The sequence below is a fragment of the Enterobacter sp. 5-4 genome (assembly GCF_000612205.1).
Classification (GTDB): domain Bacteria; phylum Pseudomonadota; class Gammaproteobacteria; order Enterobacterales; family Enterobacteriaceae; genus Enterobacter; species Enterobacter roggenkampii.
In genome coordinates this window covers 1-57,159 of sequence record NZ_JFHW01000011.1, presented here as the reverse complement: position 1 = coordinate 57,159, position 57,159 = coordinate 1, and the positions used below count along the sequence as shown (strand labels likewise).

The 57,159-nt window shown below is 57.0% G+C and carries 55 protein-coding genes (1 of these 55 only partly in view); 42 read left to right on the top strand and 13 right to left on the bottom strand.

What is annotated here, in order from left to right; genetic code table 11:
* On the top strand, nt 1-476 hold the 3' end of the coding sequence (gene livJ / locus AA74_RS0108625; protein ID WP_021242735.1) for a branched chain amino acid ABC transporter substrate-binding protein LivJ. It extends 625 nt beyond the left edge of the window; 476 of the gene's 1,101 nt are visible here — the last part of the coding sequence; the start codon falls outside the window, past its left edge; it ends in the stop codon at nt 474-476.
* A 177-nt stretch (nt 477-653) separates the two neighbouring features.
* Here the strand turns inward: livJ and panM are convergent, their stop codons facing one another.
* The gene (gene panM, locus AA74_RS0108620; protein ID WP_008500097.1) at nt 654-1,037 is read right to left on the bottom strand and encodes an aspartate 1-decarboxylase autocleavage activator PanM; all 384 of its coding nucleotides are present in this window, start codon (nt 1,035-1,037) and stop codon (nt 654-656) included.
* Nucleotides 1,038-1,461: 424 nt separating this feature from the next.
* Here panM and livK point away from each other — a divergent pair, with 424 nt between their 5' ends.
* The 10 genes from livK to ugpQ all read left to right on the top strand — a co-directional run bounded on the left by livK (nt 1,462) and on the right by ugpQ (nt 11,512).
* A complete protein-coding gene (livK, locus tag AA74_RS0108615; protein ID WP_008500098.1) occupies nt 1,462-2,571 on the top strand; it encodes a high-affinity branched-chain amino acid ABC transporter substrate-binding protein LivK in 1,110 nt (369 codons plus the stop codon).
* 46 nt (nt 2,572-2,617) lie between these two features.
* The gene (livH, locus tag AA74_RS0108610) at nt 2,618-3,544 is read left to right on the top strand and encodes a high-affinity branched-chain amino acid ABC transporter permease LivH (protein ID WP_008500099.1); all 927 of its coding nucleotides are present in this window, start codon (nt 2,618-2,620) and stop codon (nt 3,542-3,544) included.
* On the top strand, nt 3,541-4,818 hold the full coding sequence (gene livM / locus AA74_RS0108605) for a branched chain amino acid ABC transporter permease LivM (protein ID WP_025912212.1): 1,278 nt from the start codon (nt 3,541-3,543) through the stop codon (nt 4,816-4,818). Before livH ends, livM begins: the two co-directional genes overlap by 4 nt.
* A complete protein-coding gene (livG, locus tag AA74_RS0108600) occupies nt 4,815-5,582 on the top strand; it encodes a high-affinity branched-chain amino acid ABC transporter ATP-binding protein LivG (protein WP_008500101.1) in 768 nt (255 codons plus the stop codon). Before livM ends, livG begins: the two co-directional genes overlap by 4 nt.
* A 1-nt stretch (nt 5,583) precedes the next feature.
* The gene (gene livF, locus AA74_RS0108595) at nt 5,584-6,297 is read left to right on the top strand and encodes a high-affinity branched-chain amino acid ABC transporter ATP-binding protein LivF (RefSeq protein WP_008500102.1); all 714 of its coding nucleotides are present in this window, start codon (nt 5,584-5,586) and stop codon (nt 6,295-6,297) included.
* 247 nt (nt 6,298-6,544) lie between these two features.
* The gene (gene ugpB / locus AA74_RS0108590; protein ID WP_025912211.1) at nt 6,545-7,861 is read left to right on the top strand and encodes a sn-glycerol-3-phosphate ABC transporter substrate-binding protein UgpB; all 1,317 of its coding nucleotides are present in this window, start codon (nt 6,545-6,547) and stop codon (nt 7,859-7,861) included.
* Nucleotides 7,862-7,967: 106 nt separating this feature from the next.
* Entirely contained in the window at nt 7,968-8,855 is an 888-nt protein-coding gene (gene ugpA / locus AA74_RS0108585; RefSeq protein ID WP_008503352.1) for a sn-glycerol-3-phosphate ABC transporter permease UgpA, read from the top strand.
* Nucleotides 8,852-9,697, top strand: a complete 846-nt coding sequence (gene ugpE / locus AA74_RS0108580) for a sn-glycerol-3-phosphate ABC transporter permease UgpE (RefSeq protein ID WP_013099125.1) — start codon at nt 8,852-8,854, stop codon at nt 9,695-9,697. The genes ugpA and ugpE overlap by 4 nt, the downstream gene beginning before the upstream one ends.
* Nucleotide 9,698: 1 nt before the next feature.
* A complete protein-coding gene (locus AA74_RS0108575) occupies nt 9,699-10,769 on the top strand; it encodes a sn-glycerol-3-phosphate import ATP-binding protein UgpC (RefSeq protein ID WP_008503354.1) in 1,071 nt (356 codons plus the stop codon).
* On the top strand, nt 10,766-11,512 hold the full coding sequence (ugpQ, locus tag AA74_RS0108570; RefSeq protein ID WP_021242741.1) for a glycerophosphodiester phosphodiesterase: 747 nt from the start codon (nt 10,766-10,768) through the stop codon (nt 11,510-11,512). The genes AA74_RS0108575 and ugpQ overlap by 4 nt, the downstream gene beginning before the upstream one ends.
* Here the strand turns inward: ugpQ and AA74_RS0108565 are convergent.
* Nucleotides 11,496-11,873 carry a DUF2756 family protein gene (locus AA74_RS0108565; protein ID WP_025912210.1) on the bottom strand — a complete coding sequence of 126 codons (378 nt, stop codon included), beginning with the start codon at nt 11,871-11,873 and terminating at the stop codon, nt 11,496-11,498. The two genes, ugpQ and AA74_RS0108565, sit on opposite strands and share 17 nt — an antisense overlap.
* Before the next feature lie 123 nt (nt 11,874-11,996).
* On the opposite strand from AA74_RS0108565, the gene ggt reads away from it, so the two are divergent.
* A complete protein-coding gene (ggt, locus tag AA74_RS0108560) occupies nt 11,997-13,742 on the top strand; it encodes a gamma-glutamyltransferase (RefSeq protein WP_021242743.1) in 1,746 nt (581 codons plus the stop codon).
* Between the two features lie 86 nt (nt 13,743-13,828).
* Here the strand turns inward: ggt and yhhY are convergent, their stop codons facing one another.
* On the bottom strand, nt 13,829-14,317 hold the full coding sequence (gene yhhY / locus AA74_RS0108555) for an N-acetyltransferase (RefSeq protein WP_008503358.1): 489 nt from the start codon (nt 14,315-14,317) through the stop codon (nt 13,829-13,831).
* A gap of 256 nt (nt 14,318-14,573) precedes the next feature.
* Between yhhY and AA74_RS0108550 the strand changes: the two genes are divergently transcribed.
* From AA74_RS0108550 to gntU, 5 genes are all read left to right on the top strand, one after another.
* Complete coding sequence (locus tag AA74_RS0108550; RefSeq protein ID WP_025912208.1) at nt 14,574-15,611, top strand: oxidoreductase; 1,038 nt, start codon at nt 14,574-14,576, stop codon at nt 15,609-15,611.
* A 123-nt stretch (nt 15,612-15,734) separates the two neighbouring features.
* Complete coding sequence (locus AA74_RS0108545) at nt 15,735-16,430, top strand: pirin family protein (RefSeq protein WP_008503360.1); 696 nt, start codon at nt 15,735-15,737, stop codon at nt 16,428-16,430.
* 101 nt (nt 16,431-16,531) lie between these two features.
* Nucleotides 16,532-17,527, top strand: a complete 996-nt coding sequence (gene gntR / locus AA74_RS0108540) for a gluconate operon transcriptional repressor GntR (protein ID WP_021242747.1) — start codon at nt 16,532-16,534, stop codon at nt 17,525-17,527.
* 126 nt (nt 17,528-17,653) lie between these two features.
* A complete protein-coding gene (gene gntK / locus AA74_RS0108535; RefSeq protein WP_008503362.1) occupies nt 17,654-18,181 on the top strand; it encodes a gluconokinase in 528 nt (175 codons plus the stop codon).
* 3 nt (nt 18,182-18,184) lie between these two features.
* Nucleotides 18,185-19,525, top strand: a complete 1,341-nt coding sequence (gntU, locus tag AA74_RS0108530; RefSeq protein ID WP_014833577.1) for a gluconate transporter — start codon at nt 18,185-18,187, stop codon at nt 19,523-19,525.
* A gap of 102 nt (nt 19,526-19,627) precedes the next feature.
* Here gntU and plsB read toward each other — a convergent pair whose 3' ends face one another.
* Nucleotides 19,628-22,048 (bottom strand): glycerol-3-phosphate 1-O-acyltransferase PlsB, encoded by a 2,421-nt coding sequence (gene plsB, locus AA74_RS0108525; protein ID WP_021242749.1) that lies wholly within the window; start codon nt 22,046-22,048, stop codon nt 19,628-19,630.
* Nucleotides 22,049-22,202: 154 nt separating this feature from the next.
* Here plsB and AA74_RS0108520 point away from each other — a divergent pair, with 154 nt between their 5' ends.
* The 4 genes from AA74_RS0108520 (at nt 22,203) to AA74_RS0108505 (ending at nt 25,019) form a co-directional block, all read left to right on the top strand.
* On the top strand, nt 22,203-22,571 hold the full coding sequence (locus AA74_RS0108520; protein WP_021242750.1) for a diacylglycerol kinase: 369 nt from the start codon (nt 22,203-22,205) through the stop codon (nt 22,569-22,571).
* Between the two features lie 108 nt (nt 22,572-22,679).
* A complete protein-coding gene (gene lexA / locus AA74_RS0108515; RefSeq protein ID WP_008503366.1) occupies nt 22,680-23,288 on the top strand; it encodes a transcriptional repressor LexA in 609 nt (202 codons plus the stop codon).
* A 63-nt stretch (nt 23,289-23,351) separates the two neighbouring features.
* Entirely contained in the window at nt 23,352-24,689 is a 1,338-nt protein-coding gene (dinF, locus tag AA74_RS0108510) for an MATE family efflux transporter DinF (RefSeq protein ID WP_008503367.1), read from the top strand.
* A gap of 120 nt (nt 24,690-24,809) precedes the next feature.
* Complete coding sequence (locus AA74_RS0108505; protein WP_014830284.1) at nt 24,810-25,019, top strand: CsbD family protein; 210 nt, start codon at nt 24,810-24,812, stop codon at nt 25,017-25,019.
* Nucleotides 25,020-25,088: 69 nt separating this feature from the next.
* Here AA74_RS0108505 and zur read toward each other — a convergent pair whose 3' ends face one another.
* Nucleotides 25,089-25,601 (bottom strand): zinc uptake transcriptional repressor Zur, encoded by a 513-nt coding sequence (gene zur / locus AA74_RS0108500; RefSeq protein WP_008503369.1) that lies wholly within the window; start codon nt 25,599-25,601, stop codon nt 25,089-25,091.
* Nucleotides 25,602-25,716: 115 nt separating this feature from the next.
* Between zur and AA74_RS0108495 the strand changes: the two genes are divergently transcribed.
* From AA74_RS0108495 to pspG, 4 genes are all read left to right on the top strand, one after another.
* On the top strand, nt 25,717-26,205 hold the full coding sequence (locus AA74_RS0108495; RefSeq protein WP_025912207.1) for a cupin domain-containing protein: 489 nt from the start codon (nt 25,717-25,719) through the stop codon (nt 26,203-26,205).
* 172 nt (nt 26,206-26,377) lie between these two features.
* The gene (locus AA74_RS0108490) at nt 26,378-27,688 is read left to right on the top strand and encodes a conjugal transfer protein TraF (protein ID WP_021242754.1); all 1,311 of its coding nucleotides are present in this window, start codon (nt 26,378-26,380) and stop codon (nt 27,686-27,688) included.
* Nucleotides 27,689-27,770: 82 nt separating this feature from the next.
* Nucleotides 27,771-28,766, top strand: a complete 996-nt coding sequence (dusA, locus tag AA74_RS0108485; RefSeq protein ID WP_025912206.1) for a tRNA dihydrouridine(20/20a) synthase DusA — start codon at nt 27,771-27,773, stop codon at nt 28,764-28,766.
* A 136-nt stretch (nt 28,767-28,902) separates the two neighbouring features.
* On the top strand, nt 28,903-29,145 hold the full coding sequence (gene pspG, locus AA74_RS0108480; RefSeq protein ID WP_008503373.1) for an envelope stress response protein PspG: 243 nt from the start codon (nt 28,903-28,905) through the stop codon (nt 29,143-29,145).
* A gap of 184 nt (nt 29,146-29,329) precedes the next feature.
* Here the strand turns inward: pspG and AA74_RS0108475 are convergent, their stop codons facing one another.
* Nucleotides 29,330-30,313: a quinone oxidoreductase gene (locus AA74_RS0108475; RefSeq protein ID WP_008503374.1), complete on the bottom strand. Its 984-nt coding sequence runs from the start codon at nt 30,311-30,313 to the stop codon at nt 29,330-29,332.
* A gap of 60 nt (nt 30,314-30,373) precedes the next feature.
* Between AA74_RS0108475 and dnaB the strand changes: the two genes are divergently transcribed.
* The 8 genes from dnaB (at nt 30,374) to AA74_RS0108435 (ending at nt 37,591) form a co-directional block, all read left to right on the top strand.
* Nucleotides 30,374-31,786 carry a replicative DNA helicase gene (gene dnaB, locus AA74_RS0108470; RefSeq protein WP_008503375.1) on the top strand — a complete coding sequence of 471 codons (1,413 nt, stop codon included), beginning with the start codon at nt 30,374-30,376 and terminating at the stop codon, nt 31,784-31,786.
* 16 nt (nt 31,787-31,802) lie between these two features.
* The gene (alr, locus tag AA74_RS0108465; RefSeq protein ID WP_008503376.1) at nt 31,803-32,882 is read left to right on the top strand and encodes an alanine racemase; all 1,080 of its coding nucleotides are present in this window, start codon (nt 31,803-31,805) and stop codon (nt 32,880-32,882) included.
* Nucleotides 32,883-32,904: 22 nt separating this feature from the next.
* On the top strand, nt 32,905-33,462 hold the full coding sequence (gene pnuC / locus AA74_RS0108460) for a nicotinamide riboside transporter PnuC (protein WP_023293520.1): 558 nt from the start codon (nt 32,905-32,907) through the stop codon (nt 33,460-33,462).
* Nucleotides 33,459-34,469, top strand: a complete 1,011-nt coding sequence (locus AA74_RS0108455) for an AAA family ATPase (protein WP_025912205.1) — start codon at nt 33,459-33,461, stop codon at nt 34,467-34,469. The genes pnuC and AA74_RS0108455 overlap by 4 nt, the downstream gene beginning before the upstream one ends.
* A gap of 75 nt (nt 34,470-34,544) precedes the next feature.
* Nucleotides 34,545-35,738: an aromatic amino acid transaminase gene (gene tyrB, locus AA74_RS0108450; RefSeq protein WP_023293518.1), complete on the top strand. Its 1,194-nt coding sequence runs from the start codon at nt 34,545-34,547 to the stop codon at nt 35,736-35,738.
* Between the two features lie 253 nt (nt 35,739-35,991).
* A complete protein-coding gene (gene aphA / locus AA74_RS0108445) occupies nt 35,992-36,705 on the top strand; it encodes an acid phosphatase AphA (RefSeq protein ID WP_023293517.1) in 714 nt (237 codons plus the stop codon).
* A gap of 113 nt (nt 36,706-36,818) precedes the next feature.
* Complete coding sequence (locus AA74_RS0108440) at nt 36,819-37,235, top strand: secondary thiamine-phosphate synthase enzyme YjbQ (RefSeq protein ID WP_023293516.1); 417 nt, start codon at nt 36,819-36,821, stop codon at nt 37,233-37,235.
* A gap of 2 nt (nt 37,236-37,237) precedes the next feature.
* A complete protein-coding gene (locus AA74_RS0108435) occupies nt 37,238-37,591 on the top strand; it encodes an MmcQ/YjbR family DNA-binding protein (protein WP_008503382.1) in 354 nt (117 codons plus the stop codon).
* 3 nt (nt 37,592-37,594) lie between these two features.
* Here AA74_RS0108435 and uvrA read toward each other — a convergent pair whose 3' ends face one another.
* Nucleotides 37,595-40,417 (bottom strand): excinuclease ABC subunit UvrA, encoded by a 2,823-nt coding sequence (gene uvrA / locus AA74_RS0108430; RefSeq protein WP_008503383.1) that lies wholly within the window; start codon nt 40,415-40,417, stop codon nt 37,595-37,597.
* Nucleotides 40,418-40,668: 251 nt separating this feature from the next.
* On the opposite strand from uvrA, the gene ssb1 reads away from it, so the two are divergent.
* The gene (gene ssb1 / locus AA74_RS0108425; RefSeq protein ID WP_008503384.1) at nt 40,669-41,193 is read left to right on the top strand and encodes a single-stranded DNA-binding protein SSB1; all 525 of its coding nucleotides are present in this window, start codon (nt 40,669-40,671) and stop codon (nt 41,191-41,193) included.
* 62 nt (nt 41,194-41,255) lie between these two features.
* Here the strand turns inward: ssb1 and AA74_RS0108420 are convergent, their stop codons facing one another.
* Nucleotides 41,256-41,537, bottom strand: a complete 282-nt coding sequence (locus AA74_RS0108420) for a YjcB family protein (protein ID WP_008503385.1) — start codon at nt 41,535-41,537, stop codon at nt 41,256-41,258.
* Nucleotides 41,538-42,173: 636 nt separating this feature from the next.
* Between AA74_RS0108420 and AA74_RS0108415 the strand changes: the two genes are divergently transcribed.
* Nucleotides 42,174-43,739, top strand: coding sequence for an EAL domain-containing protein (locus AA74_RS0108415; protein ID WP_023293514.1), 1,566 nt, complete (start codon nt 42,174-42,176; stop codon nt 43,737-43,739).
* 6 nt (nt 43,740-43,745) lie between these two features.
* Here AA74_RS0108415 and soxS read toward each other — a convergent pair whose 3' ends face one another.
* Nucleotides 43,746-44,072: a superoxide response transcriptional regulator SoxS gene (gene soxS, locus AA74_RS0108410; RefSeq protein WP_008503387.1), complete on the bottom strand. Its 327-nt coding sequence runs from the start codon at nt 44,070-44,072 to the stop codon at nt 43,746-43,748.
* Between the two features lie 98 nt (nt 44,073-44,170).
* Here soxS and soxR point away from each other — a divergent pair, with 98 nt between their 5' ends.
* From soxR to AA74_RS0108390, 4 genes are all read left to right on the top strand, one after another.
* A complete protein-coding gene (gene soxR, locus AA74_RS0108405; protein WP_008503388.1) occupies nt 44,171-44,629 on the top strand; it encodes a redox-sensitive transcriptional activator SoxR in 459 nt (152 codons plus the stop codon).
* Nucleotides 44,630-44,991: 362 nt separating this feature from the next.
* The gene (locus AA74_RS0108400; RefSeq protein ID WP_008503389.1) at nt 44,992-45,663 is read left to right on the top strand and encodes a glutathione S-transferase family protein; all 672 of its coding nucleotides are present in this window, start codon (nt 44,992-44,994) and stop codon (nt 45,661-45,663) included.
* 294 nt (nt 45,664-45,957) lie between these two features.
* Nucleotides 45,958-47,307 (top strand): guanine/hypoxanthine transporter GhxP, encoded by a 1,350-nt coding sequence (gene ghxP / locus AA74_RS0108395; protein ID WP_008503390.1) that lies wholly within the window; start codon nt 45,958-45,960, stop codon nt 47,305-47,307.
* A gap of 150 nt (nt 47,308-47,457) precedes the next feature.
* Nucleotides 47,458-49,104, top strand: a complete 1,647-nt coding sequence (locus AA74_RS0108390; protein ID WP_008503391.1) for a Na+/H+ antiporter — start codon at nt 47,458-47,460, stop codon at nt 49,102-49,104.
* 81 nt (nt 49,105-49,185) lie between these two features.
* Here the strand turns inward: AA74_RS0108390 and AA74_RS0108385 are convergent, their stop codons facing one another.
* Entirely contained in the window at nt 49,186-50,073 is an 888-nt protein-coding gene (locus AA74_RS0108385) for a LysR family transcriptional regulator (RefSeq protein ID WP_023345272.1), read from the bottom strand.
* Between the two features lie 102 nt (nt 50,074-50,175).
* Here AA74_RS0108385 and AA74_RS0108380 point away from each other — a divergent pair, with 102 nt between their 5' ends.
* Nucleotides 50,176-50,586, top strand: a complete 411-nt coding sequence (locus AA74_RS0108380; protein WP_021242769.1) for a CidA/LrgA family protein — start codon at nt 50,176-50,178, stop codon at nt 50,584-50,586.
* Nucleotides 50,579-51,268: an LrgB family protein gene (locus AA74_RS0108375; protein WP_008503394.1), complete on the top strand. Its 690-nt coding sequence runs from the start codon at nt 50,579-50,581 to the stop codon at nt 51,266-51,268. Before AA74_RS0108380 ends, AA74_RS0108375 begins: the two co-directional genes overlap by 8 nt.
* Nucleotides 51,269-51,300: 32 nt before the next feature.
* Here AA74_RS0108375 and actP read toward each other — a convergent pair whose 3' ends face one another.
* The 3 genes from actP to acs all read right to left on the bottom strand — a co-directional run bounded on the left by actP (nt 51,301) and on the right by acs (nt 55,302).
* Nucleotides 51,301-52,950 (bottom strand): cation/acetate symporter ActP, encoded by a 1,650-nt coding sequence (actP, locus tag AA74_RS0108370; protein ID WP_008503395.1) that lies wholly within the window; start codon nt 52,948-52,950, stop codon nt 51,301-51,303.
* Nucleotides 52,947-53,261: a DUF485 domain-containing protein gene (locus AA74_RS0108365; RefSeq protein WP_008503396.1), complete on the bottom strand. Its 315-nt coding sequence runs from the start codon at nt 53,259-53,261 to the stop codon at nt 52,947-52,949. Before AA74_RS0108365 ends, actP begins: the two co-directional genes overlap by 4 nt.
* Before the next feature lie 82 nt (nt 53,262-53,343).
* Nucleotides 53,344-55,302 carry an acetate--CoA ligase gene (gene acs, locus AA74_RS0108360; protein WP_008503397.1) on the bottom strand — a complete coding sequence of 653 codons (1,959 nt, stop codon included), beginning with the start codon at nt 55,300-55,302 and terminating at the stop codon, nt 53,344-53,346.
* Nucleotides 55,303-55,725: 423 nt separating this feature from the next.
* Between acs and gltP the strand changes: the two genes are divergently transcribed.
* Nucleotides 55,726-57,039, top strand: coding sequence for a glutamate/aspartate:proton symporter GltP (gltP, locus tag AA74_RS0108355; protein ID WP_008503398.1), 1,314 nt, complete (start codon nt 55,726-55,728; stop codon nt 57,037-57,039).
* Nucleotides 57,040-57,159: the final 120 nt, after the last annotated feature.

Sequence of the window (57,159 nt, the reverse complement as noted above, 5' to 3'; positions counted from 1 at the left end):
CGCGTCTGAAGAAAGAGAATATCGACTTTGTTTACTACGGCGGCTACCACCCGGAAATGGGCCAGATCCTGCGCCAGGCGCGCGCGGCCGGTCTGAAAACCCAGTTCATGGGCCCGGAAGGGGTGGCGAACGTTTCTCTGTCTAACATCGCGGGTGAATCCGCCGAAGGCCTGCTGGTGACCAAACCGAAGAACTACGACCAGGTCCCTGCGAACAAACCTATCGTAGATGCCATCAAGGCGAAGAAACAGGATCCAAGCGGCGCGTTCGTCTGGACCACCTACGCGGCGCTGCAGTCGCTGCAGGCGGGCCTGAACCAGTCAGCCGATCCGGCTGAGATTGCCACCTGGCTGAAAGCGAACACCGTCGAAACCGTTATGGGGCCTCTCTCCTGGGACACGAAGGGCGACCTGAAGGGCTTCGAGTTCGGCGTGTTTGACTGGCATGCGAACGGCACGGCGACAGACGCCAAATAATTTTCCCGTCGCCTTTCGCGCCGCAGGTGCGTTGGCTGCGTTATTCAACCCCGGCCACTTACTTATGTAAGCTCCCGGGGATTTCATAACTTGCCGCCTTCCTGCAACACGAAATGCTTGGGAAAATGCGGTAGAAATTGTAGGCCGGGCAAGGCGCAGCCGCCACCCGGCTTTCTTTTAGCGCTTCTCCCACCCGCTCTCCTGCGCCGTAAACCCTAACGCCTGCATAAACGCCGCCATCACGCCGCGGTCTTCCACGCCCACGTCGGCCATCCACCATGAGGTCACGCCCGGGTTTTCGCGGAGCACTTCTTCAATTAAATACTGCCCCACGCCGCGACGGCGGGTCACGTCACGCACGCGCAGCGAGTCCAGCGCCCCTTCCGTGCCGCTCAGCGTTACGCGAACGGCGGCCAGAAGACGCTCGTTAAAGCGCGCGGCATAGATACGGTGATTTTCGTCGACGGCCAGCGACGAAGGGGAATATTCCGGCCAGATCTTGCCCAGGTCGATATGATCCTGGTCGCTAAAGGTCACCAGACGCACGATAGTCAGTTTCATTAGCTGCTTGTCCAAATCAAATTGAGTAGAGGCAGTGTACTCAATTTATTCGCTCAGCGGCTTCCTCTTTTTATCGCCGTTTGCCAGGTGATTAGTTTTTTGGCAGCGCGTTGGGCAGTTTGAAAACACATGGATCGAAAAATAAGCAGGATTTTAACCTGAATGGCAGTGATTTATTCGGCGCTTTGTACCGTTATTTTATGCTGCAAACTGCACTTTTATTTGTTTATCTCTGCCTGATTTCAGAATATTATCTTTGCTTAATCGCCTGAAAAATAGAGATTTTAGTCTGGTTTTTGACAAAAACCTGCGCTAAACCATTAAAGGCACTGGTAAAAATAGCGTTGTTCATTAAAAGTACAGAATGCTTTTTAACCATAATAAAACAAAATATAAACACGACATCACGAATGGGGATTCAGAGATGAAAAGGAACGCGAAGACGTTAATCGCGGGGATGGTCGCACTGTCGATCTCGCATGCCGCCATGGCGGAAGACATAAAAGTTGCGGTAGTGGGTGCGATGTCCGGCCCTGTTGCCCAGTGGGGTGACATGGAGTTCAACGGTGCGCGCCAGGCCATCAAAGACATCAACGCTAAGGGCGGCATCAAAGGCGACAAGCTGGTGGGCGTGGAATATGACGACGCCTGCGATCCGAAACAGGCCGTCGCGGTCGCCAACAAAATCGTCAACGATGGCATCCAGTATGTGATCGGCCACCTGTGCTCATCGTCCACCCAGCCCGCGTCTGACATCTACGAAGACGAAGGCATTCTGATGATCACCCCTGGCGCCACTAACCCTGAGCTGACCCAGCGCGGCTACCAGCACATCATGCGCACCGCCGGTCTGGACTCCTCTCAGGGGCCTACCGCCGCCAAATACATCCTTGAAACCGTCAAGCCGCAGCGTATCGCCATTATTCATGACAAGCAGCAGTACGGCGAAGGCCTGGCGCGCTCCGTTCAGGACGGCCTGAAAAAAGGCGGCGCGAACATCGTCTTCTTCGACGGCATTACCGCCGGTGAGAAAGACTTCTCCGCGCTGATCGCCCGTCTGCAAAAAGAGAATATCGACTTTGTTTACTACGGCGGCTACTACCCGGAGATGGGGCAGATGCTGCGTCAGGCGCGCGCCACCGGTCTGAAAACTCAGTTTATGGGGCCAGAGGGCGTGGGCAATGCCTCCCTGTCCAACATCGCCGGGGATTCAGCCGAAGGCATGCTGGTGACGATGCCAAAACGCTATGACCAGGATCCGGCCAACAAGGCTATCGTGGATGCGCTCAAGGCGCAGAAGAAAGATCCGAGTGGTCCGTACGTCTGGATCACCTATGCCGCCGTACAGTCTCTGGCCACCGCGCTGGATCGTACCGGCAGCAAAGAACCGCTGGATCTGGTGAAAGATTTAAAAGCACACGGGGCGAACACCGTGATTGGGCCGCTGAACTGGGATGAGAAAGGCGATCTGAAGGGATTTGAGTTTGGTGTCTTTAAGTGGCACGCCGACGGTTCGTCTTCGGCCGCCAAATAATTATCCCACCGCCCGGCATGACGGGCGGGTATAAAAAGGTTTGCATATGTCCGAGCAGTTTCTCTATTTCCTGCAGCAGATGTTTAACGGCGTCACGCTGGGAAGCACCTACGCGCTGATCGCCATCGGCTATACGATGGTTTACGGCATTATCGGCATGATCAACTTCGCCCACGGCGAGGTCTACATGATCGGTAGCTATGTCTCCTTTATGATTATCGCCGCCCTGATGATGATGGGCATCGACAGCAGCTGGCTGTTGGTCGCCGCCGGGTTTGTCGGCGCGATTGTGATTGCCAGCGCCTACGGCTGGAGCATCGAGCGCGTGGCCTACCGGCCGGTGCGCAGCTCCAAGCGTCTGATTGCGCTGATTTCCGCCATCGGGATGTCGATCTTCCTGCAAAACTACGTCAGCCTGACCGAAGGCTCGCGCGACGTGGCGCTGCCAAGCCTGTTTAACGGCCAGTGGATTGTGGGAGCCAGCGAAAACTTCGCAGCCTCTATCACCACCATGCAGCTGGTTATCTGGGTCGTGACCTTTATTGCGATGCTGGCCCTGACGCTGTTCATCCGCTACTCGCGGATGGGGCGCGCCTGCCGCGCGTGCGCAGAAGACCTGAAGATGGCGAGCCTGCTCGGCATCAACACCGACCGCGTGATTGCCCTGACCTTCGTGATTGGCGCCGCGATGGCTGCCGTCGCAGGCGTGCTGCTCGGCCAGTTCTACGGCGTGATCAACCCGTACATCGGCTTTATGGCCGGGATGAAAGCTTTTACCGCGGCGGTGCTGGGCGGTATCGGCAGTATTCCGGGCGCGATGATTGGCGGCCTGATCCTGGGCGTGGCGGAAGCGCTCTCTTCGGCGTACCTGAGCACGGAATATAAAGACGTGGTGTCGTTTGCCCTGCTGATTCTGGTTCTGCTGGTCATGCCTACCGGTATTCTGGGCCGTCCGGAGGTAGAGAAAGTATGAAACCGATGCATTTTGCAATGGCGCTGCTCTCTGCCGCCATGTTCTTCGTGCTGGCGGGCGTCTTTATGGGCGTCCAGCTTGAGCTGAATGGCACCAAACTGGTGGTGGATACCGCCCCCGACATCCGCTGGCAGTGGGTGTTTATCGGTACCGCCGTCGTGTTCCTGTTCCAGCTGCTGCGTCCGCTGTTCCAGAAGTCGCTGAAAAACATCTCCGGGCCGAAATTCGTCCTGCCGGCCATCGACGGGTCTACCGTTAAGCAGAAGCTGTTCCTCGTGGCGCTGCTGGTGGCTGCCGTGGCGTGGCCGTTCGTGGTGTCTCGTGGAACCGTGGATATCGCTACCCTGACCATGATCTACGTGATCCTCGGTCTCGGTCTGAACGTGGTGGTGGGGCTCTCAGGCCTGCTGGTGCTGGGCTACGGCGGCTTCTACGCCATCGGCGCCTACACCTTCGCGCTGCTGAACCACTATTACGGGCTCGGCTTCTGGACCTGCCTGCCGCTGGCGGGGCTGGTCTCTGCCGCCGCAGGCTTCCTGCTCGGTTTCCCGGTACTGCGACTGCGCGGTGACTACCTGGCGATTGTGACCTTAGGCTTCGGTGAAATCGTCCGTATCCTGCTGCTGAACAACACCGAAGTGACCGGCGGCCCGAACGGCATCAGCCAGATCCCGAAACCGACCTTCTTCGGCCTGGAGTTCAGCCGCACCGCCCGCGAAGGCGGCTGGGACACCTTCAGTAACTTCTTCGGCGTGAAGTATGACCCGTCCGACCGCGTCATCTGGCTCTATCTGGTGGCGCTGCTGCTGGTGGTCATCACCCTGTTCGTGATTAACCGCCTGCTGCGCATGCCGCTGGGCCGCGCGTGGGAAGCGCTGCGCGAAGATGAGATCGCCTGCCGCTCCCTGGGCCTGAACCCGACCCGCATCAAGCTGACCGCGTTTACCATCAGCGCCGCGTTTGCCGGTTTCGCCGGGACGCTGTTTGCCGCGCGTCAGGGCTTCGTCAGCCCGGAATCGTTCACCTTTGCCGAATCCGCCTTTGTGCTGGCGATTGTGGTGCTGGGCGGGATGGGCTCGCAGTTCGCCGTTATCCTGGCGGCCATCCTGCTGGTGGTCTCGCGCGAGCTGATGCGCGACTTTAACGAATACAGCATGTTAATGCTGGGTGGTTTGATGGTGCTGATGATGATCTGGCGTCCGCAGGGCTTGCTGCCGATGACCCGTCCACAGCTGAAGCTGAAGAACGGGCAAGCGAAAGGAGAGCAGGCATGAGTCAGCCATTATTATCCGTTAACGGTCTGATGATGCGTTTTGGCGGCCTGCTGGCGGTCAACAACGTGAATCTGGATCTGCACAAGAAAGAGATTGTCTCCCTGATTGGCCCGAACGGTGCGGGGAAAACCACGGTCTTTAACTGCCTGACCGGCTTCTACAAGCCGACGGGCGGCACCATCATGCTGCGCGATCAGCATCTTGAAGGGCTGCCGGGCCAGCAGATTGCCCGCATGGGCGTGGTGCGTACCTTCCAGCACGTGCGTCTGTTCCGCGAGATGACGGTGATTGAGAACCTGCTGGTGGCACAGCATCAGCAGCTGAAAACCGGGCTGTTCTCCGGCCTGCTGAAAACCCCGGCCTTCCGCCGCGCGCAGGATGAAGCGCTTGACCGCGCCGCCACCTGGCTTGACCGAATTGGCCTGCTGCAGCACGCCAACCGTCAGGCGAGCAACCTGGCCTACGGCGACCAGCGTCGCCTGGAGATTGTGCGCTGCATGGTGACCCAGCCGGAGATCCTGATGCTCGACGAACCGGCGGCAGGGCTCAACCCGAAAGAGACCAAAGAGCTGGACGAGCTGATTGCCGAGCTGCGCGATCACCACGACACCACCATTCTGCTGATTGAGCATGACATGAAGCTGGTGATGGGCATTTCCGACCGTATCTACGTGGTCAACCAGGGCACGCCGCTGGCAAACGGCACGCCGGAAGAGATCCGCAACAACCCGGACGTGATCCGCGCATACCTGGGTGAGGCATAAGATGGAAAAAGCGATGTTAACGTTCGACAAGGTCAATGCGCACTACGGCAAGATCCAGGCGCTGCACGACGTCAGCCTGCATATCAACCAGGGTGAAATCGTCACCCTGATTGGCGCCAACGGCGCGGGTAAGACCACGCTGCTCGGCACCCTGTGCGGTGACCCGCGCGCCACCAGCGGGCGGATTGTGTTTGACGGCAAAGACATTACCGACTGGCAGACCGCCAGAATCATGCGCGAGGCGGTGGCGATTGTTCCGGAAGGGCGTCGCGTGTTCTCGCGTATGACGGTGGAAGAGAACCTGGCGATGGGCGGCTTCTTCGCCCATCGCGATGAATACCAGACCCGCATCAAGTGGGTGTACGAACTCTTCCCGCGCCTGTGGGAGCGTCGCATCCAGCGTGCGGGCACCATGTCCGGCGGTGAACAGCAGATGCTGGCGATCGGCCGCGCGCTGATGAGCCAGCCGCGCCTGCTGCTGCTGGATGAGCCGTCGCTCGGCCTGGCGCCGATCATCATCCAGCAGATCTTCGACACCATTGAGCAGCTGCGTAAAGAGGGGATGACCATCTTCCTCGTTGAGCAGAACGCCAACCAGGCGCTGAAGCTGGCTGACCGTGGCTACGTGCTGGAGAACGGCCGCGTGGTGCTTGAGGATACCGGAGACGCACTGCTGGCGAACGAAGCGGTGCGGAGCGCTTACCTGGGCGGCTGAGCCGTCTGTATCGCCCGGTGGCGCTGCGCTTACCGGGCCTACAGGGATCGACCAGGCCGGGTAAGGCGTAGCCGCCACCCGGCTTTTTTAACCACTACACCCCTTCACACAACCATCATCCCCCTGACCCTTTGCTGTCACTTATCTGTAAACAAACAGTTATTTTTCTGTCATTCGAGCATGTCATGTTACCTCGCGAGCATAAAACGCGTGATATCGCGCATCCGGCACAATAAGAGAGATGACAATGACATCGTTACGACACACAGCTTTGGGTCTGGCACTGGGTCTGGCTTTTGCGACGAACGCAATGGCTGTGACGACCATTCCGTTCTGGCATTCCATGGAAGGGGAGTTGGGTAAAGAAGTTGACTCCCTGGCGCAGCGTTTCAACGACACCCATCCGGATTACAAAATTGTGCCGGTGTACAAAGGCAACTACGAGCAGAGCCTGAGCGCGGGCATCGCCGCCTTCCGTACCGGCAACGCGCCTGCACTGTTACAGGTTTATGAAGTGGGCACCGCCACCATGATGGCCTCCAAAGCCATCAAGCCGGTCTATGAAGTGTTCAAAGAAGCGGGTATTAACTTCGATGAATCCCAGTTCGTGCCAACCGTAGCGGGTTACTACACCGATTCCAAAACCGGACATCTGCTGTCTCAGCCGTTTAACAGCTCCACGCCGGTGCTGTACTACAACAAAGACGCCTTCAAGAAAGCCGGTTTAGACCCGGAGCAGCCGCCAAAAAACTGGCAGGACCTGGCCGAATACACCGCGAAGCTGAAAGCGGCGGGAATGAAGTGCGGCTACGCCAGCGGCTGGCAGGGCTGGATCCAGATCGAAAACTTCAGCGCCTGGCACGGCCTGCCGGTGGCGACCAAAAACAACGGCTTCGACGGCACCGACGCGGTACTGGAGTTCAACAAGCCGGAGCAGGTGAAGCACATCGCGCTGCTGGAAGCACTGAACAAGAAGGGCGACTTCAGCTACTTCGGGCGTAAAGACGAATCCACCGAGAAGTTCTACAACGGCGACTGCGCCATTACCACCGCCTCGTCCGGCTCGCTGGCGGATATTCGTCACTACGCCAAATTCAACTACGGCGTGGGCATGATGCCGTACGACGCTGACGTGAAGGGCGCGCCGCAGAACGCCATCATCGGCGGGGCGAGCCTGTGGGTGATGCAGGGTAAAGACAAGGGCACCTATAAAGGCGTAGCCGAGTTCCTCGACTTCCTGGCCAAGCCTGAAAACGCGGCCGAATGGCACCAGAAGACCGGCTACCTGCCGATCACCAAAGCCGCGTATGACCTGACCCGCGAGCAGGGCTTCTACAGCAAGAACCCGGGCGCGGATATCGCGACGCGTCAGATGCTGAACAAGCCGCCGTTGCCGTTCACCAAAGGCCTGCGTCTGGGCAACATGCCGCAGATCCGCACCATCGTGGATGAAGAGCTGGAAAGCGTCTGGACCGGGAAGAAAACGCCACAGCAGGCGCTGGATTCCGCGGTAGAGCGCGGGAATCAGCTGCTGCGCCGCTTTGAGCAGTCGACGAAATCGTAATCCGTGATTCGCCCGGTGACGCGTAGCGATCCGGGCCTACGATGTGCCCCATGTAGGCCGGGTAAGGCGTAGCCGCCACCCGGCATTGCTCAGGAACCCAATCTCAATGTCATCATCCCGTCCGGTGTTCCGTTCCCGCTGGCTGCCGTACCTGCTGGTCGCGCCTCAGCTGGTCATCACCGTTATCTTCTTTATCTGGCCTGCGGGCGAAGCGCTGTGGTACTCGGTACAAAGCGTCGATCCGTTTGGGCTCTCCAGCCAGTTTGTCGGGCTGGACAACTTTACCGCGCTGTTCCATGACAGCTACTACCTGGACGCCTTCTGGACGACGATCAGGTTCAGCGCGCTGGTGACCGTCAGCGGCCTTGTTGCCTCGCTGTTTTTCGCCGCGCTGGTGGACTATGTGGTGCGCGGCAGCCGCCTGTATCAGACCCTGATGCTGCTGCCGTACGCCGTGGCACCCGCCGTCGCCGCCGTGCTATGGATTTTCCTGTTTAACCCCGGCCGCGGGTTGATTACCCATTTCCTGGCAGAGTTCGGCTACGACTGGAACCACGCCCAGAACAGCGGCCAGGCCATGTTCCTGGTGGTGTTCGCCTCGGTGTGGAAGCAGATCAGCTACAACTTCCTGTTCTTCTTTGCCGCGCTGCAGTCCATCCCGCGTTCGCTGGTGGAGGCCGCCGCCATTGACGGCGCAGGGCCGATTCGTCGCTTCTTCAGGCTGTCGCTGCCGCTGATTGCCCCGGTGAGCTTCTTCCTGCTGGTGGTTAACCTCGTCTACGCCTTCTTCGACACCTTCCCGGTGATCGATGCGGCGACCGCAGGCGGTCCGGTGCAGGCGACCACCACGCTGATTTATAAAATCTACCGCGAAGGCTTCGCCGGGCTGGATCTCTCGGCCTCCGCCGCGCAGTCGGTGGTGCTGATGTTCCTCGTCATCATCCTCACGGTGGTGCAGTTCCGCTATGTTGAAAGTAAGGTGCGCTACCAATGATTGAGAACCGTCGCGGGCTGACGATTTTCAGCCACACCATGCTGATTCTGGGGATCATCGTCATCCTGTTCCCGCTGTACGTGGCCTTTGTCGCCGCCACGCTGGACACCAAAGCGGTGTTCGATACGCCGATGACGCTGATCCCAGGCACGCATCTGTTCGAGAACATGAAGACCATCTGGACCCAGGGCGTGGGCGCCAACAGCGCGCCGTTCTGGCTGATGATGCTCAACAGCTTCATCATGGCGTTCGGCATTACGGTCGGCAAAATTACGGTGTCGATGCTCTCGGCCTTCGCCATCGTCTGGTTCCGCTTTCCGCTGCGCAACCTCTTCTTCTGGATGATCTTCATTACCCTGATGCTGCCGGTGGAGGTGCGTATCTTCCCGACGGTGGAAGTGATCGCCAACCTGAAGATGCTCGACAGCTACGCGGGCCTAACCCTGCCGCTGATGGCCTCGGCGACCGCCACCTTCCTGTTCCGCCAGTTCTTTATGACCCTGCCGGACGAGCTGATTGAAGCCGCGCGCATCGACGGCGCCTCGCCGATGCGCTTCTTCCGTGACATCGTGCTGCCGCTGTCGAAAACCAACCTTGCGGCGCTGTTTGTGATCACCTTTATCTACGGCTGGAACCAGTACCTGTGGCCGCTGCTGATTATTCAGGACGTCAATCTCGGCACCGCCGTGGCGGGCATCAAAGGCATGATTGCCACCGGCGAAGGCACCACCCTCTGGAACCAGGTGATGGCGGCGATGCTGCTCACCCTCATCCCACCCGTAGTCATTGTTTTAGCCATGCAGCGCGCGTTTGTCCGCGGCCTGGTCGATAGCGAGAAATAAGATGGCAGGTTTAAAACTTCAGGCAGTAACCAAAAGCTGGGACGGCAAAACCCAGGTGATTCAGCCGCTCACGCTCGACGTGGCGGACGGGGAGTTTATCGTGATGGTCGGCCCGTCCGGCTGCGGCAAATCTACGCTGCTGCGCATGGTGGCGGGGCTGGAGCGCGTGACGTCCGGGGATATCTGGATTGACCGCCAGCGCGTCACCGAGATGGAGCCGAAAGACAGGGGCATCGCGATGGTGTTCCAGAACTACGCCCTCTACCCGCACATGAGCGTGGAGGAGAACATGGCCTGGGGGCTGAAAATCCGCGGCATGGGCAAAGGCCATATCGAGGAGCGCGTGAAAGAAGCGGCGCGCATTCTGGAGCTGGACGGCCTGCTCAAGCGCCGCCCGCGCGAACTCTCCGGCGGCCAACGCCAGCGCGTGGCGATGGGGCGCGCCATCGTGCGCGATCCGGCGGTATTCCTGTTCGATGAGCCGCTCTCTAACCTCGACGCCAAGCTGCGCGTGCAGATGCGTCTTGAGCTGCAGCAGCTGCACCGTCGTCTGAAAACCACGTCACTGTACGTTACCCACGATCAGGTTGAGGCCATGACCCTCGCCCAGCGCGTGATGGTGATGAACAAAGGCGTTGCCGAGCAGATTGGTACCCCCGTGGAAGTCTATGAGAAACCGGCCACCCGCTTTGTGGCGAGCTTTATCGGCAGCCCGGCGATGAACCTGCTGGAAGGGCGCATCAGCAGCACGGGCACGCACTTTGAGCTGGAAAGCGGGATGGCATTGCCGATCAACTGGTACTATCGTGGCTACGCCGGGCGTAAGATGACGCTCGGTATCCGCCCGGAACATATCGGTTTAACCTCTCAGGCGGAAGGCGGCGTGCCGCTGGTGATGGACACGCTGGAGATGTTAGGTGCAGATAACCTGGCGCACGGGCGCTGGGGCGAGCAAAAGATGGTGGTGCGTCTGGCGCATCAGGAGCGCCCGAAAGCAGGCAGCACGCTGTGGCTGCACCTGCCGGAAAATCATCTGCACCTTTTTGACGGTGAAACAGGACAACGAGTATGAGCAACTGGCCTTATCCCCACGTCGTCGCCCACCGCGGCGGCGGTAAACTGGCGCCGGAGAACACCCTGGCGGCGATTGATGTTGGCGCGCGTTACGGCCACACCATGATCGAGTTCGACGCCAAGCTGTCGAAAGACGGCGAGATTTTCCTGCTGCATGACGATAACCTCGAACGCACCAGCAACGGCTGGGGCGTGGCGGGCGAGCTGCCGTGGCGCGATCTGCTGAAAGTCGACGCCGGAAGCTGGTACAGCGGCGAATTCAAAGGCGAACCGCTGCCGCTGCTGGCGGAAGTGGCCGACCGCTGTCGCCAGCACGGCATGATGGCCAATATCGAAATCAAACCGACCACCGGCACCGGGCCGCTGACCGGCAAAGTCATTGCCCTGGCCGCGCGCGAGCTGTGGGAAGGGATGACCGCGCCGCTGCTGTCATCATTTGAAATCGATGCGCTGGAGGCGGCGCAGGCGGCCGTGCCGGAATTGCCGCGCGGGCTATTGCTGGACGAGTGGCGCGAGGACTGGCGCGAGCTGACGACGCGCTTAGCGTGTGTCTCTATTCATCTTAATCACAAGCTGCTGGATGAGGCGCGGGTGAAGATGCTAAAAGACGCGGGACTGCATATTCTGGTTTACACCGTCAATAAACCCCAGCGTGCAGCCGAACTGCTGCGCTGGGGCGTGGACAGCATCTGTACCGATGCGATTGACCTGATCGGCCCGGACTTTAGTTCTGCGGATTAAGCATACTGCCATTCGACTGCGGCGGCAGCATATGCTGCTGTCCGCTGGCTGACGAGGTCATTCCACCTAACATTCCGCCATTTTTGTTCGGCAGCGGCTGCTCGCGAACCTGCCCCTGCTGCACGCGCTGGGTGTTGGCGTTCATCTGATTTTGCAGGCTTTGCTGCTGCATCTGAGTCTGCGTTCTCAGCTGCTGATTCAGCATCCCTTTTTGCTGCTGTTGCTGGCTCATCATCTCGGTCTGCATACGCTGCTGGCTCGGGATGACATAACCCTGCTGGTTAGGGTTGTTCATCGTATTGAGTGGCTGTGCGAGCGCGGCAAAGGGGATCAGCGCCGTAAGAATCAATAAGCGTTTCATTGTCATTTCCTCCTTTTGAGGTCTCTCTTAAGTTTACCCTGATTTCACCATGACGATGATTTTTTAGGAGTTGTGAACCAGGCTTAAGCGGGGAATATGGATCCCTTCACCTGGAGAACAATAATGATGAAACCAACGTTTTTGCGCTGGGTCGCCCTCGCCGCGCTGATGGCAGGCGGTACATTTAGCGTGGCGGCCAACCCGCCCGCGGCGCCTCCGGTCTCTTACGGCGTGGAGGAAGATGTCTTTCATCCCGTGCGGGCAACCCACGGCATGGTGGCGTCGGTGGATGCGCTGGCGACCCGCGTGGGCGTCGATATTCTCAGGCAGGGCGGTAACGCGGTGGATGCGGCGGTCGCCGTCGGCTATGCGCTGGCGGTGACGCACCCGCAGGCGGGGAACCTGGGCGGCGGCGGCTTTATGATGCTGCGCACCAAAGACGGGAAAACCACCGCCATCGACTTCCGTGAAATGGCGCCTTCTCAGGCGTCACGGGACATGTTCCTCGATGACCAGGGCAACCCGGACAGTAAAAAATCCCTGACCTCGCATCTGGCCTCCGGCACGCCGGGCACCGTTGCGGGCTTCTCGCTGGCGCTGGAAAAATACGGCACGATGCCGCTGAACAAGGTGGTGCAGCCTGCTATCAAGCTGGCGCGGGAGGGCTTTGTGGTGAATGACGCCCTGGCAGACGACCTCAAAACCTACGGCAGCGAAGTCATCCCGAATCACGAAAACAGCAAGGCGATCTTCTGGAAAGACGGTGAACCGCTGAAGAAGGGCGATAAGCTGGTGCAGAAGAACCTTGCCAAAAGCCTTGAGCTTATTGCGGAGCACGGTCCGGACGCCTTCTACAAAGGGGCGATTGCCGACCAGATTGCGGAAGAGATGCAGAAGAACGGCGGGCTCATCACCAAAGCGGATCTGGCGGACTACAAGGCGGTGGAGCGCGAGCCGATTAGCGGCACCTACCGCGGGTACGAGGTCTTCTCCATGCCGCCGCCGTCTTCCGGGGGCATTCACATCGTGCAGATCCTCAACATTCTTGAAAACTTCGATATGCACAAGTTCGGCTTCGGCAGCGCGGATGCCATGCAGATAATGGCGGAGGCGGAAAAACGCGCCTACGCTGACCGCTCGGAATATCTCGGCGATCCGGACTTCGTGAAGGTACCGTGGCAGGCGCTGACCAACAAGGCGTACGCCAAATCAATTGCCGATCAGATCGACATCAACAAGGCCAAGCCGTCGAGCGAGATCCGTCCCGGCAAGCTGGCGCCGTATGAAAGCAACCAGACCACCCACTTCTCGGTGGTGGATAAAGACGGTAACGCGGTGGCGGTGACCTATACGCTCAACACCACCTTCGGCACCGGGATTGTGGCGGGCAACAGCGGCATTCTGCTGAACAACGAGATGGATGACTTCTCCGCCAAGCCGGGCGTGCCGAACGTCTACGGGCTGGTCGGCGGCGATGCGAACGCGGTAGGGCCGAAGAAACGTCCGCTGTCGTCCATGTCGCCCACCATCGTGGTAAAAGAGGGCAAAACCTGGCTGGTAACCGGTAGCCCGGGCGGCAGCCGGATTATCACCACCGTATTGCAGATGGTGGTGAACAGCATCGACTTTGGGATGAACGTCGCCGAAGCGACTAACGCCCCGCGTTTCCACCACCAGTGGCTGCCGGACGAGCTGCGCGTCGAGAAGGGCTTTAGCCCGGACACCATTAAACTGCTTGAGCAGCGTGGGCAGAAGGTGGCGGTGAAAGAGGCGATGGGCAGCACCCAGAGCATTATGGTGGGGCCGGACGGAGCGCTGTTTGGCGCATCAGACCCGCGTTCGGTGGATGATTTGACGGCGGGGTATTGATGTATTGCCCGGTGGCGCTGCGCTTACCGGGCCTACAACTGCACGAACGTAGGCCGGGTAAGGCGAAGCCGCCACCCGGCAAATCATTACTTCATTCTCGCCATATAATACGCGTCCACATATTCGCCGTTGCGCAGGGCAAATTTCTTGCCGGTTCCTTCGATTTCAAAACCAAAATTTTTATAGAGGGCAACTGCCGAGGGGTTATCGGCAAAGACCGTCAGTTCGATACGTTCAATACGCAACCAGTTGTCACACAGGTTGATCATCTCGCTCATGAGCCTGCGGCCTACGCCGCGTCCCTGCATATCCGCAGCCACGCTGATGCCGAATGTGGCAACATGGCTGCGACGCGGGTTTTCCATTACGTCCAGTGCCATATGTCCAATAACGCGCTGGTCCAGACAGGCAACGAGATGGCGCCGGCCTGGTTTTGTCGCAACGCGTTCGTGCCACATTTCCATAGAAGGATGAGGGAGCTGTAGCGTGTCGTGATACACATCAGGATGCGACATGATGTCACGTAAAGCTTCTGCATCGCTGGGTTCGATGTGGCGTATCACTATCTCACTCATTCCTTGTTCCTCAGTCAGTTAAAAGGCCCTTCCAACATCAATGACTTTAAAATTTGAGTCAACCGCTATTTTTTGCAAAAAGTATTGGACAAGTGCGAATGAGAATGATTATTATTGCTCTGCATTCAGGAAGACCGCTACGGGAACCTGAAAGCACGACATTGCTCACATTGCTTCCAGTATTACTTTAGCCAGCTTTTAGCTGGCTTTTTTTTTGTTATGGTTAGACTCAGTAACCTTCCAAAAGGACTGAGCCATGACACTACACTGTGCATTTATTGGATTTGGTAAAAGCACCACCCGCTATCACCTGCCGTATGTCCTCAACCGTAAAGATAGCTGGCATGTGGCCCATATCTACCGCCGCCGCGCGAAGCCGGAGGAGCAGTCTCCGCAGTACTCCCACATCCATTTCACCAGCGATCTCGATGAGGTGCTTAACGATCCGCAGGTCACGCTGGTGGTTGTCTGCACCCACGCCGACAGCCATTTTGACTATGCGAAACGCGCGCTCAATGCGGGTAAAAACGTGCTGGTAGAAAAGCCGTTCACCCCGACCATCGCCGAAGCGAAAGCGCTGTTCGCGCTGGCGAAAAGTAAAGGCCTGACCGTCACGCCGTACCAGAACCGTCGCTTTGACAGCTGCTTCCTGACGGCAAAAAAAGCGATTGAAAGCGGCAAGCTCGGCGACATTGTGGAGATAGAAAGCCACTTCGATTACTACCGTCCGGTGGCGGAAACCCAACCCGGACTGCCGCAGGATGGTTCATTCTATGGTCTGGGGGTGCATACCATGGACCAGATCATCTCCCTGTTTGGCCGCCCGGACCACGTGGCGTATGACATTCGCAGCCTGCGCAATAAAGCCAACCCGGACGATACCTTCGAAGCCCAGCTTTTCTACGGCGACCTGAAGGCCATCGTCAAAACCAGCCACCTGGTGAAGATCGACTACCCGAAATTTATCGTTCACGGCACTAAAGGTTCGTTTATCAAATACGGTATCGACCAGCAGGAGACCAGCCTGAAGGCCAATATCATGCCCGGTGAACCAGGCTTTGCGGCGGACGATTCCGTGGGCGTGCTGGAGTATGTGAACGATGAGGGCGTGACGGTCAAAGAAACGCTGAAGCCGGAAACCGGCGACTATGGCCGCGTCTATGATGCGCTGTTTGAGACCCTCACAAACGGCACGGCGAATTACGTCAAGGAATCTGACGTTCTGACCAACCTCGAAATCCTTGAGCGGGCCTTCGAACAGGCTTCTCCTGCCACGGTAACCCTCGCAAAATAAGCAAAAACGGCTCCTCTGCACTTGTTCACAATTTTTGAACAGAGGAGTCAATTTTCACCCCCTATGATCCCAGGCCGTTTGCGTCCACACTTACTCCATCGAAACGAACTGAGGGTGAAAACAATGATCTACTTACGCAAAGCAAACGAACGTGGTCACGCGAATCATGGCTGGCTGGACTCATGGCATTCATTCTCGTTTGCCGACTACTACGACCCGAACTTCATGGGCTTCTCCGCACTGCGGGTGATTAACGACGACGTGATTGATGCAGGCCAGGGCTTTGGTACCCACCCGCACAAAGACATGGAAATCCTGACCTATGTGCTGGAAGGCGCGGTTGAACACCAGGACAGCATGGGCAACAAAGAGCAGGTTCCGGCGGGCGAGTTCCAGATTATGAGCGCGGGTACCGGGGTGCGTCACTCTGAGTACAACCCAAGCAAAACGGAAAAACTGCACCTGTATCAAATCTGGATCATTCCAGAAGAGACCGGCATCACGCCGCGCTACGAGCAGCGCCGCTTCGACGCCAAACAGGGTAAACAGCTGGTGCTCTCCCCGGATGCGCGTGAAGGTTCCCTGAAAGTGCATCAGGATATGGAGCTGTACCGCTGGGCGCTGGCGAAAGATGAACAGTCCGTGCATCAGATTGCCGCTAACCGCCGCGTCTGGATCCAGGTGGTGAAAGGGGAGGTGTCCATCAACGGCACCAAAGCGACAACCGCCGATGGTCTGGCCATCTGGGATGAGCAGGCGATCTCCGTGCATGCCGACAGCGAAAGCGAAATTCTGCTGTTTGACCTGCCGCCGGTGTAATAAAACATAAATAAATCCCCATCCTTCCCTTTGACAGGGGAAGGATGGGCTTTGTCCGTGGTAAACTGAGCAAATCTCTCACTTCAAGATTTCTCAGGACGATGAAAAAGAAACGCCCCGTACTTCAGGATGTCGCCGATCGCGTCGGTGTGACCAAAATGACGGTCAGCCGTTTTTTACGTAACCCGGAACAGGTTTCCGTGGCGTTACGTGGCAAGATTGCCGCTGCCCTTGATGAACTGGGTTATATCCCCAACCGCGCGCCCGATATTCTCTCGAATGCGACCAGCCGCGCGGTGGGCGTTCTGCTTCCTTCTTTGACCAACCAGGTTTTCGCCGAAGTATTACGTGGAATTGAAAGCGTCACCGATGCGTTTGGCTACCAGACCATGCTCGCCCACTACGGGTACAAGCCGGAACTCGAAGAGGAACGTCTTGAATCGATGCTTTCCTGGAACATTGACGGCCTGATTTTAACCGAACGAACCCACACTGCCCGCACGCTCAAAATGATTGAAGTGGCCGGTATTCCGGTCGTGGAGCTGATGGACAGCCAGTCGCCGTGCCTCGACATCGCCGTCGGCTTTGATAACTTCGAAGCGGCGCGCCAGATGACGGCGGCCATTATCGCCCGCGGGCATCGTCATATCGCCTATCTGGGTGCGCGTCTTGATGAACGTACTATCATCAAACAGAAGGGATACGAGCAGGCGATGCTCGACGCGAACTTAACCCCTTACAGCGTGATGGTGGAGCAGTCCTCTTCCTATACGTCGGGTATTGAGCTGATGCGTCAGGCGCGACGCGAGTATCCGCAACTGGACGGTATTTTCTGTACCAACGATGACCTTGCGGTCGGCGCAGCGTTTGAGTGCCAGCGTCTGGGGCTGAAGATCCCTGATGATATGGCGATCGCCGGTTTCCACGGCCATGACATCGGTCAGGTGATGGAGCCGCGTCTGGCGAGCGTCCTGACGCCGCGTGAACGTATGGGCCGCATTGGCGCAGAACGCCTGCTGGCGCGCATTCGTGGCGAGACGGTTACGCCGAAAATGTTAGATTTAGGTTTCACCTTGTCACCGGGTGGATCTATTTGAACTGACAAATTTGAAGTAGCTCACACTTATTCACTTCGCGCACGTTTGGATATTGCTTCTCTTTTGCCCCGGCAGGACAATGTTACCGATAACTGTTACCCGTAACAATTGACTGAGGGACACCCTTTGAGCACGACTAATCACGATCACCACGTCTACGTCCTGATGGGCGTTTCCGGTAGCGGGAAATCAGCCGTGGCCAGCGAAGTGGCGCATCAACTCCAGGCTGCGTTTCTTGATGGCGACTTCCTCCATCCGCGCAGCAACATCATGAAAATGGCCTCCGGCGAGCCGCTGAACGACGACGACCGCAAACCGTGGTTGCAGGCGCTGAACGACGCCGCGTTCGCGATGCAGCGCACCAATAAAGTCTCCCTGATCGTCTGCTCCGCGCTGAAAAAAACCTACCGCGATCTGCTGCGTGACGGCAATCCGAACCTCTCTTTCATCTACCTGAAAGGGGATTTCGAGGTGATTGAAAGCCGCCTGAAGGCGCGCAAAGGTCACTTCTTCAAAACCCAGATGCTGGTAACGCAGTTCGAAGCGCTGCAGGAGCCGGGTGAAGACGAGAAAGACGTCTTAGTGGTTGATATCGATCAGTCACTGGAGGGTGTTGTTGCCAGCACCATCGAGGTCATTAATAAAAGGCAGTAAGTTTTGAGTACATTAACGCTAGTTTTGACAGCAGTAGGTTCGGTATTGCTGCTGCTGTTTTTAGTGATGAAGGCGCGCATGCACGCCTTTGTTGCTTTGATGGTGGTTTCTATTGGTGCTGGTCTCTTTTCCGGTATGCCGCTCGACAAGATCGCCGCGACAATGGAAAAAGGGATGGGCGGTACGCTGGGCTTCCTGGCGATTGTGGTCGCGCTGGGCGCGATGTTTGGCAAGATTTTGCACGAGACGGGCGCGGTCGACCAGATTGCCGTCAAGATGCTGAAATCCTTTGGCCACAGCCGCGCGCACTACGCGATTGGTCTGGCCGGTCTGATTTGCGCGCTGCCGCTGTTCTTCGAAGTGGCCGTTGTGCTGCTGATAAGCGTCGCATTCTCCATGGCGCGCCATACCGGTACTAACCTCGTGAAGCTGGTCATTCCGCTGTTTGCGGGCGTGGCGGCAGCCGCAGCGTTTCTGCTGCCGGGGCCTGCCCCGATGCTGCTGGCCTCCCAGATGCACGCCGACTTTGGCTGGATGATCCTGATTGGCCTGTGCGCGGCAATCCCGGGGATGATTATCGCCGGTCCGCTGTGGGGCAACTTCATCAGCCGTTACGTTGAGCTGCACATTCCGGACGACATTACCGAGCCGCACTTGGGCGAGGGCAAAATGCCATCCTTCGGCTTCAGCCTGTCGCTGATCCTGCTGCCGCTGGTGCTGGTGGGCCTGAAAACCATCGCCGCGCGCTTTGTGCCGGTCGGTTCTACCGCCTACGAATGGTTTGAGTTCATTGGTCATCCGTTCACGGCGATCCTGGTGGCGTGCCTGGTGGCGATTTACGGCCTGGCGATGCGTCAGGGGATGCCAAAAGACCGGGTGATGGAGATCTGCGGTGCGGCGCTGCAGCCTGCGGGGATTATCCTGCTGGTGATCGGTGCAGGCGGCGTGTTCAAGCAGGTGCTGGTGGATTCCGGCGTGGGCCCGGCTCTGGGCGAAGCGCTGACCGGGATGGGCTTGCCGATTGCGGTCACCTGCTTTGTGCTGGCTGCGGCGGTGCGTATCATCCAGGGTTCCGCCACCGTGGCGTGTTTAACCGCCGTGGGTCTGGTGATGCCGGTGATTGAACAGCTGAACTACTCCGGTGCCCAGATGGCCGCGCTTTCTATTTGTATCGCGGGTGGTTCGATTGTGGTCTCTCACGTTAACGACGCCGGCTTCTGGCTGTTCGGTAAGTTTACCGGCGCCACCGAAGCGCAAACCCTGAAAACCTGGACGCTGATGGAAACTATCCTCGGCACGACGGGTGCAATTGTCGGGATGATTGCCTTTACGCTGCTCAGCTAAATGCAATGATTTAACAAGGCAAAAAAAGGCCCGGTAGCGTCAGCGCTTACCGGGCCTTTTTATTATCCAGGGCGTCAGGCCGGGCCATAACCCGGCATTGTGTTACTCGCCCTGCGTGGCGCTCTCAATCGTTAAGCGCACGTCCGAGGTAATCAGTTCTGCCAGCATCTGGTACACCTTCAACGTCTCTTCCGGCTCGGCATCACCCGTATCGCTGATGAAGCCTTCATCGCGCAGCGTCAGCACCAGAGAACTGAAGACCGCTTTGTCGAAGAATTCAGGGGCGTTAATACCGTGCAGAACGGACAGGCGCTGGGCCAGCGTCCGGCTCTCTTTCTCCAGCGTACCGCGGTTGATGGACGGGTTCGCGCTCAGCAGCCAGAACGTGATGGCGTAGCGCTGCAGCGTTTCGCGCGCACCGGCCGCCAGCAGCTGCAGGGTGCGGGAGCGTGACGGATTGATGTGCAGCTCGTCGTTGTTCAGGGTAATCAGCCCCTGGCGACGCATCTCTTCCGTCATCTTATCCAGTTCTGTCGCCAGCTCATCCTTACTCCAGCGCAGGAACAGCTCCGCTTTCAGCATTGGATAGATGGTCTCAAGATGGCGCAATAGCTCCTGACGGGAGATATGACGATGCTGGGTAATAATGGCGGCCATGAGCGACGGCAGCATCAGCATATGCGTGATGTTGTTGCGGTAGTAGGTCATCAGAACGGCCTGCTCGCGCGGCAGAATGATGATGTCGCCGATCGTGTCCTTCTCCACTTCAAACTTGTTCATCTGCAACGCGTGATCGATAAGTTCACTGGCGGTTGCAGAAGGCACGGTCGAGTCAACCGAATACGGCACGTTACGCATCATGTCCAGATAGCAATCCAGCTGCTCCGTAAGCTGTTCACGGGTCAGGGAACGCTGACGTGAAGCCAGAAGTGCCGTACAGCAGAGGTTCATGGCGTTAGCCGCACCGGCGTTGTTAATGCGCACCATCAGCTCGGACGCGATGCCGTTAACCGTTGGCGTCAGCCAGGCAGGACGCACCGCTTCGATAGGATCGATGGACTCGCGCCATTCCGGCACATGATGGTTCAGGTAGGTCATCAGCGGCATCGGCTCGCCGAAGTTCACGTAGCCCTGACCGAGATTGCGCAGCTTGCTCAAGCCGCGCAGCATCTGCGGCAGGCTCTCTTTCTCTTTGGTCGCACCGCGCAGCTCTTTCGCGTACGTGCCCACTTCCATCACGTGCTCGTAGCCGATGTAGATAGGCACCAGCGTGATCGGACGGGTGCCTCCGCGCAGCATGGCCTGGATGGTCATCGACAGCGTGCCGGTCTTCGGATCGAGCAGACGACCGGTACGGGAACGGCCGCCCTCCACGAAGTATTCCACGGAATAGCCGCGGCTGAACAGCTCGCCAAGATACTCGCGGAACACGGTGGAGTAGAGCTTGTTGCCCTTGAAGGTACGACGAATAAAGAACGCGCCCAGGCGACGGAAAATCGGGCCCGCGGGCCAGAAGTTCAGGTTGATACCGGCTGCGATGTGCGGTGGCACCAGCCCCTGGTGATAGAGCACGTAGGAAAGGAGCAGGTAGTCCATGTGGCTGCGGTGGCAGGGGACATAGACAATCTCATGGCCATCGTGCGCCAGCTGACGTACACGCTCAGCGTTATGCACGTTGATGCCCTGATACAGGCGGTTCCAGGTAAAGCCGAGAATACGATCGGACAGGCGAATCATCTCATAAGAGAAGTTCGCTGCGATCTCTTCCATCAGCGCAATGGCGTTCTGCTGAGCTTTCTCATGCGAAATTTTCTTGCTGCGCGCTTCGTCTTCAACGGCGCGGGCGATCGCTTTTGAAGCCAACAGCTTGTTGAACAGATCCTGACGCGCCGGAAGGCGTGGCCCTACGGCCGCCAGGCGCTGACGGGCGAAGTGCATACGCGCCACGCGCGCCAGTTTTTGCGCGATGATCTTGTCGGTGCCGTGCTCGTCCGCCATGCGACGCAGCGAAACGGACGGGGAGAAACGCACGAAGCTGTCGCGTCCCAGCCAGGAGACCGCGAAGAACTTCTGGATGCCGTTAAGCATGCGCAGCGGCGGATTCTCTTCGCCTTTTTCACGACCCGGACGACGACCAAACATCACCGATACCGGCACCATCTGCACATCCAGATCGGGATTGCTGCGGTGCAGATCGAGATAGTCATGGAACAGCTTGATGGACTCTTCTTTCGGCGTGTAATAGGTAAACACGCGCGGCCCGCCGTGGATGAAGACGTAGCGCGGCAGCAGCGTACCGTCAACTTCCAGCGGTTCAAGCGGGTCAGGTAAGTCATGCGCCAGACACTGGGCGCGAAGCGTCAGTAAGTCTGCCTTCGAGTTATAAGGCAAAACGTACATAATAGGGCGCGACGTATCGAGCCCCAGTTCCAGCGCGGGTTCTGCTGGGATAGACTTGCTTTTTACCAGGATGCTTAATGGTAAATTAAGTAATTTGTAGTAAATTCGTGGCCAGCCGGACATAAACGATGTAAAGCCTCTGGTTAATAATGCAATTGCGGCGCAAGGATAACAGAAAGCGCGCAAAATTTCTGTTGTTACCCGTCATACTTCAGGCTGTAGCGAAACGCGCTCCGCCTCATGTTAATGACGCTCTTTTTTAAAAAAGGTTCTTTTAATGGCCAATAATACCACTGGGTTAACGCGTATCATCAAAGCCGCCGGCTATTCATGGAAAGGTTTCCGTGCCGCATGGGTCAACGAAGCCGCTTTTCGCCAGGAGGGCGTCGCCGCAATCATCGCGGTGATCGTCGCCTGTTTCCTTGATGTTGATGCGATTACCCGCGTACTGCTTATCGGTTCCGTACTTCTGGTGATGATAGTGGAAATTCTTAATAGCGCTATTGAGGCCGTTGTTGATCGCATTGGTTCCGATTTCCATGAGCTTTCTGGCCGTGCAAAAGACATGGGCTCTGCTGCCGTGTTGCTGGCGATTATCACTGCCGTTATCACCTGGGTCACCCTGCTTTGGTCACATTTCCGATGAGCCTCGAGGAATAATTAAGTCCCTGGTTTTTTGTGCAGTTTTTGGTTCCAAAATCGCCTTTGACTGTATATACTCACAGCATAACTGTATATACACCCAGGGGGCGGAATGAAAGCGTTAACGACCAGGCAGCAAGAGGTGTTTGATCTCATTCGGGATCATATCGGCCAGACGGGTATGCCACCCACGCGTGCGGAAATCGCGCAGCGTCTGGGCTTCCGTTCTCCGAATGCTGCCGAGGAACACCTGAAAGCGCTGGCGCGTAAGGGTGTGATTGAGATTGTGTCAGGCGCGTCGCGTGGTATCCGCCTGCTGGTGGAAGAAGAGACGGGCATTCCGCTGATAGGCCGCGTTGCTGCAGGTGAGCCGCTGCTGGCACAACAGCATATTGAAGGTCACTACCAGGTCGATCCCGGCATGTTCAAACCGAGCGCTGATTTCCTGCTGCGCGTCAGTGGCATGTCGATGAAAGACATCGGCATTCTTGATGGCGATCTGCTTGCGGTGCATAAAACCCAGGACGTGCGAAACGGCCAGGTCGTGGTCGCACGCATTGATGACGAAGTGACCGTTAAGCGTCTGAAAAAGCAGGGTAACACTGTTCAGTTGCTGCCCGAAAACAGCGAGTTCACCCCGATTGTGGTCGACCTCCGCGAACAGAGCTTCTCTATTGAAGGTCTGGCGGTAGGCGTGATTCGCAATGGTGAATGGCTGTAATCTCTTCCTGACAGGCTATGGCACCGCTGTAGCCTGATTCATTCCCCACTCCCGGTATCTTTCATGTCACTGCTGACGGCATCCGATAAGGCATTGTGGCGTCTTGCTCTGCCGATGATTTTCTCCAATATTACCGTGCCCTTGCTGGGGCTGGTCGATACTGCCGTTATAGGCCATCTTGATTCACCGGTTTATCTTGGCGGCGTGGCGATTGGCGCGACGGCAACCAGCTTCCTGTTTATGCTGCTGCTCTTTTTGCGCATGAGTACCACCGGTCTTACCGCACAGGCTTATGGCGCGAAAGATCCGCTGCGTCTGGCGCGCGCACTGGTGCAGCCGCTAATCCTCGCGGTTGGCGCGGGTGCGTTAATCGTTGTATTGCGGGCCCCCCTGATCGATCTTGCGCTTCATATCGTCGGTGGCAGCGAAGCGGTACTGGCGCAGGCGCGACGGTTCCTGGAAATCCGCTGGCTCAGCGCACCCGCCTCGCTGGCAAACCTGGTTCTGCTGGGGTGGCTACTGGGCGTGCAGTACGCCCGCGCGCCCGTGATTTTGCTGGTGGTGGGTAATCTGCTCAACATTGTTCTGGACGTCTGGCTGGTCATGGGTCTGCATATGAACGTGCAGGGCGCGGCGCTGGCGACGGCGATTGCCGAATACGGGACCTTTATCATTGGCTTGTGGATGGTCCGGCGTGTGCTGGCCATGCGCGGGATCTCCCTGGCGCTGCTCAAAACCGCATGGCGCGGCAATATCCGTAAGCTGCTGGCGCTCAACCGTGACATCATGTTGCGCTCGCTTCTTCTTCAGCTCTGCTTTGGTGCGCTGACGGTTTTCGGGGCTCGACTGGGGCCGGAAATCGTTGCGGTGAATGCGGTATTGATGACGCTTCTGACCTTTACCGCCTATGCGCTGGACGGCTTTGCCTACGCGGTTGAAGCGCATTCCGGACAGGCGTACGGCGCGCGCGAAAGCGGGCAGCTACGGGAGGTCTGGCGGGCTGCCTGCCGTCAGTCGGGGCTGGTGGCGCTGGCCTTTGGTCTGGTTTACGCCTGCTTCGGTGAGCAGATCGTTGCATTGCTTACCTCTCTCCCTGCGCTGCGCGAGCTGGCGAGCCACTATCTCATCTGGCAAGTCGTCTTACCGGTGGTTGGCGTCTGGTGTTATCTGCTGGACGGCATGTTTATTGGGGCGACGCGCGGAGCCGAAATGCGCAACAGTATGGCTGTCGCGGCGGCCGGATTTGGCCTGACGCTCCTGACGCTCCCCTGGCTGGGGAATCATGGTTTATGGCTGGCCCTGGCCGTCTTCCTCTCGCTGCGCGGATTATCGCTGGCGTTTATCTGGCACCGACACTGGCAAAACAATACCTGGTTTCCCTCGCGCTCCGATATATCGTGACGGTTAAAGATTCCGAATATGAAATTAACCACGGAATCCTTAACTACAATAATTATCACGTCCAGCAGAAAAGAACGTAACGGACGTTACGACCCGACGCTTAACGAAGAGGACACGATGATGAATAAAGACGAAATCGGCGGCAACTGGAAGCAGTTCAAAGGTAAAGCGAAAGAACAGTGGGGTAAGCTGACGGATGACGACATGACCGTCATCGAAGGTAAACGCGATCAGCTTGTCGGTAAAATCCAGGAGCGTTACGGCTACGCAAAAGACCAGGCGGAAAAAGAAGTGGGCGACTGGGAAAAACGCAACGACTACCGCTGGTAACCGGGCTACACCCGAAAGTACAAGGAAGTACACCCTGAGGGCGGCCATGAGCCGCCTTTGCTTTTGCCGCTAACGCGGCTTTTTCTTCACCAGGATAGAGTGGTCGTGCTGACACGCGTCCTGATGGCGACAGGCTTCCACCTCCACGCACGCGGAACAGAGCCCGTGCGCTTCAATCACGTTATGACGTAGGGCAAAGCCCATTTTCGCTGCCAGCGTATGCATAATATCTTCCACGCCTTCCGCAGCCTCTTCTTTCACCACGCCGCAGCGGTCACAGATAAACATCGCCGATGTGTGGGTGGGCTGATCGAACAGATGGCATAGCACATAGCTGTTGGTGGATTCCACCTTGTGCACGAACCCTTGTTCAAGCAGGAAATCCAGCGCGCGATAGACCGTCGGCGGCTTTGCCTGCGGCTCGCTTTCGCGGAGCAGATCCAGAAGATCGTAGGCGCTGATGGCACCCTGCTGCAGGCTCATCAGACGTAATACTTCAAGGCGCTGCGGAGTCAGGCGCACATTGCGTTGCGCACACAGCTTTTCGGCCTGCGCTAACAGCTCTTTTGTGGACTTATCCATGTAGCACCCCGGATGTTATAGGACGGAAAACCTTCACTTTATCATGTTCTGCTAAAAACACCGAGATCCGCCAGTCTGTGCTATACCTGACCCATCGAAAACCGGGAGAACCAGAATGAAAAGACCTGACTGCATTCGACACTGGCGCGACGTGGAAGGCGCGGATGACTCGACCTACCCCGACAGCGATGAGCTGTTTTCCATTGGTGCTCCGCTGGCTCGCAGGCTTGGGCTCGGGCGTATTGGCATCCATCATGAGCGCCTGCCGCCTGGGCGCAGAACGTCCTATCCGCATGCGGAGAGCGACGAAGAAGAGTTTGTTTACGTACTCGAAGGCTACCCTGAAGCCTGGATTAACGGCTACTTGTGGAAGCTGGAGCCTGGCGACAGCGTAGGTTTTCCCGCCGGAACCGGCATCTGTCATACCTTTATCAACAACACGGACGATGAGGTTCGGCTCCTGGTCGTTGGCGAGGCCAATAAGAAGCACAACCGCATCTACTACCCGCTCAACCCCGTGTATGCCGCCACGCGGGAAGATCGCTGGGTAGATCATCCCCCGCAGTTTTTTGGGCCGCATGATGGAAAACCTGGGAAAAAATAATTTCCTCTTCTATAAATATTGAGGGCCGTCACAAAATATAACAGGCCGTAAGGGAGTTTTACTTAGGGAAAGAAATAGCGGGTCTTTTACTACTTATTCACAGCAATAGTTCGTTCCTGTTTGGGTGATAACAGACAGGGGTTATTTCATAACAGACTATAACGGGCATACTGTGAAAAAAAATTTTAAATTTTCGGTGGTTAGCATTGCTGTCTCCTTGTTTATGGCAAATCAGGCGGGAGCAGCCAATACCTGGACAGAATCACGCAGCGACGCAATGGGTGGCACCGGCGTGGCTTCGGGAAGCTATGGTAGTGGGGCGTTAATTAACCCCGCGCTGCTGGCAAAGGCAAAGCCGGACGATGATGTGACGGTCATATTGCCTTCGGTTGGCGCGCAAATCACGGATGAAGACAATCTTCAAGACGAGATTGATAACATCAACGACAAAATTAATCACTACAAGGATGTGGTTGATAATCTCACGCCACGAGAAATTATCACCAATCCATTAGGTTCCATTAATCAATTCCAGGGCGCGGCCAAAGATCTGGCCGATGAGCTGGACTATCTCAAAGGCAAAACCGCACGCGCAACGGCAGGGGCAGGGCTTGCGGTGAGTATCCCTAACGATGTCCTTTCGGTAGCCTTCATGGCGAAAGGCTATGCCCATGGCCGGGTGAGCTCGTCTATCGATCAGCAAGATATTGATTACCTTCGCCGTATTCAACGAAGCAATGTCGTGGCTGCCGGTGTCGCGCTGGACGCTGCGCTGAATGGTACGGATCAGATCACCAAAAACCTCAACTCAACGGCATCCGGCCGGGCGGCGATAGTCTCCGATTACGGTGTTGCTGTTGCCCGTCAGTTCGATCTGGGGGGCGTCCCGGTTTCCGTGGGGGTTACGCCAAAACTGCAAAAAACCTGGGTCTATAACTACACCACGTCAATCTACGATTACGACAGTAACAAGTGGAACGACAGCCGCTACCGCACTGACGATACGGGCTTCAACGTGGATGCCGGTATTGCGGCCGATTTCGGCGAACACTGGACCGTGGGCGTGAGCGGACAAAACCTGATGTCGCGTGATATCGACACCAAAGACATCCGTATCCGCAACGGCCGTACGGGAGAAGTGGTGAGCTATAAAGACACCTACCAGATCCGTCCGCTGGTGACCGCCGGTGCTGCATGGCACAACGACCTGGTGACGCTGACCGCCGATGGCGATCTGACCGAAACCAAAGGCTTCAAGAGCGAAGATACGTCGCAGTACGTGGGTGTCGGTGCCGAGGTGACGCCGCTGAGCTGGCTGGCGGTGCGTGCGGGTTATCGTGCCGACGTGAAGGGTAACGACAGCAATGTCTTTACCGGCGGTGTCGGTTTCGCGCCGTTTAGCACCGTGCATGTTGACCTGATGGGCCTGTACGGTGAAGACGAAACCTGGGGCGCAGGGGCTCAGCTGAGCATGACGTTCTAAAGTCCACCGGAGGCGCTGCGCCTCCGGCTTTTCTTTGTGCTATAGTAGCGCCCCTTTTCCACCAGATGCTTAAAACTTCGCCATGTCGTCAGAATTACAGACCGCTTTCCCTGCACACCGTTTTTCCATTGCGCCAATGCTCGACTGGACGGACAGACACTGCCGCTATTTCCTGCGCCAGCTCTCCCGCCATACGCTGCTGTACACCGAAATGGTGACCACAGGCGCAATCATTCACGGCAAGGGCGACTATCTGGCCTATAGCGAAGAAGAGCATCCGGTTGCCCTGCAGCTGGGCGGCAGCGATCCGGCCGCCCTGGCGCAGTGCGCGAAGCTGGCTGAAGCGCGCGGCTACGACGAGATCAACCTCAACGTTGGCTGCCCGTCCGATCGCGTGCAAAACGGCATGTTCGGCGCCTGCCTGATGGGGAACGCGCAGCTGGTGGCGGACTGTATCAAGGCGATGCGCGACGTCGTTTCCATTCCGGTGACGGTCAAAACCCGTATCGGGATTGACGACCAGGACAGCTACGAATTCCTGTGCGATTTCATTAATACGGTCTCCGGCAAGGGCGAATGCGAGATGTTCATCATCCACGCGCGAAAAGCCTGGCTCTCCGGCCTGAGCCCGAAAGAGAACCGTGAGATCCCGCCGCTGGACTACCCGCGCGTGTATCAGCTGAAGCGTGACTTCCCGCACCTGACGATGTCCATTAACGGCGGCATCAAGTCGCTGGAAGAGGCCAAAGCGCATCTTGAACATATGGATGGGGTGATGGTCGGGCGCGAGGCGTATCAGAACCCGGGCATTCTGGCGACGGTCGATCGCGAAATCTTTGGCATCGAAGGTACAGACACCGATCCGGTTGCCGTCGTGCGTGCGATGTATCCTTACATTGAGCGCGAGCTGAGCAACGGTACGTATCTCGGCCATATCACTCGCCATATGCTTGGGCTGTTCCAGGGCATTCCGGGCGCGCGTCAGTGGCGTCGCTACCTGAGCGAAAACGCGCATAAAGCCGGGGCCGATATTGAGGTGCTGGAACATGCGTTGCGCCTGGTGGCGGACAAGCGATAACTTTCGCTAAAAGTTCGTCAAATTCACCACGCCCTGCGAATTCTCGCGGGGCGTTTTGCTTTAAGAACAACACGTTATGTCTGGCATGATTCTTGTAATGTTTGCTGCATCATTCGGGAACGCGTGGGAGAGCACCATGCTGGAACTACTTTTTGTGATTGGCTTTTTTGTCATGCTGTTAGCAACGGGCATTTCGCTGCTCGGCATTCTGGCGGCTATCGTGGTGGCGACGGTCGTCATGTTTATTGGCGGATTGTTTGCCCTGACGATCAAACTGCTGCCGTGGTTACTGCTGGCCGTGGCGGTGGTATGGGTGATACGGGCGATTAAATCGCCAAAAGTGCCCAGTTATCAGCGCAATAACCGCTTCCGTTACTAAGGTATTGAGGGGTTCGTCACAGAGTTGTAACTTTTCCGGCAGCCTGGCTTAGAACAGAATAGGATTTACTTATCGAATCTGTCACTATGACTGCCGTTAAAGAATTCATCGCGCTGTACCCTACATACAGCCGAACTAAAAAAAGAAAGGGCTTCCCACGGGAAGCCCAATTTCTTTTTGGGGCTCAGGGAATCAACAAGCTCGATCCCTGCGTTGCCCGGCTCTCCAGCACCTCATGCGCACGCTGCGCATCGGCTAGCGGGTATTTCTGCGCTTCTGCCACATCCACCTTAATGACGCCGCTGGCGATCAGCGAGAACAGCTCGTTGCTGGCTTCCTCAAGTTCTTCCCGGTTGGTGATGTAGCCTTGCAGGGAAGGGCGCGTGACGTACAGCGAGCCTTTCTGGTTAAGGATGCCCAGATTCACGCCGGTGACAGCACCTGAGGCGTTTCCGAAGCTCACCATCAGCCCACGACGCTGCAGGCAGTCCAGCGACGCTTCCCAGGTGTCTTTCCCTACCGAGTCATACACCACGCGCACCTTTTTGCCGCTGGTGATCTCCTTCAGCCGTTCGACAATGCTCTCTTCACGGTAGTTAATCACCTGCCAGGCGCCCGCCTGCAGCGCGCGCTGGGCTTTTTGGGCATTGCCCACGGTGCCGATCAGTTTTGCGCCCAGCGCTTTTGCCCACTGACAGGCGATGAGCCCGACGCCACCCGCCGCGGCATGAAACAGGAACTGCTCGTCGGGTTTAATTTCATAGGTTTTGCGCAGCAGGTAGTAAACGGTTAACCCTTTCAGAAAGGAGGCCGCCGCCTGCTCAAAGGAGATGGCGTTGGGCAGCAGGGCGGCTTTATCCGCCGGGACGTTGTGGACGGAGCTGTAAGCGCCCAGCGGAGATTGCGCGTACACCACGCGGTCGCCTTCTTTAATATGCTTAACCGCGCTGCCCACTTTGACGACGACGCCGGCCGCCTCGGTACCCAGTCCGCTCGGCATCGACGGAGGCGGGTAGAGCCCGCCGCGAATATAGGTGTCGATGTAGTTTATGCCGATGGCTTTGTTTTCAACCTGCACTTCGTTTTCGCCAGGCGCGGTGGGGGTGAACTCCACCGCGTTGAGTACGTCAGGGCCACCATGCTTGTGAAATTCAATACGTGTTGCCATGCTTCCTCCAGAATGTGGTAATCTTTCGACCCACTCTTTATCTCGGTAACTCCATTCACTATGGCAGGAAACAAACCCTTCAACAAACAGACTGAACCTCGCGAGCGTGATTTCCAGGTCGCAGGGTTAAAAGTCCCGCCGCACTCGATTGAAGCGGAACAGTCGGTGTTGGGCGGTTTAATGCTGGATAACGAGCGCTGGGACGACGTCGCCGAGCGCGTGGTGTCCGAGGATTTCTACACCCGTCCGCACCGTCATATCTTTACCGAAATGGCGCGCCTGCAGGAGTCGGGTAGCCCGATTGACCTGATCACGCTCGCGGAATCGCTGGAGCGTCAGGGACAGCTGGACAGCGTCGGCGGGTTTGCCTATCTGGCAGAACTGTCAAAAAACACGCCAAGTGCGGCGAACATCAGCGCTTATGCTGACATCGTGCGTGAACGCGCCGTTGTCCGCGAGATGATCTCGGTGGCGAATGAGATCGCCGAAGCGGGTTTTGATCCGCAGGGTCGCACCAGTGAAGACCTGCTCGACCTTGCCGAGTCTCGCGTCTTCAAAATCGCCGAAAGCCGCGCCAACAAAGACGAAGGCCCCAAAAATATCGCCGACGTCCTCGACGCCACCGTTGCCCGTATCGAACAGCTGTTCCAGCAGCCGCACGACGGTGTGACCGGGGTGAACACCGGCTATGACGATCTCAACAAGAAAACCGCCGGTCTGCAGCCGTCGGATTTGATTATCGTCGCGGCGCGTCCGTCGATGGGTAAAACGACCTTTGCGATGAACCTCGTCGAAAACGCGGCGATGTTGCAGGATAAGCCGGTACTGATTTTCAGTCTTGAGATGCCCTCCGAGCAGATCATGATGCGTTCTCTGGCATCGCTCTCGCGCGTGGACCAGACCCGCATCCGTACCGGCCAGCTCGACGATGAGGACTGGGCGCGCATCTCCGGCACCATGGGCATTCTGCTGGAAAAACGTAACATCTATATTGATGACTCTTCCGGCCTGACGCCGACGGAAGTCCGTTCCCGCGCGCGTCGTATCGCCCGTGAACACGGCGGTATCGGCCTTATCATGATCGACTACCTTCAGCTGATGCGCGTCCCGTCGCTCTCCGACAACCGTACGCTGGAGATCGCCGAAATTTCCCGCTCGCTCAAGGCGTTAGCCAAAGAGCTGCACGTGCCGGTGGTGGCGCTGTCGCAGCTTAACCGCTCTCTGGAACAACGTGCCGACAAACGTCCGGTCAACTCCGACCTGCGTGAATCCGGCTCGATCGAGCAGGATGCCGACTTAATCATGTTTATCTACCGTGATGAGGTTTATCACGAGAACAGCGACCTGAAAGGGATCGCCGAAATTATTATTGGTAAACAACGTAACGGCCCGATCGGGACGGTGCGTCTGACCTTTAACGGCCAGTGGTCGCGTTTCGACAACTATGCCGGTCCTCAATATGATGATGAGTAATTTCTAAGGAATTCAAATGCAAGCGGCAACTGTTGTCATTAACCGCCGCGCTCTGCGACACAACCTGCAACGTCTGCGTGAACTGGCACCCGCCAGCAAGCTCGTTGCAGTCGTGAAAGCGAACGCTTACGGACACGGTCTTCTTGAGACCGCGCGAACGCTCCCCGATGCCGACGCCTTTGGCGTCGCCCGTCTTGAAGAAGCCCTTCGCCTGCGCGCGGGGGGGATTACCCAGCCGATTCTGCTCCTCGAAGGCTTTTTCGAAGCCGCCGATCTGCCAACTATCGCGGATCAGCATCTGCACACGGCGGTACACAACGAAGAACAGCTGGCCGCACTGGAAACCGCTGAGCTGAGCGAGCCGGTGACCGTGTGGATGAAGCTTGATACGGGCATGCACCGTCTGGGCGTACGTCCGGAAAGCGCCGAAGCGTTTTATCAGCGTTTATGCCGGTGCAAAAACGTGCGCCAGCCGGTGAATATTGTCAGCCACTTCGCCCGTGCCGATGAGCCCGAGTGCGGTGCGACCGAGCGACAGCTGGATATCTTTAATACCTTCTGCGAAGGCAAGCCGGGGATGCGCTCGATCGCCGCATCCGGCGGTATTCTGCTGTGGCCGCAGTCGCATTTCGACTGGGCGCGACCGGGCATCATTCTTTACGGTGTGTCGCCGCTGGAGAATAAACCCTGGGGGCCGGACATGGGTTTCCAGCCAGTCATGTCTCTGGTGTCTACTCTGATTGCCGTGCGTGAACACAAAGCCGGTGAACCGGTGGGCTATGGTGGCACCTGGACCAGCGAGCGCGACACGCGTCTCGGCGTGGTGGCGATGGGCTACGGCGACGGCTATCCGCGCGCAGCACCAACGGGTACGCCGGTGCTGGTCAACGGTCGCGAGGTGAAGATCGTTGGCCGCGTGGCGATGGACATGATTTGCGTCGATCTGGGGCCAGAAGCGCAGGATAAACCCGGCGACGATGTGGTGATGTGGGGGGAAGGTTTACCCGTTGAACGTATTGCTGAAATCACTAAAGTGAGTGCTTACGAACTTATCACCCGCCTGACGTCTCGGGTGGCGATGAAGTACATCGACTAACATTTCATTCCAGGGAAGGATAATGTCCCCTTCAGAAATCGCTGCATGTCTGGCCTATGCTCTCTCCGTCTGGCTGGCCGCCAGAAACAATATCCATACGTGGTGGATAGGCATCATCGGTAGCGGGCTTTATGCCTGGGTCTTCTATTCTGTGCAGCTTTATGCTGACGTTACCCTTCAGTTCTTTTTCATCATAACGAGCATAACCGGCTGGCTGCATTGGCTTAAAGGCAATCATGGAGAGGTCTTGCCTGTCCGTCGTACCAGACCGGGACATTTTTTTATGCTTTTAGCCTGCGCCGTAAGCGTAGCAGCGGCGTACGGGTGGATATTGCATCTCTATACCAATGCATGGGCCCCCTGGCTGGACTCCATCATTTTGACATTCAGCATTCTTGCTCAGTTTATGTTGATGGGACGGCGTCTGGAAAACTGGTACATCTGGCTTGCCGTTAACACGCTGGCAGTACCGCTGTACGCGACGAGAGAACTGTATCTGACCGCCGGTTTATATCTGGTGTTTTGGTTTAATGCGTGGCACGGACTGTATCAGTGGCGCAAGGAGATCCGTGCGCAATGACGCTGTATGCTAACGGCCTGGTGGTAGGCAAATTCGCACCATTACATGCAGGCCATGAAGCGCTTATCAATACGGCACTTGAGCAGTGCGAGACGGTCTGTATCATCAGCTATTCGTCGCCGGAAATACGCGGTTACGAACCTGAAAAGCGGCTTAACTGGTTAACAACGCGCTTTCCGCAATGTCGCCACCTCGTGCTTTCGCCGCATGTGTTGGCTACATATGGCCTTGCGCCACCGCCACCGAATGACGCTGATGACGATCTCCACCGGCATTATGTTGCAACGCTGTGTGAGGACATTTTGCACTGTCAGCCAGAGGCGGTATTTACTGCCGAAGACTATGGAGACGGGTTTGCCGTTGTCCTGAGCCAGCGTTTCGGACGACCGGTTGCGCACGTGCGTCTCCAGCGTCAACGGGGACCAGAGGCCCCTTCGGGAACGCTCATCCGTTCTGATGTTCATCGTTATCGTAAGATGATGTCCCCAGAGGTGTACCGCAGCTTTGTTTTTCGTATCTGCTTATTAGGTGGAGAATCGACGGGCAAAAGCACGCTAGCAAAGGCTCTGGCGCAGACGCTAAACGTTCCGTACGTTGCAGAGTATGGCCGTGAACACTGGGAAGCGAAGAACGGTATCCTGGATCGGGAGGATTTGCTGCATATTGCCCGCGAGCAAGTACGTCGGGAAGCATTAGCCTGCACGGCGCCTTATCTGGTCTGTGATACCTCACCTTTAACGACCCTGTTTTACGCACTCGATCAGTTTGGCAGCGCGCCGCAGGCGTTAAAGGAGTTAGCTGAACGACACTATGCGCTGGTCGTACTTTGCGGAGATGAATTTCCGTTTGTGCAGGATGGCACCCGGCAGGGCGAGGCGTTTCGCCACCGACAGCAAGTATGGTATGAAGCAGAGCTGTCGGCACGAAATATTCCTTTTCTGCGCGTGCAGGGCTCACTGCCTGAGCGAATCGATCACATTTGCCGATATATCCAGGGACCGATCTGATATCGCTCTCGACCTTCATCTGCTTCCGGTTTATTGTTGAAATCCCTGCCTCATCGAATTCCGGAGAACCATCGCGTGTTTCAGAAAGTTGACGCCTATGCCGGCGACCCTATCCTCTCCTTAATGGAGCGTTTCAAAGAAGATCCTCGCAGCGACAAAGTGAACCTCAGCATCGGTCTGTATTACAACGAGGAGGGCATTATTCCTCAATTAAAAGCCGTTGCCGAAGCCGAAGCGCGTCTGAACGCGGTTCCACACGGCGCGTCTCTGTATCTGCCGATGGAAGGGCTAAACGCTTATCGCAACACCATTGCACCGCTGCTGTTCGGCGCCGATCACGCTGTGCTCGCGCAAAAACGCGTGGCGACCATCCAGACGCTGGGCGGCTCGGGTGCGCTGAAAGTCGGTGCAGACTTCCTGAAAAAATACTTCCCGGATTCAGGCGTGTGGGTCAGCGACCCGACGTGGGAAAACCACGTTGCGATCTTCGAGGGCGCGGGCTTTAAGGTGGCGACCTATCCGTGGTTCGACAGCGAAACGAACGGCGTGCGCGTTGACGCGCTGCTGGAAAAGCTGAACACGCTGCCAGCGCGCAGTATTGTGCTGCTGCACCCATGCTGCCATAACCCAACCGGGGCGGATCTCACCAATGCCCAGTGGGATGCGGTGATCGAGGTGCTGAAGGCCCGCGACCTGATCCCGTTCCTCGACATTGCCTACCAGGGCTTTGGCGCGGGTATGGAAGAAGACGCCTATGCCATCCGTGCCGCTGCCAGCGCCGGGCTGCCTGTACTGGTGAGTAACTCCTTCTCTAAGATCTTCTCCCTGTACGGTGAACGCGTTGGTGGCCTGTCCGTGGTGTGTGAAGACGCCGAAGCGGCGGGCCGCGTGCTGGGCCAGCTAAAAGCGACAGTGCGCCGTATCTACTCCAGCCCGCCAAACTTTGGTGCTCAGGTGGTGGCGACGGTTCTCGGTGACGAAACGCTGAAAGCATCCTGGCTTGCCGAAGTGGAAGCGATGCGTAAGCGCATCCTGTCGATGCGTCAGGCGCTGGTTAACGTCCTGAAAGAGGCCGTGCCAGGGCATAACTTTGACTATCTGCTCAAGCAGCGCGGGATGTTCAGCTATACCGGACTGAGCGCGGCGCAGGTCGATCGCCTGCGCGAAGAGTTCGGTGTCTACCTGATCGCCAGCGGCCGTATGTGCGTGGCGGGCCTGAATGCCAGCAACGTTCACCGCGTGGCGCAGGCGTTTGCAGCTGTGATGTAAGTACTCACTACTTATTATCGCCCTCTCCCTGTGGGAGAGGGCATCAGGCCGCAGAAAATCTTGCCCGGTGGCGGCTGCGCCTGCGCCTTACCGGGCCTACATCACTCATCCACACTTTGTGATCGTCTTCTTTTTATTCCGCTTCATAAGCAAAAACTCCTTCCCTTCACCTCCCGCTGGGGTTAAGGTCGGATAGTTTTTTGACCATTCACTCAAAATAAAACCATAACAAGCTGAATATTCAGGGGAAAATATGCGCAAGATCACACTGGCGCTCAGCGCCGCCTGCTTATTGTTCTCACTTAATAGCGCCGTCGTCGCACGTGCCTCGGCGCCGACGCCGCTTTACACCGGCACCACCGCCGCCATGCTTGCCGAACAGGCGCCCATTCACTGGGTCTCCGTGGCCCAAATCGAAAACAGCCTGATGGGACGCGCGCCAATGGCCGTGGGCTTCGACATTGACGATACCGTGCTGTTCTCAAGCCCTGGCTTCTGGCGCGGCAAAAAAATGTATTCACCGGACAGCGAAGCGTATCTGAAGAATCCGGAGTTCTGGGAAAAAATGAATAACGGCTGGGACGATTACAGCATCCCGAAAGAGGTCGCCCGGGCGCTTATTGCTATGCACGTTAAGCGCGGTGACAGCATTTACTTCGTTACCGGCCGTAGCCAGACCAAAACGGAAACCGTCTCCAGAACACTGCAGGACGATTTCCAGATCCCGGCTGCCAATATGAATCCGGTCATTTTTGCGGGTGACAAAGAGGGGCAAAACACCAAAATCCAGTGGCTGGAAAAGAAAAACATCAAAGTGTTTTATGGCGATTCGGATAACGACATTACCGCCGCGCAGGATGCTGGTGCCAGAGGGATCAGGGTGTTACGCGCGTCTAACTCGACCTATCGACCGCTGCCGATGGCCGGAAAGTTTGGTGAAGAGGTGATCGTCAACTCGGAGTATTAAGTCTCTGGCAGCGAGTTTGACTCTTTTTTAATCAAATCTCGCTGCTGCGGGTTTTACCTTTCGCCTTCTTGCTGCACACTTAGAAAGATTCATCTTTCATTACGGAGCAGCAGATGTGGTACCAACAGACCCTGACCTTAAGCGCTAAACCACGCGGTTTTCACCTGGTGACGGATGAAGTCATCGGGCAGCTCCGCGACCTGTCGCGGGTCAAAACGGGTTTGCTGCATCTGCTACTTCAGCACACGTCAGCCTCTCTCACGCTGAATGAAAATTGCGATCCCACCGTCCGGTCTGACATGGAGCGTCATTTTCTGAAGAGCGTCCCGGACAACGCGCCCTACGAGCATGACTATGAGGGGGCGGACGATATGCCTTCGCATATCAAATCTTCCCTGCTGGGCGTATCGCTGACGCTGCCGGTCCACAACGGACGGCTGCTGTTGGGCACGTGGCAGGGGATCTGGCTGGGAGAACATCGCATTCACGGTGGTTCGCGTAAAATTATCGCCACGCTACAAGGGGAATAAAGATGACAATTTCGGAGATACTTCAGTACTGCATGAGCAAGCCCGGCGCGGAGCAGAGCGTCCATAGCGACTGGAAAGCCACGCAGGTTAAGGTGGGGGATGTGCTGTTTGCGATGGTGAAAGAGGTAGAAGGCCGTCCGGCGGCGTCGCTGAAAACCAGCCCTGAACTGGCGGATTTACTGCGTCAGCAGCATGATGACGTGAGGCCGAGCCAGCACCTCAATAAGGCGCACTGGAGCACCGTCTATCTGGATGGATCGATTCCAGGCTCGCAAATTTACTACCTGGTGGACGCGTCCTATCAGCAGGCGGTTGAGCTGCTGCCGGAAACGACCCGACAGCAACTCTCCGTGTGACAATTACAGCAACGGTTTAAGGAAGCGCGCGGTGTGCGAGGCTTCGCACTCTGCAACGGTCTCTGGCGTACCGGAGACGAGGATTTCACCGCCGCCGCTGCCGCCTTCCGGGCCAAGATCGACAATCCAGTCCGCGGTTTTAATCACGTCCAGGTTATGTTCGATGACCACGATGGTGTTGCCCTGATCGCGCAGCTGATGCAGCACGTCCAGCAGCTGCTGGATGTCGGCAAAGTGCAGACCGGTGGTCGGCTCATCCAGGATATACAGCGTCTGACCGGTGCCGCGTTTTGACAGCTCGCGCGCCAGCTTCACGCGCTGCGCTTCACCGCCGGACAGCGTCGTGGCGGACTGCCCCAGACGAATGTAGGTCAGGCCGACGTCCATCAGCGTCTGCAGCTTACGCGCCAGCGCAGGGACGGCGTCAAAGAACTCGCGCGCCTCTTCGATGGTCATATCCAGCACTTCGTGGATGGTCTTGCCCTTGTACTTAATCTCCAGCGTTTCGCGGTTATAGCGCTTGCCTTTGCACTGGTCGCACGGCACGTAGATATCCGGCAGGAAGTGCATCTCAACCTTGATCACGCCGTCGCCCTGGCAGGCTTCACAGCGGCCGCCGCGCACGTTAAAGCTGAAACGTCCCGGCGTGTAGCCGCGTGAACGCGCTTCCGGCACACCGGCAAACAGTTCACGTACGGGCGTGAAAACACCGGTATAGGTTGCCGGGTTAGAGCGTGGCGTACGGCCAATCGGGCTCTGGTCGATATCGATAACCTTATCGAAATGTTCCAGCCCCTGAATGTCACGGTACGGTGCAGGTTCGGCCAGGGTCGCGCCGTTCAGCGCCGTCTGCGCAATCGGGAACAGCGTATCGTTGATCAGCGTCGACTTACCGGAACCGGACACGCCGGTAATGCAGGTAAACAGGCCCACCGGCAGCGTCAGGGTAACGTCTTTCAGGTTGTTGCCGCGCGCGCCGGTCAGCTTCAGCACTTTTTCCGGGTTCGCCGCCACGCGCTGTTTTGGTACTTCAATCTTGCGCTTGCCGCTCATGTACTGGCCGGTCAGCGACTCGGGCACCGCCATAATGTCCTTCAGCGTGCCTTCCGCCACCACCTGGCCGCCGTGCACGCCAGCGCCCGGGCCGATGTCGATCACGTGGTCTGCGGCGCGGATCGCGTCTTCGTCGTGCTCCACCACAATCACCGTGTTGCCGAGGTTACGCAGGTGAACCAGGGTGCCGAGCAGACGTTCGTTATCGCGCTGGTGCAGGCCGATGGACGGCTCATCGAGCACGTACATCACGCCCACCAGGCCCGCGCCAATCTGGCTCGCCAGACGAATACGCTGGGCTTCACCGCCGGAGAGCGTTTCTGCCGAGCGTGAAAGCGTTAGGTAGTTCAGGCCGACGTTCACGAGGAACTTCAGGCGATCGCCAATCTCTTTCAAGACTTTTTCGGCAATTTTGGCGCGCTGGCCGGACAGCTTCAGGTTATTGAAGAAGTCCATCGCGTGGCCGATGCTCATGTCTGAGATGGTCGGCAGCGCCGTATTTTCCACAAACACGTGGCGCGCTTCGCGACGCAGGCGCGTGCCCTCGCAGGTGGCGCAGGAGCGGTTGCTGATGAACTTCGCCAGCTCCTCGCGCACCGCGCTGGATTCGGTCTCTTTGTAGCGGCGCTCCATATTGTGCAGCACCCCTTCGAACGGGTGGCGACGCACGGAGGTATCGCCGCGATCGTTCATATACTTGAACTCGATGTTCTCTTTGCCAGAACCGAACAGGATCACTTTGTGTACGTTCGGGCTCAGGCTCGCCCACGGCGCTTCCACGTCGAACTTGTAGTGCTCCGCCAGCGACTTCAGCATCTGGAAGTAATAGAAGTTACGCTTGTCCCAGCCGCGAATGGCGCCACCCGCCAGCGACAGCTCCGGATTCTGGATCACGCGGTCCGGGTCGAAATACTGCTGGACGCCCAGACCGTCACACGTCGGGCAGGCGCCCGCCGGGTTGTTAAACGAGAACAGGCGCGGTTCCAGCTCGCGCATGCTGTAGCCGCAAATCGGGCAGGCAAAGTTGGCGGAGAAGAGCAGCTCTTCCGCCTGCGGGTCGTCCATGTCGGAAACCACGGCCGTGCCGCCGGAGAGCTCCAGCGCCGTTTCAAACGATTCTGCGAGACGCGTGGCGAGATCGTCACGCACCTTAAAGCGGTCAATCACCACCTCGATGGTGTGCTTCTTCTGCAGTTCCAGCTTGGGCGGGTCGGACAGGTCACACACCTCGCCGTCAATACGGGCGCGGATATAGCCCTGGCTTGCCAGGTTCTCCAGCGTTTTGGTGTGTTCGCCCTTACGCTCTTTAATGATTGGCGCCAGCAGCATCAGGCGTTTGCCTTCCGGCTGCGACAGCACGTTATCCACCATCTGGCTCACGGTCTGTGCCGCCAGCGGGACGTCGTGGTCCGGGCAGCGCGGCTCACCCACGCGGGCATACAGCAGACGCAGGTAGTCATGAATTTCAGTAATGGTACCGACCGTGGAGCGCGGGTTATGCGACGTGGACTTCTGCTCAATAGAGATAGCAGGAGACAACCCTTCAATGTGGTCGACATCCGGTTTTTCCATCAGCGACAGGAACTGACGCGCGTACGCCGAGAGCGATTCAACGTAACGACGCTGTCCTTCGGCATACAGAGTGTCGAAAGCCAGTGAGGATTTGCCAGACCCTGAAAGCCCGGTCACGACAATGAGTTTGTCGCGAGGGATTATGAGGTTGATATTCTTGAGATTGTGGGTGCGGGCGCCCCGAACTTCGATCTTATCCATTCACCTTTCCCGGTTGGAACACGGATTGCCTGGTTTGTTTGAAGGACAAACGGCTGTCAGAAACGGCTAATTATGACACAATTTGACCTGTTTGAATATACAGTATTGGAATGCATTTTCTGACGGACTGTGTAACAATGTTATGTTCGCACGAGAACTCTGGAATCCATCTCGCAGCTATCAAAATGCAGCGTGGAAATGGTACACTCGCGCGTTTACACTATTAAGAAACGTATTCAGGAGACACGAACATGGCCAGCAGAGGCGTAAACAAGGTGATTCTCGTCGGTAATCTGGGCCAGGACCCGGAAGTACGCTACATGCCGAGTGGTGGCGCAGTTGCCAACATTACGCTGGCTACTTCCGAATCCTGGCGTGATAAAGCGACCGGTGAGATGAAAGAGCAGACCGAATGGCACCGCGTTGTGCTGTTTGGCAAACTGGCAGAAGTGGCCGGTGAGTATCTGCGTAAAGGTTCTCAGGTCTATATCGAAGGCCAGCTGCGTACCCGCAAATGGACCGATCAGTCCGGTGCTGAGAAGTACACCACTGAAGTCGTGGTTAACGTCGGCGGCACCATGCAGATGCTGGGTGGCCGTCAGGGCGGTGGCGCACCAGCAGGTGGCGGCCAGCAGCAGGGCGGTTGGGGTCAGCCTCAGCAGCCACAGGGCGGCAACCAGTTCAGCGGCGGCGCGCAGTCTCGTCCGCAGCAGCAGTCTGCTCCGGCGCCGTCTAACGAACCGCCAATGGATTTCGACGACGACATTCCGTTCTGATTTGTGCGTCCTTCAAACAAAAAACCCAGACATCGTCTGGGTTTTTTTATTCCATAAAGGGATCAGGTAATCACCATTGGCCAGTCTGGTGGCGTGTGGCTCATCGCTTCAACCATCACCACTTTGATATTTTCCCAGACGGCGGCGATATCCAGCAGGGTAATGCCAAGCAACCCCGTTGCAAACCAACATGCTGCACCCAGCCCCAACAGCGTGCTGATGACAGCGAGACCCGCGTAGTCAGATTTACGAAACTGAATGTTCAGCGTGCTGGCCAAAAACATCAGTACCGCACTCAACAAAGGCCAGCGCAGGAGAACCATGCTGGTAGTAATGGTTGCCATAAACCCATCCTCTACAAAACAGACGACCTGAATGAAACGGTGTTTCTCGTTACAGAATATGTGTGAACTATATCACATTTGTTGATTTATTCGCCAGTGTCTGTGCGATCAAAAAACGGTTTTTATTCCTCAGGTAAAGAGTGTGTGCAGGCTGGCCCTGCCTTCGGCGCGCGAGGAGGCGCCCCCCAGCGTGCCGGAAACGTCCATCGGGCTAGTGGTGATACCTCAAATTCGGTTTTTATAAGAGGGGGCTCAGTCGAATCATAAAATAGTGCGGCGAAGACTGATTATTTATAAATCAACGCACACAATGCCCCACAGTAAATAGCATAAAACGTCATGATAAAGGTGCGCTTTTTTCATGCTGCCAGAAGTTTGGCTTAATCAACGATCGTCTGTTGTGTTATCTTCCCTCCGTCCTCGAGGGCTGGATAATTATTTTCCTTAATTGAAACGGAACGAATACTTACAGTTTCACTTACGGGAAAATATTATCGTCATAACGAAATTTAAGATTTTTAATACGAAAAGTCAGTTGCTAACTTCGCATGATTCATGCAACGTAATCACCTGTTTAACACAGCATCCGGCCTTCATTACTACAGGCGTACAACATGCAGGGATATAGGGCGGGAAATGAATCGTAGCGCGCGGCGCAAGATGCTCAGAGTGGTAGGGATCATCATGGTAGTTATGCTGCCGGTGATGCTTGCGCTATGGTTCGCCCAGCTAAGAGCCGTGTCTGAAACAAGCGCCCAGCTACGGACATTTGCTGAACTGGCTTTAGACAAAACTGAGCTGGTTATACAACAGGTTGATCTGGCCCGGGACGAGGCAGAAAAATATCGGGGCGAGCTCTGTACCCCGGGACACCGTCAATATATGTTGAACGTTGTTCGTGGTCGCCTGTTTGTTGCCGATTTAATTTACGCTGAAGGTCAGAATTTTCTTTGTTCGACCGTTTTTACACCGGATCAACCCTACGCCATACCCGTCGCTAATTACACGCGAAAACCTGACGTCGCTATCTATTATTATCGCGACACCCCATTTTATACTGGCTATAAAATGACATATATGCAGCGCGGAAATTATGTAGTGGTCGTTAATCCACTTTCATACAGCGAAGTCATGTCCGCGGATCATTCTCTCTCGTGGGGGGTTTACGACACGGTAACCAATGCTTTCTTTTCCGTCAGTCAGAAAGCCAACGTTTCGTTATTAAATTCGCTGATTCGGGATAAGGAATCGGTATTTCAAAAAGATAACCGCTTTTATACGATCGTCACATCCCCTAAAAGACCGATTGCGGCCATCGTGTCGACATCGAATAAACGCTTTTATGAAACGCTTTATCATCAGGCGACATTAACGCTGCCGCTGGGCATGATCTGCAGCATTATTATTTTGTTGGTCTGGTCCCGTACTCATCGTGAGCTTAATTCGCCGGGGCGTTTACTGCACCGGGCGCTGAACAAACGCCAGCTTTGCGTGCACTATCAACCGATTATTGATATCAAGAACAACCGGTGTGTCGGCGCGGAGGCGTTGTTACGCTGGCCGGGTTTTAACGGACAGGTGATGAGCCCGGCTGAGTTTATTCCGCTGGCTGAAAATGAGGGGATGAGCGAGCGGATTACGGATTACGTCGTTGAGGAAGTGTTCAGCGATTTGGGCCATTTCCTGGCCGAGCATCCGCATCTCTATATTTCGATTAACCTGTCGGCCACGGATTTCCACTCCTCGCGGCTGATCGCCATGATTTCTGAGAAGGCTCGCCACTACGCCGTCCGCGCGCAGCAAATCAAAATTGAAGTGACGGAACGCGGTTTTATCGATGTGCCTAAAACCACGCCGGTGATTCAGGCTTTCCGTCAGGCGGGGTATGAAGTGGCGATCGATGATTTCGGTACCGGCTATTCGAACCTGCACAACCTCTACTCGCTGAACGTCGATATTCTGAAAATCGATAAATCGTTTATCGATACCTTAACGACCAACAGCACCAGCCACCTGATCGCCGAGCATATTATCGAGATGGCGCAAAGCCTGCGGCTGAAAACCATTGCGGAAGGGGTCGAGACGGCAGAGCAGGTGAGCTGGCTGTTGAAGCGCGGCGTCCAGTTTTGTCAGGGATGGCACTTCGCGAAAGCGATGCCGCCCCAGGAATTTATGACCTGGCAGCAGCAACCTTTGCACTGAGAGTAATTAATTCAACTGGTGGCGATAGTCGCTCGGCGTGCGGTCAAACTCGCGGCGAAACACGCGGGAAAAGGTTTGTTGCGACACATAGCCAAGATCCATCGCGATATCAAAAATCGGCCGCTGCGTTGAGCGTAGCGCCTGCGCCGCCAGCAGCAGCCTGCGCTGACGAATGTACTCACCCAGCGTCTGGTGCATGACCGTGCGGAACATTCTCTGTAAATACCATTTCGAATAGCCCGACTTTTTCGCGACCACATCAATGTTCAACGGTTGGTCGATATGATCGTCAATCCATTCAATAAGCGTCTGAATAATCTGCTGATGCGACATAAGGTTGCCCCTCTGTAGATACAACTTTCTCGGTTGATTCGTCGTTTTCTCTGCGGGGGAGTATAATTCCTCAAGTTAACTTGAGGTAAAGAGGTTTTATGGAAAAGAGATTGCCGCGCATTAAAGCGCTGTTAACCCCCGGCGAAGTGGCAAAGCGAAGCGGCGTTGCGGTATCGGCGCTCCACTTCTATGAAAGCAAAGGGTTAATTAAAAGCATCCGCAACGGCGGCAACCAGCGTCGCTATACCCGCGACGTGCTCCGCTACGTGGCGATTATCAAAATTGCGCAACGAATCGGCATTCCCCTGGCTACCATTGGCGAGGCATTTGGCGTGCTGCCGGAAGGGCATACGCTGAGCCCGAAAGAGTGGAAAGAGCTTTCATCCCAGTGGCGAGAAGAGCTGGACAGGCGCATCCATACGCTGGTCGCGCTGCGTGATGAGCTGGACGGTTGTATCGGCTGCGGCTGCCTGTCGCGCAGCGACTGCCCGTTGCGTAACCCCGGCGACAAACTGGGCGAACAGGGGACGGGGGCGCGGTTGCTGGAAGAGGATTGAGATCGGTTTGCCGGGTGGCGGCTGCGCCTTACCCGGCCTACAAAACCGAGAACGTAGGCCGGGTAAGCGAAGCGCCACCCGGCAAAACCCCGCATAATAAAGAACTAAAGCGCCACAAAGGGCGCTTTAGTTTTTCCCGGTCTTTGTCTTTCTCTCTATCCCGCTGGTTCACGGGAGGGTTTCCCCCGACGTCAGCACCCCTCATGTCGAGCTGGTTGGGGAGGTTCCGGATTGTGCTGACACTTTAATTCTATGCAAGACCCGTTTTTTCGCCAGCGTCGCTGACCGGTTTTTAGCCGAATTTTTTTCGCGGTGTTGTTCGATTTTCTATAGTTAAAAAGTATGAATAACAGGAGAAAACCATGCTCACGGTACACCACCTTAACCAGTCGCGCTCGCACCGCGTGATCTGGGCGCTGGAAGAACTCGGTCTGCCTTATGAGATCGTTCACTATCAGCGCGAAAAGAACATGCTTGCGCCGGAGGCTCTCAAAAAGGTGCATCCGTTGGGCAAATCGCCGGTCATCGAAGATAACGGGCTGATCCTCGCGGAGTCTGGCGCCATTCTGGAGTATCTGCAGGAAACATACGATGCCGAGTCGCGGCTTAAGCCTTTAGATCCGGCGCATAAGGTGCAGTATCGCTTCTGGCTGCACTACGCGGAAGGATCGCTGATGCCGCTGCTGCTAATGAAGCTGGTCTTCAGCAGTCTCGGCAAGCCGCCGGTGCCGTTTGGTATCCGAACCCTGGGCAAAGCGCTTGGGCAAGGGGTGCAGAAAGCGTACCTTAACCGCCAGCTGGAAACCCATGCGCGCTTTATTGAGTCGCACCTTGCTAAAAATAGCTGGTTTGCCGGGGATTCGCTCAGCATGGCCGACATTCAAATGAGCTTCCCGATCTTTGCCCTGCTGGCACGCGGCGGTATCGACAACCTGCCGCATAGTCAGGCATGGAAAACGAAAGTTGAAAACAGCCCCGGCTGGCAACGAACCCTGGCACAAGGGGGACCGTTATCCATTCCGGGTGAGGATTGAAATGTAAACAAATTGCGCATAGACGATAACGTTTGCGCATCCTCTGTTTATTTCTTCAGCGTCATAAGGGAATTTTAGCGAAAAACGATAAAGTTCAGTTGAAAAGGGCGGGGATTAGGCTAGATAATCGTTTGCCTTAATTTGACCACCCGTTTGTAAGCGCGGAGCTAAACGTTTGCTTTTTCTGTGACGCCCTTTCGTCGCAAACGCAACACAAGGATTTGACGTTTAGCTGGCAGTGGCGTCTCCACCTCGCTTACGGACTTCCTAAAAAACTCTCAGGGGATGTTTTCTATGTCTACGCCATCTGCGCGTACTGGCGGTTCACTTGACGCCATGTTTAAAATTTCGGCCCGCGGCAGCACCGTGCGCCAGGAAATCGTTGCCGGTTTGACAACGTTTCTGGCGATGGTTTATTCCGTCATCGTTGTGCCGGGTATGCTGGGCAAAGCGGGCTTCCCGCCAGCGGCTGTCTTTGTGGCGACCTGCCTTGTGGCCGGCGTGGGCTCTATCGTGATGGGCCTGTGGGCGAACCTGCCGCTGGCGATTGGTTGCGCCATCTCTCTGACCGCGTTTACCGCGTTCAGCCTGGTGCTGGGCCAGCACATCAGCGTACCGGTTGCGCTGGGCGCCGTGTTCCTGATGGGGGTGCTGTTTACCGTTATTTCAGCGACCGGCATCCGTAGCTGGATCTTGCGCAACCTGCCGCAGGGCGTGGCGCACGGTACCGGCATCGGCATCGGCCTGTTCCTGCTGCTGATCGCCGCCAACGGCGTCGGTCTGGTTATCAAGAACCCGCTCGACGGCCTGCCGGTTGCGCTGGGCCACTTCGCCAGCTTCCCGGTGATCATGTCGCTGATCGGCCTGGCGGTGATTATCGGTCTGGAAAAACTGAAAGTCCCGGGCGGCATCCTGCTGACCATTATCGGCGTGTCCATTGTGGGCCTGATTTTCGATCCGAACGTCCACTTCTCCGGCATTTTCGCCATGCCGTCGCTGAGCGATGACAAAGGCAACTCTCTGATTGGCAGCCTGGATATCGTTGGCGCGCTCAACCCGGTGATCCTGCCAAGCGTGCTGGCGCTGGTGATGACCGCCGTGTTTGACGCGACCGGTACCATTCGTGCGGTGGCCGGTCAGGCGAACCTGCTGGATAAAGACGGTCAGATTATTGACGGCGGCAAAGCGCTGACTACGGACTCCCTGAGCAGCGTCTTCTCAGGCCTGGTGGGCGCAGCGCCTGCGGCGGTGTACATCGAGTCCGCAGCGGGTACGGCGGCGGGCGGTAAAACCGGCCTGACGGCGATCACCGTGGGCGTGCTGTTCATGCTGATCCTGTTCCTCTCCCCGCTCTCCTATCTGGTTCCGGCGTACGCGACCGCGCCAGCGCTGATGTACGTTGGCCTGCTGATGCTGAGCAACGTGGCGAAAATCGACTTTGCGGATTTCGTTGACGCGATGTCTGGCCTGATTACCGCGGTCTTCATCGTACTCACCTGTAACATCGTGACCGGCATTATGATCGGCTTCGCGTCGCTGGTGATTGGTCGTCTGGTCTCCGGTGAATGGCGCAAGCTGAACGTTGGCACCGTTGTGATTGCCGTTGCGCTGGTGGCGTTTTACGCGGGCGGCTGGGCAATCTGAGTTGTCCTTTGATGCGAAAACGGGTGGCTCAGGCCGCCCGTTTTTATTTTCAGGACTCATCCTGTTGCCTTTTGCGTTACTCTGGTGAAGATAGAATAAAAGGCACGACGCCTTCCGGAGTACATAAGCAACACAGCAAACAGGGAACGCATGGAAATCTTCTTCACAATACTCATCATGACCCTTGTGGTCTCGCTATCCGGGGTGGTTACACGCGTACTGCCCTTTCAGGTCCCCCTGCCATTAATGCAAATTGCCATCGGCGCGCTGCTGGCGTGGCCAACGTTTGGCCTGCACGTGGAATTTGACCCCGAACTGTTCCTCGTGCTGTTCATCCCGCCACTGCTGTTTGCCGATGGCTGGAAAACGCCCACGCGCGAGTTCCTTGAGCACGGGCGAGAGATCTTCGGCCTGGCGCTTGCGCTGGTGGTGGTCACCGTCGTCGGGATTGGTTTCCTGATCTACTGGACGGTACCGGGTATCCCGTTAATTCCTGCCTTTGCGCTGGCCGCCGTGCTGTCGCCAACCGATGCCGTGGCGCTGTCCGGCATTGTGGGCGAAGGCCGCATTCCGAAGAAAATCATGGGGATTTTACAGGGTGAGGCGCTGATGAATGACGCCTCCGGCCTGGTTGCCCTGAAGTTTGCCGTGGCCGTTGCGATGGGCACGATGGTCTTTACCGTCGGCGGCGCGACGCTGGAGTTCTTTAAGGTAGCCATCGGCGGTATTCTCGCGGGCTTCGTGGTGAGCTGGCTGTACGGCCGCTCATTGCGCTTCCTCAGCCGCTGGGGCGGCGATGAACCCGCGACGCAGATCGTGCTGCTGTTCCTGCTGCCGTTCGCCTCTTATCTGATTGCCGAACATATCGGCGTGTCGGGCATTCTGGCCGCGGTCGCGGCAGGGATGACCATCACCCGCTCCGGCGTGATGCGCCGCGCGCCGCTGGCGATGCGCCTGCGTGCCAACAGCACCTGGGCGATGCTGGAGTTTGTCTTTAACGGCATGGTGTTCCTGCTGTTGGGCCTGCAGCTGCCGGGCATTATGGAATCCTCGCTGGTGGCGGCGGAGGCCGATCCGAACGTTGAGGTCTGGATGCTGTTTACCGACATCGTGCTGATCTACCTGGCGCTGATGCTGGTGCGTTTCGGCTGGCTGTGGACGATGAAAAACTTCAGCGTGCGCTTCCTGAAGAAAAAACCGATGGAGTTTGGCTCGTGGACAACGCGTGAGCTGCTGATTGCCTCTTTTGCGGGCGTACGCGGGGCGATAACCCTCGCCGGTGTGCTCTCCATTCCGCTGCTGCTGCCGACGGGCGATGTCTTCCCGGCGCGTTACGAACTGGTGTTCCTGGCGGCGGGGGTGATTCTGTTCTCCCTGTTCGTCGGCGTGATTATGCTGCCGATTTTGCTCCAGCATATTGATGTTGGCGATTCGACCCAGCAGCACAAGGAAGAGCGTATTGCGCGTGCGGCCACCGCCGAAGTGGCGATTGTCGCCATCCAGAAAATGGAAGAGCGCCTGGCCGCGGATGCGGAAGAGAACATCGACAATCAGCTGCTGACGGAGGTGAGTTCCCGCGTAATTGGTAACCTGCGTCGCCGCGCGGACGGGCGTAACGATGTAGAAAGCTCGCTGCAGGAGGAGAACCTGGAACGCCGGTTCCGTCTGGCCGCGCTGCGCTCAGAGCGTGCCGAACTGTATCACCTGCGCGCCACGCGCCAGATCAGCAACGAGACGCTGCAAAAGCTGCTGCACGATCTGGACCTGCTGGAAGCGCTGTTGATAGAGAATCAGTAGCGCTGTTTTGCCGGGTGGCGGCTTCGCCTTACCCGGCCTACGGTTCGAACGTAGGCCCGGTAAGCGCAGCGCCACCGGGCACTATTCAGACCGCACCCAAAACCCCTCACAACACTGCAGCCACGCCTGCGCGCTCTGCGACAAATAGACCCCTTCACGCCAGATCATCCCTAACTGCCAGTGCAGATCGCTCTCCAGCGGGATCCAGCGCAGCGTGTTTTTATCCAGACGCTCGCAAATCGGCTGCGGCAGAATGGCAATCCCCACGCCCGCCTGCACCATCGCGGCCAGGAAATCCCACTGACCGCTGCGCACCGCGATGCGTGGCTTGACGTTATGTTGGTTAAACAGCGTCATCAGCTGGCGGCTTAAGGCGAAGTCTTCGTTGTAGATCAGCAGAGGGTGTTCGCCGAGCAGCTCAGGCTTCACCGCGTCCCTTTTCAGCCAGTCGCCGGAGCGGGGAACCAGCACGCACAGCGGGTGGCTAAAGAGCGGAAGCGTCGCCAGGCCGCTCTCTTCCTCAACGGGGAGGGCGGTCATGGCCACGTCGAGCTCGCCGTTAGTGACCGCCTGCTGGACGGTTAAGCCACCAAACTCCGAAATCTTCAGCTCTACGCCAGGATAGCGCTGGCGAAACAGGCTAATCGGCCCGGCCATCATCATCCCCACCATCGGTGGAATGCCGAGGCGAAGCACCCCTTTGGTCAGATGATTAATATCGTCCAGCTCCGCTTCCAGCTGGCGGAACTCCGCCAGAATGGCCAGCCCGCGTTCGAACACCACGCGTCCGGTGTCGGTCAGCAGCAGCTTGCGCCCGTCGCGGATCAGCAGGGTACAGTTCAGTTCATCTTCGAGGTTTTTCAGCATCTTGCTGATGGTGGGCTGGGTAACAAACAACTTCTCCGCTGCGCGGGTAAAACTTTGCTGGCGAACCACTTCGACAAAATAGCGCAGCGTTCTTATGTCCATGATTATTCCTCGAAACTATACCTGTGATGATTTTAATTCATTTCAGTCCATACCGTGCGCTCACTATACTGGCGCCTCGTCTCATTTTTGAGGAAAACCCCCATGGCCGTGGCGTTAAGCCGTGTTACGCCTGCCGTTGTGCAACGACTCCAGGTCCCGGTTCAGGTACTGCTCTACGCGGGACTGTTTGTTTTCGCCGAATATCTTGTCGGCTGGCTCCACCTGCCGCTGCCTGCCAACCTGGTGGGGATGCTGCTGATGTTGACGCTCATCCTCTGTCGCGTGATCCCCCTTAACTGGGTGCGCGCCGGGGCGCGCTGGCTGCTGGCGGAGATGCTGCTGTTCTTTGTGCCTGCCGTGGTGGCGGTGGTGAACTATGCGCAACTGTTGATGGTGGACGGCTGGCGCATCTTCGCGGTGATCGCGCTGAGTACGCTGATGGTGCTGGGAGCGACCGCCTGGGTGGTGGATAAAGTGTATCGCTTTGAAATCAGCAGGCACAAACATGACTAACTTTCAGATCAGCGTCTTGTGCCTGATCGCGACGCTGGCGATCTACTTTGCCAACAAGCGGCTGTATCGCCGGTTTCATGCGCTGCCGCTGATGCCGCTGGTCTTCACGCCGATCCTGCTGGTGCTGATGCTGGTCTTCGGCCATATCTCCTGGCAGAACTACATTGGTGAATCCCACTGGCTGCTGTGGCTGCTCGGCCCGGCGACCATCGCCTTTGCCGTGCCCGTTTACGACAACCTGGCGATTATCAGGCGCCACTGGATGTCGCTCAGCGCAGGCGTCATCACCGCCACGGTGGTCGCGGTCTGTAGCTCCGTCTGGCTGGCGAGACTGTTTACGCTGCCCGACGAAATTCAGCGCAGCCTGGCCGTGCGCTCGGTGACCACGCCGTTTGCGCTCGCGGCGGCGAAACCCCTCGGCGGACAGCCGGACCTGGTGGCGCTGTTTGTGGTGGTGACGGGCGTCTTTGGGATGGCGGTGGGCGATATGCTCTTCCTGCGGCTTTCTATTCGGGAAGGGATGGCCAAAGGCGCGGGGTTTGGCGCGGCGTCGCACGGCGCGGGCACGGCACGTTCCTATGAGCTGGGCCAGCAGGAGGGGGTTGTCGCGAGCCTGGTGATGATGCTGTCAGGCGTGGTGATGGTGCTGATTGCGCCGCTGGTGGCGTGGGTGATGTTTTGAACTCCCCGGCCAGAATGGCCGGGGAGAAAGGTTTAGTGCGCGCGGCCCTGCTCAACGCCAAGACCGGTTTGTGAACGAATAAACTGGGCGCGGAATTTCTCGCGCTCCAGGTTACCCTCCGGCGAATTGTCGGTAGCCGAGAAGACCCAGATACCGATAAACGCCACGGCAATGGAGAACAGCGCCGGATATTCATACGGGAAGATGGCGCTGGCGTGACCGAGGATCTGCACCCAGATCGTCGGGCCCAGAATCATCAGGATCACCGCCGTCAGCAGCCCCAGCCAGCCGCCAATCATCGCGCCACGGGTGGTCAGTTTCGACCAGTACATGGAGAGCAGGATGATCGGGAAGTTACAGCTTGCCGCGATGGAGAAGGCCAGCCCCACCATAAAGGCGATGTTCTGCTTCTCGAACAGAATGCCCAGCAGGATCGCCACGACGCCCAGCACCAGCACGGTGATTTTAGAAACCTTCAGCTCATCGCGCTCGCTCGCGCCTTTGCGGAAGACGTTGGCGTAGAGGTCATGCGAAACCGCCGACGCCCCGGCCAGCGTTAAACCCGCAACCACCGCAAGAATGGTGGCGAAGGCCACGGCGGAGATAAAGCCGAGGAACAGGTTGCCGCCCACCGCGTCGGCCAGATGCACCGCCGCCATGTTATTGCCGCCAATCAGCGCGCCCGCGGCATCTTTAAACGCCGGGTTTGCCCCCACCAGCATGATCGCGCCAAAGCCGATAATAAAGGTCAGGATATAGAAGTAACCCATGAAGCCGGTGGCGTAGAAGACGCTCTTGCGCGCTTCACGCGCGTCGCTCACGGTGAAGAAGCGCATCAGGATATGCGGTAAGCCTGCGGTACCAAACATCAGGCCCAGACCGAGCGACAGGGCCGATATCGGGTCTTTCACCAGCCCGCCCGGGCTCATGATGGCTTCCCCTTTCGGGTGGACCGCCATGGCTTCAGTGAACAGGTTATTGAAGCTGAACCCGACGTGCTTCATCACCATAAAGGCCATAAAGCTGGCGCCGAACAGCAGCAGCACGGCTTTGATGATCTGCACCCAGGTCGTCGCCAGCATGCCGCCGAACAGAACGTACATCACCATCAGCACGCCCACCAGCACCACCGCGATGTGGTAGTTCAGGCCGAACAGCAGTTGGATCAGTTTACCCGCGCCCACCATCTGCGCAATCAGGTACAGCGCCACCACCACCAGCGAACCGCAGGCGGAGAGGGTGCGAATCGGTCCCTGCTTCAGGCGATACGAGGCCACGTCGGCGAAGGTGTAGCGGCCCAGATTGCGCAGGCGCTCGGCAATCAGGAACAGAATGATCGGCCAGCCGACGAGGAAGCCGAGGGAGTAAATCAGGCCGTCATAGCCGGAGGTGTAGACCAGCGCGGAGATCCCGAGGAACGAGGCGGCGGACATAAAGTCACCCGCAATCGCCAGCCCGTTCTGGAAGCCGGTAATGTTGCCGCCTGCGGTGTAGTAATCGTTACGGGAGCGCACGCGTTTCGACGCCCAGTAAGTGATGTACAGCGTCAGCACCACGAAAATCAGGAACATCACAATCGCCTGCCAGTTGGTTGGCTGGCGCTGTACCTCGCCGGTAATCGCATCTGCCGCGTGGGCGGCAAAGGGAAGCGTGGCGGCGAGCGCCGTCAGAATTCTCTTCATGATGCTTTTACCTCTTGCAGTACCGCTTTATTAAGGCGATCGAATTCACCGTTCGCGCGCCAGACGTAAACGCCGGTCAGCACAAATGAAATCACGATCACGCCAATGCCAATGGGAATACCGCGCGTCACGCTGGTGCCCTCGTGCAGCGGGGTGCCCAGCCAGTGCGGCGCAAAGGCGATCAGCAGAATAAAGCCGACATAGATAATCAGCATGATGATGGAAAGGGTGAAGGCAAACCGTTGCCGCTTATCGACGAGCTCCCTGTAGTGCGCACTATTCTCTATCTGCTGACAAATATGGTCATTCATCACAGAGTCTCCAAAGGTAAGGTTGGTTTGTTTTTATCCCCTCTCCCCTATGGGGAGAGGGTGAGGGGAGAGGGAGAAAACACTAGGAAGGCATTGCGATGGCCTGCTTCTCTTCGAGCAGTTTTTCCACCACGCCAGGATCCGCGAGCGTTGAGGTATCACCAAGGTTGCTGGTGTCCCCTGCCGCGATTTTGCGCAAGATACGGCGCATGATTTTGCCGGAGCGGGTTTTCGGCAGCGAGTCGGTCCAGTGCAGCACGTCCGGCGTCGCCAGCGGGCCAATCTCTTTACGCACCCAGTTGCGCACCTCAGCATAGAGCTCTGGCGACGGCTCTTCCCCGTGGTTCAGGGTGACGTAAGCGTAAATTGCCTGGCCCTTGATGTTGTGCGGAATGCCGACAACGGCGGCTTCGGCAATCTTCGGATGCGACACCAGCGCCGATTCAATCTCCGCGGTGCCCAGACGGTGGCCGGAGACGTTCAGCACGTCGTCCACGCGTCCGGTGATCCAGTAATAACCATCTTCATCACGACGCGCGCCGTCACCGCTGAAGTACATGTTTTTAAAGGTCGAGAAGTAGGTCTGCTCGAAGCGATCGTGATCGCCGAACAGGGTACGCGCCTGACCCGGCCACGAGTCCGTGATCACCAGGTTGCCTTCGGTGGCCCCTTCCAGCGGGTTGCCTTCGTTATCCACCAGCGCAGGCTGTACGCCGAAGAACGGACGCGTTGCCGAGCCCGCTTTCAGCTGCGTGGCGCCCGGCATCGGGGTGATCATAAAGCCGCCGGTTTCGGTCTGCCACCAGGTGTCCATGACCGGGCATTTCTCGTTGCCGATTTTCTTCCAGTACCACTCCCAGGCTTCCGGGTTAATGGGCTCACCCACGGAACCGAGAATGCGCAATGAAGAGCGGTCGGTGCCTTCGATGGCTTTGTCGCCTTCCGCCATTAACGCGCGGATGGCCGTTGGTGCGGTGTAGAGAATGTTGACCTGGTGTTTGTCGACCACCTGGCACATACGCGCCGGGGTCGGCCAGTTCGGCACGCCTTCAAACATCAGCGTGGTGGCGCCACAGGCCAGCGGACCGTACAGCAGGTAGCTGTGTCCGGTGACCCAGCCCACGTCGGCGGTACACCAGTAGATGTCGCCCGGGTGGTAGTCGAAGACGTATTTGAAGGTAGTGGCCGCGTAGACCAGATAACCGCCGGTGGTGTGCAGCACGCCTTTCGGTTTGCCGGTTGAGCCAGAGGTATAAAGAATGAAGAGCGGATCTTCCGCGTTCATCTCTTCCGGCTGATGCTGGTCGCTCGCCTTTTCAATCAGGTCGCTCCACCACAGGTCGCGCCCCTCGTGCCAGTCGATTTTGCCGCCGGTACGCTTAAGGACGATGACGTTGCTGACCGTGTTGACGTTCGGGTTTTTCAGCGCTTCGTCGACGTTTTTTTTCAGGGGGATACTGCGTCCTGCGCGCACGCCTTCATCGGCGGTGATCACCAGTTTTGAGCTTGAATCGACAATACGACCCGCAACCGCCTCTGGCGAGAACCCACCGAAAATAACGGAATGAATCGCGCCGATACGCGCACAGGCCAGCATGGCCACCGCCGCTTCCGGCACCATCGGCATATAGATAGCGACCACGTCGCCTTTTTTAATGCCTTTATCCAGCAGGACGTTAGCAAAGCGGCACACGTCGCGGTGCAGTTCTTTATAGGTAATGTGTTTGCTCTGCGAGGCATCATCGCCTTCCCAGATAATCGCCGTCTCGTTCCCGCGCGCGGCAAGGTGACGGTCCAGACAGTTTGCCGCCAGGTTCAGCGTGCCATCTTCATACCATTTAATGGAGACGTTACCGGGCGCAAAGGAGGTGTTCTTTACCTTCTGATAAGGTTTGATCCAGTCAAGGATATGGCCCTGCTCACCCCAGAAGGTGTCCGGGGCGGTAATAGATTGCTGATATTTCTCGTGGTACTGCTCCGGGTTGATCAGGCAACGGTCCGCAATGTTTGCGGGAATGTCATGTTTGTGTATTTGGCTCATGGCTTTTTTTCTCCTTGTAAGATGTTAATAATATGTCGCAAAAACGTTAATAGTAGGGGCTTTACAAGCTTTGTTTATTATTTGGGCGACAGATCACGCATTGTTTGAACAGGTTGAAAAATGAGCGAATGAAACTTTGAAGGAAAATAATTTATGCTGACGATTATTCACATTTATGTTTAAAAAAGGTTTTTTATAACAAAAGGTTATTTATTAGAATCAGGAGAAACTCCCGTCACAGACGCTTTTACGAGTGAAATGCGTCGTTCTTTAAGGCTTGCGCAACAGGCCGCGCAAATGATACTCATACGCCGCGTTAAAAAATCCCATAAATCGACGCAACACAATTCATACCCTTTCAGTATGTCCCCATATTCATGCAGTTTAAGTGAATAAGGCGCTTCATTGAGGAAGTCAGTTTCTATGAAAAACGTTAAAGTCAGCCTGGCCTGGCAGATCTTAATCGCCCTTGTGCTGGGCATCCTGCTGGGCAGTTACCTCCACTATCACAGCGACAGCCGCGACTGGCTGATTGCGAACCTGCTTTCACCGGCAGGGGATATCTTTATTCACCTGATCAAGATGATCGTGGTACCGATTGTGATCTCGACGCTGGTAGTGGGTATTGCAGGCGTCGGCGATGCGAAGCAGTTAGGCCGTATTGGTGCGAAAACCATTATCTATTTCGAAGTGATCACTACGGTTGCGATCATTCTCGGTATCACCCTGGCGAACGTTTTCCAGCCGGGTTCCGGGATTGATATGTCGCAGCTGGCGACGGTGGATATTTCGAAATACCAAAGTACGACCGCTGACGTGCAAAGCCATGCACACGGCCTGATGGGCACGATCCTTTCTCTGGTGCCGACCAACATCGTGGCGTCGATGGCGAAGGGCGAGATGCTGCCTATTATCTTCTTCTCGGTCCTGTTTGGTCTGGGGCTCTCTTCACTGCCCGCGACGCACCGCGAACCGCTGGTGACCGTGTTCCGCTCGATCTCCGAAACCATGTTTAAAGTGACCCACATGGTGATGCGTTACGCGCCGGTAGGGGTGTTTGCGCTTATCGCCGTCACCGTGGCGAACTTCGGTTTTGCCTCCCTCTGGCCGCTGGCGAAGCTGGTGCTCCTGGTGCACTTTGCCATCCTGTTCTTTGCGCTGGTGGTGCTGGGAATTGTGGCGCGTCTGTGTGGGCTGAGCATCTGGATCCTGATTCGTATCCTGAAAGATGAGCTGATTCTGGCTTACTCCACGGCAAGCTCTGAGAGCGTGCTGCCGCGTATTATTGAGAAGATGGAAGCCTACGGTGCGCCAGCGTCGATCACCAGCTTCGTGGTGCCGACCGGTTACTCCTTTAACCTGGATGGTTCCACGCTCTACCAGAGTATCGCCGCTATCTTTATTGCGCAGCTGTATGGCATTGACCTGTCGCTGTGGCAGGAGATCGTCCTGGTGCTGACCCTGATGGTGACGTCTAAAGGTATCGCAGGCGTACCGGGCGTTTCGTTCGTGGTACTGCTGGCGACGCTGGGCAGCGTAGGCATTCCGCTGGAAGGCCTGGCCTTTATCGCGGGTGTGGACCGTATCCTCGACATGGCGCGTACGGCGCTGAACGTGGTGGGGAATGCGCTGGCGGTGCTGGTTATCGCCAAGTGGGAACACAAATTCGACCGTAAAAAGGCGCTGGCGTATGAACGCGAGGTGCTGGGTCGTTTTGATAAGACGGCTGACCAGTGATGTAAAAAGCCGGGTGGCGGCTTCGCCTTACCCGGCCTACACAAGCCGTAGGCCCGGTAAGCGCAGGGTATGAACCGGAAACATGGGTAACACTTTAGACCGGATACATGGGTAACAGTT

Coding starts and splice junctions, on each gene's coding strand:
- panM (WP_008500097.1), bottom strand. CDS start 1,037: ATGAAACTGACTATCGTGCGTCTGGTGACCTTTAGCGACCAGGATCAT.
- livK (WP_008500098.1), top strand. CDS start 1,462: ATGAAAAGGAACGCGAAGACGTTAATCGCGGGGATGGTCGCACTGTCG.
- livH (WP_008500099.1), top strand. CDS start 2,618: ATGTCCGAGCAGTTTCTCTATTTCCTGCAGCAGATGTTTAACGGCGTC.
- livM (WP_025912212.1), top strand. CDS start 3,541: ATGAAACCGATGCATTTTGCAATGGCGCTGCTCTCTGCCGCCATGTTC.
- livG (WP_008500101.1), top strand. CDS start 4,815: ATGAGTCAGCCATTATTATCCGTTAACGGTCTGATGATGCGTTTTGGC.
- livF (WP_008500102.1), top strand. CDS start 5,584: ATGGAAAAAGCGATGTTAACGTTCGACAAGGTCAATGCGCACTACGGC.
- ugpB (WP_025912211.1), top strand. CDS start 6,545: ATGACATCGTTACGACACACAGCTTTGGGTCTGGCACTGGGTCTGGCT.
- ugpA (WP_008503352.1), top strand. CDS start 7,968: ATGTCATCATCCCGTCCGGTGTTCCGTTCCCGCTGGCTGCCGTACCTG.
- ugpE (WP_013099125.1), top strand. CDS start 8,852: ATGATTGAGAACCGTCGCGGGCTGACGATTTTCAGCCACACCATGCTG.
- AA74_RS0108575 (WP_008503354.1), top strand. CDS start 9,699: ATGGCAGGTTTAAAACTTCAGGCAGTAACCAAAAGCTGGGACGGCAAA.
- ugpQ (WP_021242741.1), top strand. CDS start 10,766: ATGAGCAACTGGCCTTATCCCCACGTCGTCGCCCACCGCGGCGGCGGT.
- AA74_RS0108565 (WP_025912210.1), bottom strand. CDS start 11,873: ATGAAACGCTTATTGATTCTTACGGCGCTGATCCCCTTTGCCGCGCTC.
- ggt (WP_021242743.1), top strand. CDS start 11,997: ATGATGAAACCAACGTTTTTGCGCTGGGTCGCCCTCGCCGCGCTGATG.
- yhhY (WP_008503358.1), bottom strand. CDS start 14,317: ATGAGTGAGATAGTGATACGCCACATCGAACCCAGCGATGCAGAAGCT.
- AA74_RS0108550 (WP_025912208.1), top strand. CDS start 14,574: ATGACACTACACTGTGCATTTATTGGATTTGGTAAAAGCACCACCCGC.
- AA74_RS0108545 (WP_008503360.1), top strand. CDS start 15,735: ATGATCTACTTACGCAAAGCAAACGAACGTGGTCACGCGAATCATGGC.
- gntR (WP_021242747.1), top strand. CDS start 16,532: ATGAAAAAGAAACGCCCCGTACTTCAGGATGTCGCCGATCGCGTCGGT.
- plsB (WP_021242749.1), bottom strand. CDS start 22,048: ATGTCCGGCTGGCCACGAATTTACTACAAATTACTTAATTTACCATTA.
- AA74_RS0108520 (WP_021242750.1), top strand. CDS start 22,203: ATGGCCAATAATACCACTGGGTTAACGCGTATCATCAAAGCCGCCGGC.
- lexA (WP_008503366.1), top strand. CDS start 22,680: ATGAAAGCGTTAACGACCAGGCAGCAAGAGGTGTTTGATCTCATTCGG.
- dinF (WP_008503367.1), top strand. CDS start 23,352: ATGTCACTGCTGACGGCATCCGATAAGGCATTGTGGCGTCTTGCTCTG.
- AA74_RS0108505 (WP_014830284.1), top strand. CDS start 24,810: ATGAATAAAGACGAAATCGGCGGCAACTGGAAGCAGTTCAAAGGTAAA.
- zur (WP_008503369.1), bottom strand. CDS start 25,601: ATGGATAAGTCCACAAAAGAGCTGTTAGCGCAGGCCGAAAAGCTGTGT.
- AA74_RS0108495 (WP_025912207.1), top strand. CDS start 25,717: ATGAAAAGACCTGACTGCATTCGACACTGGCGCGACGTGGAAGGCGCG.
- dusA (WP_025912206.1), top strand. CDS start 27,771: ATGTCGTCAGAATTACAGACCGCTTTCCCTGCACACCGTTTTTCCATT.
- pspG (WP_008503373.1), top strand. CDS start 28,903: ATGCTGGAACTACTTTTTGTGATTGGCTTTTTTGTCATGCTGTTAGCA.
- AA74_RS0108475 (WP_008503374.1), bottom strand. CDS start 30,313: ATGGCAACACGTATTGAATTTCACAAGCATGGTGGCCCTGACGTACTC.
- dnaB (WP_008503375.1), top strand. CDS start 30,374: ATGGCAGGAAACAAACCCTTCAACAAACAGACTGAACCTCGCGAGCGT.
- alr (WP_008503376.1), top strand. CDS start 31,803: ATGCAAGCGGCAACTGTTGTCATTAACCGCCGCGCTCTGCGACACAAC.
- pnuC (WP_023293520.1), top strand. CDS start 32,905: ATGTCCCCTTCAGAAATCGCTGCATGTCTGGCCTATGCTCTCTCCGTC.
- AA74_RS0108455 (WP_025912205.1), top strand. CDS start 33,459: ATGACGCTGTATGCTAACGGCCTGGTGGTAGGCAAATTCGCACCATTA.
- aphA (WP_023293517.1), top strand. CDS start 35,992: ATGCGCAAGATCACACTGGCGCTCAGCGCCGCCTGCTTATTGTTCTCA.
- AA74_RS0108440 (WP_023293516.1), top strand. CDS start 36,819: ATGTGGTACCAACAGACCCTGACCTTAAGCGCTAAACCACGCGGTTTT.
- AA74_RS0108435 (WP_008503382.1), top strand. CDS start 37,238: ATGACAATTTCGGAGATACTTCAGTACTGCATGAGCAAGCCCGGCGCG.
- uvrA (WP_008503383.1), bottom strand. CDS start 40,417: ATGGATAAGATCGAAGTTCGGGGCGCCCGCACCCACAATCTCAAGAAT.
- ssb1 (WP_008503384.1), top strand. CDS start 40,669: ATGGCCAGCAGAGGCGTAAACAAGGTGATTCTCGTCGGTAATCTGGGC.
- AA74_RS0108420 (WP_008503385.1), bottom strand. CDS start 41,537: ATGGCAACCATTACTACCAGCATGGTTCTCCTGCGCTGGCCTTTGTTG.
- AA74_RS0108415 (WP_023293514.1), top strand. CDS start 42,174: ATGAATCGTAGCGCGCGGCGCAAGATGCTCAGAGTGGTAGGGATCATC.
- soxS (WP_008503387.1), bottom strand. CDS start 44,072: ATGTCGCATCAGCAGATTATTCAGACGCTTATTGAATGGATTGACGAT.
- soxR (WP_008503388.1), top strand. CDS start 44,171: ATGGAAAAGAGATTGCCGCGCATTAAAGCGCTGTTAACCCCCGGCGAA.
- AA74_RS0108400 (WP_008503389.1), top strand. CDS start 44,992: ATGCTCACGGTACACCACCTTAACCAGTCGCGCTCGCACCGCGTGATC.
- ghxP (WP_008503390.1), top strand. CDS start 45,958: ATGTCTACGCCATCTGCGCGTACTGGCGGTTCACTTGACGCCATGTTT.
- AA74_RS0108390 (WP_008503391.1), top strand. CDS start 47,458: ATGGAAATCTTCTTCACAATACTCATCATGACCCTTGTGGTCTCGCTA.
- AA74_RS0108385 (WP_023345272.1), bottom strand. CDS start 50,073: ATGGACATAAGAACGCTGCGCTATTTTGTCGAAGTGGTTCGCCAGCAA.
- AA74_RS0108380 (WP_021242769.1), top strand. CDS start 50,176: ATGGCCGTGGCGTTAAGCCGTGTTACGCCTGCCGTTGTGCAACGACTC.
- AA74_RS0108375 (WP_008503394.1), top strand. CDS start 50,579: ATGACTAACTTTCAGATCAGCGTCTTGTGCCTGATCGCGACGCTGGCG.
- actP (WP_008503395.1), bottom strand. CDS start 52,950: ATGAAGAGAATTCTGACGGCGCTCGCCGCCACGCTTCCCTTTGCCGCC.
- AA74_RS0108365 (WP_008503396.1), bottom strand. CDS start 53,261: ATGAATGACCATATTTGTCAGCAGATAGAGAATAGTGCGCACTACAGG.
- acs (WP_008503397.1), bottom strand. CDS start 55,302: ATGAGCCAAATACACAAACATGACATTCCCGCAAACATTGCGGACCGT.
- gltP (WP_008503398.1), top strand. CDS start 55,726: ATGAAAAACGTTAAAGTCAGCCTGGCCTGGCAGATCTTAATCGCCCTT.